Consider the following 46769-nt stretch of genomic DNA (forward strand, 5'->3'; position numbering starts at 1 on the left):
AAACCGTTCTACTGTTTTGTTAGGTTTTGTTCTGAATGTTCTCATTCATGGTCTAAACCAAAAGACCATTTTTATAAGAATTTTCAGGGTTTTACATACTGTTCAGTTTTCAAGGAACTGTTTTGTTGTCGTTTCTTGTTCTCAGCGGCAACTTATTCATTCTATCATACCGTTTCCGGTTTGTCAAGAACTTTTTAAAACTTTTTTTGAGAGATTAAGAAGTTTTCTTAATGACTCTTAATAAGTTTTGCCCTGTCGCTCAAGGCGAGTATTATAATAACAAATCCCCATGGAAAAGTCAACCTCTTTTTCCAGTTTTTTTCAAAGTTTTTTCTTTTGTATATGCAATATCTACATTTTGTTATTAGACCTGTTTATTAATACTACATGTGGATAATTCATTAAATAAGCAGCCGTTCTGTGGATCTTATCCCCAGCAGAACAACTGCCTATCCCTTTCGCTTTCTCTATTATCACACACACACATCCAACATGCTCTAAATTCTCCGACGGGATTTTTGTCTTTCAATCCATGTTTTTACCACCAACATTGTAAGTACGAACACACATCAAACCGTTGCAGTCAATTTTTCTCCTGATTTTCCACACTCTTTAATCAGTTTCTTCTCCCGGAAGTACCTGCAGCGCATCCTGTACCGTGAAGAATACCAGGTTATCCAGCCAGCCGCCCTGTTTTCGGTTCTGTGCTGCCGTCATGACCGGATATTGCAGAATGCTCTTCTGATGCGTATAGTTCAGCCAGGAATCGATCCACCAGTCCTTCTCTTTTTCCCTGATGCCATAAGATACATATCCACGGCATCGCTCCCCGCGCCATGGCATCGAGAACTCTGCGAAGATACTGCTCGTCTCCCGGCTCTCATAAAACGGCCAGCTCTGCCCCATATCATAAGTCTCGTTTTCCAGAGACGCGTAATCCGCGGCATAGGAAATTTCCTTCTTATCATAAAGGACCTGTCTGGTCAGCCCGCCTTCTTCGAGCCAGCCACCATTCCGTTCCCGGCATGCCGGATATAGCTGCAAAGCCTCTGTACCACGAAAGCCCGGATCTTCATTCCACAGAAAATGATGGATGATCTTCCAGTGCCCTTCCTGCTCAAGTTCTACTGCAATTCCACTGAGTCTCAGTTCTTTATGAGGATACTCCCGCGAATACTGCGTGTAGCCTTCTGATCTTGTGACGATCTGCTCTCCGTCATTGATCGGATAATCCGTTTGCTGCAATCGTACCTGTCTGGCGTTCTTGCACGCTAAGAGATCTTCCTCCTTCAGATCATCCAGAATATCCTCCGGAAATCCAATCGAGACCAGATGCGTTTTTATCTCCTCGTATGCCGGATCCTGCGGTGCTTTCACCTCGTTCCATCTCATATGGTAGGAACCAAAGAATATGGTTCCGATTACAAGTCCTGCTGCGGTTAGAACAACTGCCCCTGCCGCACACTTCCCGTTGGAGACACGCATCGGAGGCTCTTCCAATACATACCCTGCCTTTTCCAGATTCTCAGCGGTATGTTTTAACTCCACAAGAATTCCAATATATGTCGCAAGAACAGCGATTCCAATGATCCAACCGCTGTCATTCATGTTCATAAGCAGTATAACGACTGCATACCAGATCACTAAATGGATCAGGATTTTGTTGTCCGCTTCCTTCTCCCGCTTTTTCAGCTCTGTCTGCATGCCGCAAAAAAAACAGGATGCTATGATCAGCGGCAATGCAAATGTCCATAAGAGCATGAATTGCCAAATATATGTATCATAAATTTGTCTTCTGTTGATAAAAGTTCCACTCACTATGGAAATCATTGTAATCACAACGTTGATCGCTGCCGCAGCATACCCCGCCTTAAACCATTTATCTTCCTGCTTCAATTTCCGTAATCCTGCAAATATCATAAGGATTCCTATGAACGGCAGAATATAATATAACAGAAGAAAATTCAGTTTGATCACGCAGAATCCCATCCCAACCAGAATATTCTCATACGTCTGCTTCCAGAGACTTGTCTTTTGATTCACCAGCTTATTTCCACCGTTTTCATTCTTGTCTTTTGAGAGATGTTCAGCGTTTTCCTGCGGACTCTCTTTCACACTCTGCTTCTCTGCACTCTCCCAAAACGACTCCTGCATCCAGATTCTGGTATCCATGTGATCCCTCCCTTTTATCTCAGTCGCGAAAACTCCCACCTCTTTCAGGTGGTATGTAACAGTAAATTTGTCTCGGTGGGCGTTAGGTCTCCGAACATCCGAAGTTTTTTCGTATCCACAACCGCCACAATCCAGTCCATATCATATTTCGACACGATCCAATCCTTCTATCTATAAATATACCATAACTTCTTCCGCTATCAATCCACCGCGCTCAGTTTTAAGAAAAATGTAATCTATGTGGCAATTTTATGGCATTCCGATTACATTCCTCTTACGTTTTCTTACACTTTGTTGCATCGTATTGTATTTTCTGATATTTTCTGATACTGTGAATTTAGCGAAAAGGAATGTTCCTTTATATGTAACAGGGAATTCCTCAAACTTTTTTGTTACACACGAAAATTTTGCAGCAAAAGTCAAGGTCCAGAAAGGAGTTTCTATGAATTTGAATCATCTGATCATCCCTATCACCATTGCAGTCATTCTGATTCTGATCCTTGTCCTCATCGTATGTGGATACGTGAAAGCTCCGCCGGATCAGGCTTATATTATTTCCGGTCTTAAGCATGACGCAAAGATCCTCATCGGACGTTCCGGAATCCGGATCCCGTTCTTTGAACGGATGGACCGTTTATATCTCGGACAGATGACCGTCGATATCAAAACGGAACAGTCCGTTCCGACAAACGATTTTATCAATGTCAATGTCGACGCGGTTGCCAAGGTACGGATCACCCCATCTCAGGAAGGGATCCGTCTGGCAGCAAAAAACTTCTTAAATAAGAAGCCCGAGGATATCACCATGGATCTTCAGGATTCCCTCCAGGGAAACATGCGTGAGATCATCGGTACTCTCTCCTTAAAGGAGATCAACACCGACAGGGATTCCTTCTCTGATCAGGTTATGCTAAAGGCATCCAAGGACATGGATAAGCTGGGAATCGAGATCCTGTCCTGTAATATCCAGAATGTCACTGACGATAATGGATTGATCCGGGATCTTGGTGCCGACAATACCTCAAAGATCAAGAAGGACGCCGCGATCGCAAAAGCTCAGGCAGACCGCGATATCGCCATCGCCCAGGCAGAAGCGAACAAATCTGCCAACGATGCCCGCGTACTTGCGGAGACAGAGATCGCGGAGAAAAATAATGAGCTGGAGATCCGTAAGTCAGAGCTTCAGAAGCACTCCGACACGAAGAAAGCGGAAGCGGACGCTGCTTATGAAATCCAGAAGCAGGAACAGGAAAAAACGATCCAGACAGCTACCGTAAATGCCCAGATCGCAAAGGCAGAGCGCGAAGCAGAACTTCGGAAGCAGGAAGTTGCCGTTCAACAGCAGCAGTTAGACGCGGAAGTCAACAAGAAAGCCGATGCGGAGCGCTACAAGGTCGAACAGGAAGCCGCTGCCATGCTTGCAAAACGCCAGCGTGAGGCGGAAGCCAGAAAATATGAGTTAGAAAAAGAGGCGGAAGCCATGCGTACAAAGGCAGATGCCGCAAGATATCAGGCGGAGCAGGAAGCCGCCGGAATCCGTGCCCGCGGTGAGGCAGAAGCGGCTGCGATCCAGGCAAAGGCCGTTGCGGAAGCGGAAGGTATGGAGAAAAAAGCAGAAGCTTATGCGAAGTACAATAACGCCGCTATCGTCGAGATGTTAGTTGGCATCATGCCGCAGATGGCCGCAGAGATCGCGAAGCCATTGTCCTCTATCGACAAAGTCAATATCTACGGAACCGGAGGTGCAAACGGCACAAACGGAAGCGGAGTCAGCGAGATCTCCGGAAATACGGCGGCTGTCATGCAGCAGGTATTCGACACCATGTCCGAGGCCACCGGTGTGGATTTCAGGGATATCCTGAAAGCGCAAACGTATGACGCAAAGGTGAACCGGAATATTAATGTCAGCGGACTTACGATCCCGGCTGTACATCGTGAACAGGCTGCAAATCCCGCAGCCGCAAAACCCGAATCCGGTACTTCCGATTTAAGCTCCGGCACGGGTGATCCGGCAATACCGTCCACACCAGACGCAGAAACCGTTCCGGAGAACCATACCTTGTAATTACATTTTTTAGTCCTGCTCTTTCCCAAGCATGGTAAGTGCAGATTTACAGACTTATTCCAATCTTCATATCCATACTCCCCCTACTTACCCAGGCAGTGCCTCTCACAGGACACTGCCTGGGTCTTTTAACAACAGTTTGCAAGAATTCTCCCATCCTCTTTAGGTGGTGAGATGAATTGCCTTTTGGGAAAATCATGCAATATCTGGCATCTTAAAACTGCACATATCTGTGTACATAAATGAAAACAAGCATAGAAGAACAAATGTTCTAAAAGACATAGACAAACAAGTGTTCCTGTGTTATGATATAATCAGTCGAACGTAAAAGGAAAGGCTGATTTTATGAGAAAATTGGACAGTAATGCGCATTCAGTATTTCTACTCTATTATCATTTGATTCTGGTTATAAAATACCGAAAAAAGATACTGACGGATCCTGTTTCTGATCGGGCCCGGGAGATTTTTGAATATATCGCTCCGAAGTATCATATTACGTTAGAGGAATGGAATCATGATCGGGATCATGTTCATATCATGTTCCGGGCCCATCCGAAATCGGAACTCAGCAAATTTATCAATGCGTATAAAAGTGCAAGCAGCCGATTGATTAAAAAAGAGTATCCGGAGATTCGGCAGAAGCTTTGGGAAGAAATGTTCTGGAGCCAGAGTTTTTGTCTGTTAAGTGCTGGTGGTGCACCCATTGAGGTTATTCGCCAGTACATAGAAACACAGGGAGAAAATAAGAGTGAACATCGTGTACCGTTTTCGGATTTACCCGAATAAATCTCAAAAAGAACTATTTGCAAGGACATTTGGCTGTGTGCGTTTCGTGTATAACCGGATGCTGGCAGAAAAGAACGAATATTATGAGAAAACCGGAAAAGTATTAAAGGTTACGCCTGCAAAATATAAGGCAGAGTTTCCGTGGCTGAAGGAGGTAGACAGCCTGGCCTTGTGTAATGCGCAGCTGCATCTGCAGGCTGCCTATAAGAACTTTTTTCGGGATTCTTCAGTTGGCTTTCCGAATTTCAAGTCAAAAAAGAATCCGGTAAGAAGTTATACGACAAACTGTGTAAATGGAAATATTACTTTGCAGAATGGTAAACTGAAACTTCCGAAAGCAGGTTGGATCCGCATAAAACAGCATCGGAGTATCGATGATCGTTACATATTGAAGGGTGCCACCGTCAGCCAGGAAGCAGATGACAAGTATTATGTATCATTACTGTATGTGGCAGAAGAACCGGAACATGAAATCAGGTCAGTAAAAACCGCAATCGGACTTGATTTTTCTATGAGAGAATTGTATGTAGATTCCCATGGAGCTCATGCGGATTATCCCCACTTTTTCCGAAAATCCCAGGAAAAACTTGCAAGGGAGCAGCGCAGGCTGAGTCATTGCGAAAAGGGGAGCAGCCGTTACATGAAACAGAAAAAGAAAATAGCCAGACTCCATGCTCATATTGCACATCAGCGGAAAGATTATCTGCACAAGGAATCCAGAAAGATAACCAATTTTTACGATCTTGTGTGCATAGAATCTTTGAACATGAAAGAAATGAGCCAGGATTCAAGGTTTGGAACGAGTGTTCATGATAATGGATGGGGAATGTTTACTGAGTTTCTTTCCTACAAATTAGAACGTGCCGGTAAGAAACTGGTTCGTATCGATAAGTGGTATCCCAGCTCAAAAATCTGCAGCTGTTGCGGAAAACTCAAAAAGGAGTTGAAACTGGAAGACCGTATCTATAGCTGCACCTGTGGAAATCAGATGAACCGTGATGAGAATGCAGCTATCAATATTTGCAGGGAAGGATTGAGAATATTGGGAGTTGAACTTGAAACAGAAAGAAAAATTTCCTGATCTCCTCCAAAACGTAGATTTTGTTCGGGACTGCGTAGATACGAAACAGTCCCGCTCGTAATAACAGAACCGTGGGACACACGGGGATAGCTCGCCTATGCTTTGCCCAATAGGGCAATCGAACGAGAAGCCCCCACTTCAAGTGTTAGCTAAGTGGAGGGAGTATGTCACTATAGGACGATCCCACGCGGACGCCCACAGAACCTGCCGCAAGCGGCTTTTTCGGATGCTCCGTAAAATGAATTCCACGGAATTTCCTATATTACAAAAGACACCCGCCTCCGGCCATCTCTGACCGGAAAGCAGGTGTCTCTATAAGGGAAACATAAAAAATTGTGAAGCTGTTATTACAGCACAACACCGTCTTTAAAGATGGAGATTTCGCGGAAGCCTTTCTCCTCAGCCTTTGTCTGTTTTCCGCCGGCAACCTCGATCACAAGCTGCAGAAGTCTCTTTGCAGCGTCATCGATGGTCTCGCCGTCAGCGATCGGACCGGCATCAAAGTCGATCCAGCCTTTCTTTCTCTCCGCAAGCTGGCTGTTTGTCGCCAGTTTTAAGGTCGGAGCCGGTGCACCAAACGGTGTTCCGCGACCTGTTGTAAACAGGATCATGTGCGCTCCGGCAGCCGTCATGGCTGTTGCAGATACCAGATCATTGCCCGGTCCGTAAAGCATATTAAGTCCCTTTGTGACAACAGGATCACCGTAGCCGATAACGTCCATGATCGGGGCTGTACCACCCTTCTGGACACATCCGCAGGATTTATCCTCAAGGGTGGTGATACCGCCCTGCTTGTTTCCTGGGCTCGGGTTGTCGTATACGACCTCGTGGTGGCTGATGAAGTAGTTCTTGAAGCCGTTGATCATGTTGACGGCTTTGTCGAATACTTCTTTATTTACACAGCGGTTCATTAAGAAACCTTCCGCTCCGAACATCTCCGGAACCTCTGTAAGCACAGTAGAACCGCCTCTGGCCGCCATCATATCGCTGAAACGTCCGACAGTCGGGTTTGCGGTGATGCCGGAAAGTCCGTCGGAGCCTCCGCACTTCATGCCGACAACAAGCTCGCTGACCGGGATCGGCTCTCTCTCAAACTGCGCCGCGTATGCGGAACATTCCTCAAGAAGCTTTCTTCCTGCCTCAAACTCATCATCCACTTCCTGACATGTCAGGAATTTTACGCGGTCATGGTCGTAATCGCCAAGCTCTTCCAGGAACTGCTCGTGGGTCAGGTTCTCACAGCCAAGTCCTAATACGAGAACAGCGGCTGCGTTCGGATGACGGACAAGGGCTGCAAGAAGCTTTCTTGTCTGTGCATGATCTGCGCCTGTCTGGCTGCAGCCGAACGGATGCGGGAATGTATAGAGTCCGTCAATGGTGCCTTTCACAAGATCCTGATTGTCGCGGACCATTTTCTTTGCGATATCATTGACACAGCCTACGGTCGGGATGATCCAGATCTCATTGCGGATCGCCGCGCGGCCGTCTTTTCTGCGGAAGCCCATAAAGGTCTCCGGCTCAACTTTTTCCGGGAAGTCGAGGGACGGAGTATAGGTATACTCCATCTCTCCTTCCAGATTTGTCTTCACGTTGTGGGTGTGCATCCATGCACCGGCCTCTGCGTCTGCTGTCGCGTGACCGATGGCAAAGCCGTATTTGACGATATTCTCACCGTTTTTGATCGGTTTTAACGCGATCTTGTGGCCCTGTGGGATGTCCTCAAGCGCTGTGACTGTGATGCCGCCTGCAGTGACCTCCTCACCTTTTTTAATTGGGTGAAGAGCGACCGCTACGTTATCCAGTCTGGAAATCTGAATTACTTTCATATGTTAATTAAAGGCAGCTTGCAAATGCAGCCTTTGCTCCTTCCGTGCGAATCTTCTTAAGGTCAGCGACAACCTTCTCCTCAAGACCAGCGATCTTTGTGAGATCCTGATCCCACATCTTCTCGTTAGTGAGAACTGCGTTTACAAGAGCCTCTGCGGAGTCATCCTTGTGCGCATAGTAGAACTCAAGTGCCCATCTGTCATCGCTTACGGTGTACTCGTTGCCGGCCGGACGCTTGCAAACAAGACCTGCGTCTGTCAGAGCCTGGATATCATTGCTGTAGAATGCGATATAAGCTGCTAAGGACATGGTCAGGCACTCCGGAAGCTTACCGGTCTCTTTGATGTACTCAAGGAAGGACGGCATGTTTCTTGCTTTCCACTTAGATGTGGAGTTTAAGGAGATGCTCATTAACTCATGGTCAACGAACGGGTTGTTGAAACGATCCTGTACTGCGGATGCGAACTGCATTAAGTCGTTCTTGTCAAGCGGAAGTGTCGGGATAACCTCCTCGTAGAGCATCTTGTTCATGAAGCCCTTGATAACCTCGTCATGCATGCAGTCACGAACGATATTCTCTCCTGCAAGGTAAGCGCCGAGTACGAAACCTGTGTGAGCGCCGTTTAAGATTCTAACTTTTCTCTTCTTGTACGGGCTCATATCCGGTGTTACGAATACTTTGTCAAGAAGTCCTGCTTTCTTGAACGGAAGAATGTCGTTTAACTTCTCATCGCCTTCGATGACCCAGACGCCGAATACCTCGCCGACATCTGTAAGCGGGTCAGCGTAGCCGTTCTTCTGCTCAAGCTCAGCAACTTCGTTTGCGTCTTTGATACGGCCCGGAACGATACGGTCTACTAAGGAACCGCAGAATGTGCAGTCTTCATTTACGTACTTCTTGAATCCGTCCTCAAGTCCCCACTGCTCGATGTACTGGTTTACGCACTTTAAGAGCTCTTTACCGTTATTGTCGATCAGCTCGCAGGCAAGCATGATGATACCTTTCTTTCCTGCTTTGTAACGATGATAGAGAACCTGAGTTAATTTTGCCGGGAAGCTGGACGGCGGGCAGTCATCCTGTTTGCAGGACGGATCATACTGGATACCGGCCTCTGTTGTGTTGGAAACGATGATCTCAAGGTCGTCGCTTGCAGCAACCTCCATCATCTTCTCGTAATCCTCTTTCTCATATGGATTTAAGCAGCGGTTTACGCTGGAGATCACTCTCTTAGCGTCTACCTTCTGTCCGTTCTCGCTTCCGCGGAGGTACAGTGTGTAGAGACCTTCCTGCTCGTTGATCATCTTTGCAAGACCCGGAGCGATCGGCTGTACCAGACAGCACTTTCCATTCCAGCCTGCCTTCTCATTTGCAAGGTCGAACCAGTAATCTACGAAAGCACGAAGGAAGTTTCCTTCACCGAACTGGAGAACTTTCTCCGGCGCGTCTTTTAATACATATCCATCATAGCCAGATTTTTTGAGAACATCATAATTTAAGCGTTCCATAATAATTTCCTTTCTTCATATAAAAGAATTCATGGTATATAAATCAAAACTGCCAGACGGGGCATCATACCGATCCCCATCTGGCAGCAAGTTTACCCTAATAGAACAGATTTACAAGGAATGTGGTAAACGGCTCGACCCAGGTAAGGAGCATCAGGTTGATAATAAGCAGAATGTAGAACGGTACTGCTTCTTTGATGAATGCCGCGGTCTTACACTTTGTAATAGAGCAGGTTACGAACATCAGGGTTCCCATAGGCGGTGATAATGCGCCGATGGCGTTATTGAAGATGTAGATCATTGCGAACTGGATCTCGTTGATTCCGTACTGTGCAGCGATCGGTGCAAGAAGCGGAACCAGGATGATCATGGAAGCGTTACCTTCGATGAACATACCAACGATCAGTAAGAAGATGTTTACAACGATCAGGAATACATATTTGCTGTGGATGTTAGCAAGCATCCATGCAGTCAGCGCCTGCGGGATTCTCTCTTTTGTAAGGATCCAGGAGAATACAGACGCAGCGGATACGATGAGCATGATGGAAGCCGTCGTGCAGACAGTCTCCTTTAAGCCCTGGATCATATCCTTGATGTGCATCTCATGGTAGATAAAACCAAGGAATGCAGCGTAGAGGATCGCTACAGCTCCTGCCTCGGTAGCTGTAAAGATACCGATACGGATACCACCGATGATGATGATCGGAAGAAGCAGCGGCAGGATCGCCGGTTTTAAAGCAGTCCAGAATTTGGACCAGGTTAATTTTTCTGTTGTTAAAAGACCATAGCCACGTTTCTTGGAGATCACTCCTACGAGGATCATCATAGAAACGCAGAGAAGACCTCCGACACCGAAGCCGGAAATGAACAGCTTACCGATGGAAACGTTCGCGATACATCCGTAAAGGATCATCGCGATTCCCGGCGGGATCAGCGGTGTGATCATGGAGGAAGCGGCTGTTACAACGCTGGAAAACTCCAGAGAGAAGCCCTTCTTTGTCATCTCCGGAACCATCATTTTAGACTCCATCGCTGCATCGGCGATGTTGGATCCGGAAAGTCCGCCCATAACGGTGGATAAAAGTACGTTTACCTGTGCGAGACCGCCAGGAAGACGTCCTGTTACAACCTCACAGAAATCCATGATTCTCTTTGTAACACCGGTGTAGTTCATGAAGATACCGGCACAAACGAAGAACGGGATCGCCATAAGAGAAATTTTCTCAGTACCAATGATTGCCTGCTGGGCAAAGATAACGGTATTGATTCCCGGGTTCATTACAAAGTAAACCATGGAACCGCCGAGGACAGCGATAAATACCGGAACCTTGAAGAAAAGAAGAACCAGCATCACAATTGCAGATAACATTAACACATTACTCATTGCTGCTTGCTGCCTCCTTTGCCTCAGATTTTACGCCGTGGAACAGGGCGTAGAAATAGCTGATGATCATATCAAAATAGGATACGATCGCGATACCGTATACCCAGGAATACGGAATTTTTAACATACTGGTGGAACGTCCGCTCTTTACGAACACCTGGATGAAACCGATACTCTGCATGAACAGATATCCGATTACGACTACAACTACGATGGAAATCAGGATTTCCATGATCTTCTGCATGCTCTTCGGCATCAGGTCCACGATCATCTCGATCGCAACATGGTTGCCGGAGCGGAATGCCGCGCCTGCGCCTGCAAATACAATCCAGACCATACATGAGGTCTGAACCTCCTCAAGCCATGTAAATGGTGCGTTGAAGATATATCTCCATACAACGCCGAGGAATGTCAGGACGATCAGGATCGCAAGAATAATGGAAGCGACAACGATGTCAATGTTCATCAGGATCGCTGAAGCTTTATTTTCTTTCTTCTCCATAGATTTTCAGACTCCTATCAGGGAAACTGCCCCGGCGGACAGATCCGCCGGGAACAGTTACTTTATGCATTTACTGCAAAATGGATTATTCAGCACCCATAGCCTTTTTAACTGTGTCATAGAGGCCATCGCTCCAGCCAAAGTCAGCACCCATCTCATAGAACGGCTGTGCTTTCTCCTTGAATCCGGCAAGAACTTCCTCGGACGGCTCAACAACAGTTACGCCTTCGTCTTTCATCTTCTGAAGGTACTCAGCGTCAGCAGCCTGCTGTACTTCGTTGTTGTACTCACCAGCTTCTTCTGCTGTCTCAAGTAACCATGTCTGCTGCTCTTCCGGAAGGCTGTTGAACCAGTCAGCGGATACAACCCATGTTGTGAAGTTCTTTACATGTCCGTCAAGGATTAAGTATTTAGCAACCTCGTGAAGCTTTCTGCCGTACAAAGTTGCGAGCGGGTTCTCAGCACCGTCGATGGTCTTTGTCTGAAGAGCCTGATAAACATCTCCGAGTGCCATACCTGTGGATGTTGCGCCAAGTACATCGAAGCCCTTGGACTGGATCTCGTTGGACGGAACACGGATCTTTAATCCCTTTAAGTCATCAACTGTGTTGACCGGAACGTTTGTAAGAGTATGTCTCTCACCGTAGATCCAGTTGGAAGCGATGATCTTTAAGCCTTTTTCTTCAAGCTTGTCACACTGCTCTTTGTACCAGTCGGAATCAACCAGTTTCCAAACCTGATCCCAGGAATCGAACAGGAACGGTCCGAATACGATACCGAAATCCGGTACACCGTAGTCAGCGTAGAAAGCACCGTCTGCAAGTGTGCAGACATTCTCGCCGAGAAGCATGGAGTCGATTAAGGAAGACTTATCACCAAGCTGGGAATCCGGGTAGATCTCGATTGCCATCTTGCCGCCGGATTTTTCTTTGATGATCTCCTGAGCTTTCTCCCAGCCCTGTCCAACCGGCTCGGAAATGGAGTTCTCGAAAGCGACCTGAAGAACTGTCTCAGCATCGGAAGAACCGTTATCTGCTGCTGAAGCTGCTGTAGTATCTGCTGCTGCGGCTGCTGTTGTCTCAGCTGCCTTTGTTGTCTCTGTTGTGGAAGAGCTGCTTCCGCAAGCGGTAAGTGTTGTTGCTGCCATAGCACCTGCCATGGTTAATGCCATAACTTTTTTGAGTTTCATAATGTTTCCCTCCGTAATGTATTAAACATTTATTTAAGCCTTCCGTCTGATCCCCACCAGTCGGAAGGCTCTCTCACCCCGTTGCGCGGGGAAAGGTTCTAATTTTAATGGTGTCTGAAAAGTGAATTCATTTTACCACTATTTTAGCAAACATTCCATATTATTTGGAAATCTTGGAAAAATCAAATACAACCTTTAACATATCGCCCGGGTTGTGAGCAAAGTCATCGAATGCCTTTGCAGCATCATCAAACGCATATGTATTTGTGATGATCTTGTGGAGCGGTGCCTTGCCTGCGTTCACGATATCGATCAGCTCTAAGAAGTCCTTCTTTAATGCGTTTCTGGAACCGAAGACATTTAATTCCTTCTTCTGGATCAGTGTGAAGTTGAAGTCAAGGTTCTTCTTGCCGACTCCGATCAGAACCATGCGTCCACCGAAGCAGCAGGCATCGATACAGTTCTGGAATGTGGACGGAAGACCAACTGCCTCGATCGTTACATCAAAGCCGTTGCCGTTTGTGATCTCAGCAACACCTTTCTCGAAGTTTTCCGGAGAATCATTTAATAAGGTTCCGTCAACACCGAAGTCCTTCGCCATTTCAAGCTTACCTGCGGATACATCAGAGATGTATACAGTAGCGCCCTTCGCTTTTGCTGCGATCGCTGCGAGAACACCGATGGTACCGGCGCCGACTACGAGAACTTTGTCTCCTTCTTTTACGTTTGCGCGGCTCACGCCATGGTAGCTGATGCAGAACGGCTCGATTGCTGCAAGTGTCTTAGCGTCCATTCCCTTACCGTCATACACACGCTCGATCGGCATTGTGATGTACTCCTGGAAAGCACCGTCTCTCTGACATCCCATTGTCTGGTTGTCCATACATGCGTTTACGATTCCGTGCTCGCAGGAATAGCAGTGTCCGCAGTTGAAGTACGGGTTGCAGGTTACGATCATTCCCGGCTTGATGCCATACGCGTTGTTCTCATCTGCCTCGATAACCTCAGCGGAGAACTCGTGGCCCGGGATTCTCGGGTAATCAAAATATGCGAATGTTCCACGGTAGGAACCAAGATCGCTTCCGCAGATTCCACCGTAAAGAATCTTTAATAAAACTTCTCCTTCTTTTCTTACCGGCATCTCTACATCTTTAATAGAAACCTGACCCGGTGCGTCAATATACATTGCTTTCATCGTTGTTTCCTCCTTAATTTTACGATTTTTGCTTTCTGTATAGTTTTTCAAAATCAAATCTGTTGTATTCTTTGTTGTATACAACAGATTATAGTACTTTTTACACCAATGTCAATAAGTGTTAAGAAATTTGCACCACTTTTGACTTTTTCAACAAAATCGAGCTTTTTGGCTTGTGCAAAACGCCAATTGACGTTTTTAGCAAAAACCGTCGACATCTGCTTGAAAACGATTTTGTTTTGTGTTAGTATGAATCTATATATTTTTTATTGAGAAGAAAAAGACAGGAGTCCATTATGCCTAAAATAAACCTGAAAACCCTGGCGTACAATACGATCCGTTCCAAGATCGTCACTTGTCAATATGCGCCGGGTACTTTTTTGAATGAAGAACAGCTTACCACTGAATTATCTCTGAGCCGTACCCCGGTACGGGACGCGCTTGGACGTCTCGAACAGGAAGGTCTTCTGGAAATCCGCCCGAAATGCGGAATTCTCGTTCGTCCTCTGACATTAAATGACATTGATATGATCTTTGAAGTCCGAATGATGTATGAGCCGTATGTCCTGACCCATTACGGAGCAAATCTTTCCGTCTCCGCTTTGAATGAATTCTATGATATTTTCAAGAAATGGGATCCTAACAAAGAAATATACCGGGACAAGGATTCCTTCTATGACCTCGATTATCGCTTCCATGCGTTGATCATGTCCGCCTGCCCGAATGAATTTATCAACAGAAGCTATGATACGATCCAGACGCAGAATGAGCGTTTCCGGTACATGACCGGAAATGTTTCGAATTTCCGTCTGGAGGCGACTTTCAAGGAGCACATGGCGATCGTAGAACCGTGCCTGAAAGGTGACTGGGAAAAGGCAAAAGAGCAGCTCATCTACCACCTTGAACAATCAAAAGCTTCCGCATTCCGTCTTGTCGCTGCTTCCGAGACCAACAACCTCGCACATCATATGACTCTTTAACTGCTCACAACTATAAAATCCGGATCTGTTATCTTCTGAGAAACCAGATCCGGATTTTTTATTCTTTCAAATTTGCTATGATAACAACTGTTTTATTGTCCGTATGTCGTGTAAACAGTGTAAATTTTCTTTAATACATTTTACTTAATTATAATTAACTAATTTATAATTAAGTAAAATGCAAATGACTTTTTTGTATTTGACGATGAGGATATTATCGGCTATAATTAAGATGTAACCATTCAGTCATTTGCCTGTTTGTACTCTGATCACATGTACAACAGCCGGAGGTGAAATCATGTTCATTGGAAGAGAAAGAGAGCTGTCCTCTCTTGAAAAACTATATCGATCGGATAAATTTGAATTTGCAGTTGACTACGGACGACGCCGGGTTGGAAAAACCGCATTGCTCAGCCATTTTATTAAAGATAAAAATTCTATTTATTTTATGGGAATTGAAAGCAACGCAAAGCAGAACCTTGAAAACTTTAGCAGAAGTATTCTGGAATCAGACAGTCGTAATCCTGCTGAATCTGTCTTTCTTACCTTCCAGTCAGCATTAGAGTATGTTTTTAGACGTTCAGAACAGGAACGGATCATCCTTGTTATTGATGAATATCCTTATGTTGCACGATCATCAAAAAGCTTTTCTTCTGTACTCCAGCTGTTAATCGACCAATATAAAGATCGCTCAAAACTCATGCTGATCCTCTGCGGTTCCTCCATGTCTTATATGGAGGATCATGTGCTGGCATATAAAGCCCCCCTGTACGGGCGACGAACCGCACAGTTTAAGATCTTACCCTTTAACTTTTTTGAAACATGCCGCTATTTCAGAAATTTTTCTCCATCTGACTGTGCCCTGATTTACGGGATTGCCGGTGGAACCCCGCAATATCTTCTTCAGATGGATGATTCCATGAGTGTTGATGAAAACATAAAAAATACATTTTTAAATTCATCCTCCGCCCTCTTCGAGGAACCTGAAAATCTTCTCAAACAGGAAGTACGCGAACCATCGCTATATAACGCAATTATCTCAGCGATTGCTTCCGGTGCTTCCAAGCTATCGGAAATCAGCACAAAAGTCGGCGAAAACAGCAGCACCTGTACTGCTTATTTAAAAAATCTGATCTCTCTGGGACTAATTCACCGCGAAACACCTTACGGGGAAAAGAACTCCAAAAAAACAATTTACACGGTTGAGGACAACATGTTCCGCTTCTGGTACCGGTTTATTCCTGATAATGCCTCCCTGATCGTCCGCGGCGCATCTGATCTGGCCTATCAGAGGATCAGACCTCAGCTTTCCGACTATATGGGAAAAATCTTTGAAGATATCTGCACCCAATATTTATGGCAGCTGCTCTTAAATGGAAAATCTCCTGTTTTCTTCAAGGAGCTTGGGCGTTGGTGGGGAACTGATCCAGCCACACATGCGCAAACAGAAATCGACATCATGGGAGAACAGGACAAGAATACAGCCTTGTTTTGCGAATGCAAATGGACAAACGATCTCGTTGATTTCGGTGTTCTCGAGCTTCTTGTCCATCGAAGCCAGCTTTTCCACTACAACTCCACACATCTGTTTCTGTTTTCGAAAAACGGTTTTACAAGTGGATGTACGGAAATGGCCGAAAAACTCGGAAACGTGACTCTCGTCTCCTATTCAGATATCTATGGCAGTTGTCAATAGGCAAATCACCCCATTTTTTATAGAATGTGCCTTTTTTGTAACAGGGAATTTCACAGAATTCCCTGTTACGCAAGAATAAAGGGAGATCCGTTATCCTTCGGATCTCCCTTTGATATTTCTTATAGTCTCGTCCCGATCAACTCCGTCAGCTCCTCCAGTGTCGCAACCGAATTGATCTCATTTCTCAATGCCGCAGAATTCGGATACCCGGCGGTATACCAGGCGACGTGCTTCCGCATCTCCCGCATTCCCGCAAGCTCGCCTTTAAATTCCATCATCATCTGGCCATGGCGCAGGATCATGGCTTTCAGCTCCTCCACGGAAGGTCTCGGGAGAAGCTCGCCCGTTTCGAGATAGTGGGTGATCTGCTTAAAGATCCACGGATTTCCCTTCGCACCCCGGGCCACCATGATCCCGTCACAGCCCGTCTCCTCCACAAGGCGCTTCGCATCCTGCGGTGTAAAGGCATCTCCGTTTCCGATTACCGGGATCTTCACAGCTTTTTTGACCTCGCGGATGATATTCCAGTCGGCTTTTCCGGAGTAATACTGCTCTCTCGTTCTTCCATGGACAGCCACCGCCGCCACACCGGCACTCTCGGCGATCTTTGCGATCTCCACGGCGTTGATGCAGGTATCGTCAAAGCCCTTGCGGAATTTCACAGTCACCGGCTTTTTCACCGCTTTCACGAGTTTCGTAAGGATTTCCTCCACCAGCTTCGGATTTCTCATAAGGGCAGAGCCTTCACCATTCTTAACGATCTTCGGCACCGGGCAGCCCATGTTGATATCGAAAATATCGTATGGACCATCCTCCAGGCTCGCCGCGATATCCGCTACAATATCCGGATCAGAGCCAAAAAGCTGCAGGGACACGGGACGCTCCCGCTCATCCACCTTTAAGAGCTCCTGAGTATTTTTATTCTTGTAGAGGATCGCCTTCGCGCTCACCATCTCCATGCACACCAGACCTGCTCCCTGCTCCCTGCAGAGGATCCGGTAGGGCATGTCCGTCACGCCCGCCATCGGGGCGAGGATCACATTGTTTTCAAGTTCCACATTTCCGATTTTTAACGTCATTGAATCAAAACTCCCTCTGCGTTTACGTACCGTCCGTCCGGCGCATAAGCGTTGGTTAACATGTCTCCGTCTGGTTTCTGGAAGTAATACCAGCTGCCCTGAGAGTTGACCCATCCGTATGCCATCGTTCCGTCCGTGTTCAGGAAATAATATTTTCCTTCTTTCAAGAGCCAGCCCGTCTGCATAGCTCCTTTGCTGTTTAAATAGTACCAGTTTCCATTGACATTCTGCCAGCCGGTCTGCATGATTCCATACATATCCAACAGATATGTCTTTCCATCTACATAGCCCCACTGACTCGAGACCGGATTTCCGTCCGGCTTATATAAGGCCCATTTCCCGTCAGCCCGCTGTCTCCAGCTGCCGCCGCGGTAGGTATTGTGGATGTAGATCGTGCTGTTTTCTGTTTTTGCGTACTGCTGTGCCGCCTCGTTTCCCGGGCCTTTCGAGTACACGTAATCTTTCTCGCTGTCGAGTCCGCCGCCCGGATTGGAACCGGACGCTCCGGGGCCGACATTGGAAGTCCAGCCGTTGTTGTAGGCCGGGTTGTTTTCCGGCTGCTCCTGATAATATATGATATCGTGATCCTCCATGCCCGGACCAATGTTGAAAGCATAGGCAGTCATCCCTGCTGTTCCGGAGTCTGTAAGACTCAAAAGTACAGCACCTCCAATTCCGATCGCTGCCGCCATCATCGTTTTCCTCGCTTTTCCCTTATAAACATATCCCGCACAGATGCTTATTTTGTTTCGTATGCATTTCCAGCCTGCTCTTCTCATATCGTTTCCTCCGATACCGGTGTTATTCTCCCTCTTTTTCCAGCTGGTCTTCCAGCTTGCCGCCGAGAAATACCACACGGTAGAATAACTCCAGAGATTCTAAAAGTTCCTTCTTTTCTCTCTGGTACTGGCGGATCTTAAGACCACTTCCGATCTCATCGAAGAGATAATCCTGATCCTCCGCTTCCACACGGAACTCGAGGTTTCCTTCCGGGGTGAATTCGAGGAAGAGGATGCCGCCCACATCCTCAGTAAAGAGGACGCACATGATCTGAAGTTCCTTTTTGATGTTTTCCGGAAGAAGTTTGAATTTTTCGTTGAAGTAATATTTCTGCTGGTATGAGTTTGCGCCGCAGAGGATAATGTTTTCCTGTTTATTGTTGTTTTCTGCCATGATATATGTTTGCTCCGTTTCCTGTCATATAGTGTGATTGTAACTGTTCAGTAGGTCTGCGCATTTACTACGCTGACCGTAAGAAAACTTAGAATAGATAGCAAAAATCTTATCGGCACAGCCGATTTGGAATGGATTTTTGCGCGTAACTGTGAGGGCAAATGTTTTTGACCCCAACATCATTTTATATAACCTGTCCATGGTTTTAGCATTTTTGAAGCTTAACTGCTTTAGAAGAAATTACAGGTATCTCAAAATATCAGATATTGAATCGATATGGTAATCCGCCTTACTCTGGTCGAATCCGAACCGGTCATCCTTCAAACCGGCGATTGACATTCCGGCGCGGTATGCCGCCTCGATGCCCACGGTAGAATCCTCCACGACAAAGCACTCGTCCTCACGGATTCCCAGAGTATCCGCTGTATAGTGGTAGATCTCCGGATTCGGTTTGCTCTGTTTAAACTGCTTTCCACTGACGATCAGGTCAAATTCCGGGCGCATGCCCACCTCCTCCACGATCCTCGAGATCAGCTTCGGACCTGTGGAGGATACCAGGGCAACCGTATAGCCGCGGCGCTTTAACTCCTGCACGGTGGTCTTCATCTCCGGGCGGAAGATCTTCCGGTAGTCGATCCGGCTGTAAATGTCTCTTTCGGCCCACTCTTTGATCAGTGTTTCCCAGGTCTCACCGTTATTCACGGCCCGTTCCATCACAGTCCAGCTATCCTGTCTGCTGCGGCCTACCATTGGGGTGATGTCTTCCATTGTCACCGCCGGGTTCTTTTCTTTTGCGAACTCCAGCAGGTATTTCATATATACAAATTCACTGTCTACCATAACGCCGTCCATGTCAAAGAGGACGGCCCTGATCGGGCGTGTGATCTTCATGTAAATTCCTTTCCGGCAAACCTCGCGCGGACGCCTGCGGCAATCCATATCTTCACGCGGGTGTGCATGATTGGTATGTAGTGCCTTTTTCATCAGCCGGAAGCTCCATCAAAATTTCCGGTTAACGGAAAAAGGCGGCTTAAGGATAAGCCGCCTATATTCTATCGTATTTCCCTCTATTTTGCAAGAATCCCGCGCATTTTCAGGTAGTCTACCACGCACTCCACCATATCATCGTAGGAAAGTTTCGTGGTGTTGATCATCAGATCATAGTTCTCAAGATTCTCCCAGCTCTTTCCGGTATAGTAGCGGTAATAGTCGCGGCGCTCCCGGTCGATCCGCTTAATATTCTTTAAGATATCTTCCTCCGGGAAGTATCCTTTCTCACGGACTTTGTTGATCCTCTCCTCGATCTCCGCATACACAAAGAGCCGGACAAGGTTTTCAGTTCCGTCGAGGACATAGTCGGCGCAGCGGCCGATAATAATACAGGATTCTTCCTGAGCCAGTTTCCGGATGACCGATGACTGGAACCGGAACAGGTTGTCAGATGAGATCAGGTCAGATCCCAGAGACGGGGTTCCGTTTTCCGGAATCAGAGAGTGGATGATCCGGTATAACAGCTTATTTCCGGCTTTTTCATCGGCAAGGTGGAAATAGCTCTCGCGGATCCCGCTCTCCTCGGAGGTCATCTTTAAGATCTCCTTATCGTAAACATGAAGTCCAAGGCGCTCGCCGAGACGTTTCGCCATCTCCGCTCCGCCGCTTCCATACTGTCTTCCGACCGTGATCACAAATTTCTTATTCTCCGCCATAAATGCCTCCTTCTTCCCCTCCCGCCTCTCGGCAGATGTACCTGGAAAAATCATGGGAATGCTTTTTATTCTATCTGTATTTTACCATATATAGTTTGAAATTTTAAGTCTTTTTTATAATATTTTCGCTGTTTTTCAGCTCCTTCGTAAGTTTCACAATTACAAAATACAGGCATATAACTCATGTCTTTACAAGCAATGTCGGATATCCCAGCTTTCGAAGTTCCTGCTCCTGCCGCACTGCATTTTCCATATTCCGGAATGCCCCGGCGCGGACATAATAAAGTCCGTCCTTAAACGTCATAAACGCAGGGAATCCCTGGGATTTCAGGTGCTCCACTTCCCTCTCCGCGTTGGCTCTTACCCGATAGATCCCGGTCTGAACCATATAAAAGCCCGGCATCTCCTCGCCTGCCGTCTGCTTTTCCAGCTCCGCAAATGTCTGCACGATCCCATCCGCGATGGCATCCGCGGTCCGGCTCATGTTCTCATCGAAGAAGTCATTGTCCTTCTCATTGTCGATAAATCCAACTTCCACAAGAACCGCCGGAAGTGCTGTATCCCTGAGGACCACAAGATTCGGCCTCTCACTGATTCCAAGGTCGTTCCAGCCCACCGCCGCAAGCTTTTTGTTGATATTCTCCGCAAATGTCTCCGCATCGCCACCTCTCCCAAAGATCAGGCTCAGAGTTCCGGAAGCAGACCCCGGCACCGCCATGGCATTCCGATGGATCGACAAAAACAGATCCGCCGTGGAGCTGTTCCCGATCTGCGCCTTCTCATATGGACTGTTGTATACATCGCCGACTCTCGTGTACTCCACCCGGACCCCCCGGCGTTCCAGGGCATTTCCGATATCATAAGACAACGCCAGCGTATCGTCCTTCTCCCGTCTGTTCCCATATACCGCCCCCGGATCACTCCCGCCGTGACCCGGATCAATGATGACACTGTTCTGCTTTGCCAAAATTATTCTCCTTTTTCATAAATTTTATGATATGATACAATCATTGAGTCCAAAATCTGCGCTGTCTGGATACCCACAGCGATTTTTTGAATGAATGATCGGATACCTTATCATATTCCCGTATCATCAGACCTGCGCCATCCATGTCTTAAAACTTTCCCTGGCAATCACACGAAAGGATCTCTTTACACCATGTTAATCGTATTCAACCAGATGGTGAGTCTCTTTCTCTTAATGCTCACCGGCTATCTCGCCAACCGATCCGGCGTGATCGATAAGACTTTTGAGTCGAAGGTCTCCCGGTTTATCGTCAATATCTCCCTGCCCGCGACGATCTTAAACGCAGTCACGGGATCTGATATGGCCCATGACCGGGAGATGCTGCCGATCTTTGTGGCGGCGGTCTCCATCTTCCTGGTGGCCCATGTGATCTGCCACTTTATTCAGAAGACCATCCGCTGGAACACGACATATGAACTCATGTTAAACTACAGCAACCTGGGATTCATGGGAATCCCGATCATCTCCACGATTTACGGTGGGGAGTATGTGCTGCATGTTTCGATCTTCATGATGACATTTAACCTGAGTCTTTTTAGTTACGGAGTGTATCTGCTGTCAAAAGATGACGCAAAAAATACTGCTGCGGCTGCTGTTTCTGAAGTGCAGGCTGCCGCTCCAGAAAGCAGCGGTTCTCAGAAATCCTCCGGGTTCAACGTCAAAAGGCTTCTCTCCCCCGGGATCCTCTCCGCATTCCTCGCCATCGGCATTTATCTTCTCGATATCCGCCTCCCGCAGCATGCGGTCAGCCTGTTTTCTACCATTGGTGTCACAACAACACCGCTTGCGATGATCGTCATCGGTTCCACTCTGGCCGGAGTGAAGTTTTCCACGGTGTTTACCGATAAGGAATTGTATCTCTTCTCCTTCCTGAAGCTCCTGGTTCTCCCGATGATCACCTTTTTCGTCCTGAGATTCTTTATCAAAGACCGTACATTATTGGAGATCTCCACGATCCTCTCCGGCTGCCCTATTGCTGGAAACGTGTCCATGCTCTGTATGGAATACAACCAAGATGTCACCCTGGTGTCGAAAGGGATCTGTATCTCCACTCTGCTGTCCATGATCTCGATCCCGATCGTGTCGGCATTGGTTGCGATCTTATAAATATCTCTGCCTCAGGCCATCCAACAATTGGTTGGAAATTCCTGCGGCAGATTAAAAAACGCTGTTTTTGCAGCAAAAAGGACATCTGAACCAGAAATACCCTCGTATCTCTCGTTCAGATGTCCTTTTTATTTTTCGTATGTATTCCTATTCCTGTACCTGCACGCCTCGTGGACCTACATGGGTGGCGAATACCACCTGGGTACTGGTCTTGCCGAACTTCTGGAGCTGGCCGAGGAAGCTATCGAGCTGCATTGTGCTCTCGAAGGCAACCTTCATGATCACGGAGTATTCTCCGGTAACGCTGCTGCACTCTAAGATGTTCGGGATTCCTTCCGCGTAGTTATAGAATTTCTGCTTGTCCTCCGGAAGCACGTTGAGGTTGATGAAGGCGAGGATGTGATATCCAAGCTTCATCGGATCGATCTGTGCCTGGTAGGATGTGATGATTCCATCTTTTTCCAGTTTTTCAATTCTTGCTGAAACCGCCGGGGAAGAAAGGAATGTCTTCTCCGCGATCATTTTCAAGGACGCTCTCGCGTTATGCTGCAGGATCTGCAGAATCTCCCTGTCAATATGATCCATAATTATCTCCTTTGTTCCGGTTTTCAAGTATATTTAGCTGTGTCATATGCCCGGAACTCCTTATCTATATACAGATAACCGTTCAGCCGCGCCGCATCCCTACGGCAGACATCTGTGATATCCAGACCACCAAACGATTCCTGCGTTCATGTTTTATCTATGCTGCCCGACCGTATTTTCACGGATCCAGCACTGTTTTAAAGGCACCCGGCTGCTGTCAGTCTGGTATTTCAGATCTCCCCGTGGAACACTTCCGCCGCCGGACCTGTCATAAATACAGTGTCCTTTTCTCTGTCCCAACGGATCAGAAGGTCGCCGCCGAGCAGTGTCACGCGGACTTCATCGTCAGTAAGACCGTTTAAGATGCAGGCGACCGCCGTCGCGCAGGCACCTGTTCCGCAGGCAAGAGTCTCTCCGGAACCACGCTCCCAGACACGCATATTTACATGTCCGCGGTCTACGATCTCCACGAATTCCGTGTTGGTGCGGTCCGGGAATTTTTCGTGGACTTCAAAGGACGGGCCGATCTTTTCGATCTCCATATCCTTGATTCCATCCATAAATACCACCGCGTGGGGATTTCCCATGGACACGCCGGTAAAACGGTACTCTTTTCCATCCACCGTGATCGGCTCCCCGATCTCGGAGGTCTGCACCGGACGCCCCATATCCACCGTCACAAGCTCTACCTTGCCGTCTTTTAATTTCATAGACAGATGCTTGATTCCGGATGCAGTCTCCACGTCGATCTCCGTCTTATCCACGATTCCGTGGTCATAGGCGTATTTTCCGACACAGCGAATCCCATTTCCGCACATGGCACCCCGGGATCCATCCAGATTGTACATGTCCATCTGGCAGTCCGCAACCCTTGACGGCTTAATTAAAATCAATCCGTCCGATCCGATTCCGAAATGGCGGTCGCTGACCATCTTTGCCGTCCCGCAGGGATCTTCCACAGTCTCTTCAAGACAGTTTACATAAACATAATCATTTCCGATGCCCTGCATCTTCGTGAATTTCATATTTTCTCTCCTATATGCTCCATCCCCTGTGCGAGGATCGTCTGGATGTGACCGTCCGCAAGAGAGTAGAGAACGCTCTTTCCTTCCCTGCGGAACTTGACAAGGCGCATCTGCTTCAGGATCCGAAGCTGGTGGGAGATCGCAGACTGTCCCATTCCGAGAAGACTTGCAATATCGCACACACATAACTCCGACTGGCTGAGTGCATACAGAATACGGATCCTTGTGGAATCGCCGAATACCCGGAAGAATTCCGCAAGATTCTGGAGCTCCTCGCCTTCCGGCATCACGTCCATCACCCGTTTTACCACCTTGTCGTGGACATGAATAAACTCACAGTGCGGGGCGATCTTTTCGTCCTCTCTGATACCCATGTTCCTGCTCCTTTACTGCTGCTGCCGCAGGTCATACGGACAGCAGTTCTTTCCACGCAGTTAGCGCACGAGAAGTTTGCTTACTTCGTACTGCTCCTCCGGGATGTCTTTCTTCATATTCAGTGCCTCCTGGATGTCGAAATCCACGAACTTGCCGTCCTTGTAGGCTACGATACGGTTGCTCTTTCCTTCCGCCAGAAGTTCTGCAGCTCTCGCACCCATGATGGACGCGTAAACACGGTCCTTACAGGTCGGTGTACCGCCTCGCTGGATGTGGCCAATGATGGTGGCACGGGTCTCGATACCTGTCGCCGCCTCGATCCTTCTTGCCATGGAAGTGGAGTGTCCGATTCCTTCAGCGTTGATGATGATGTGATGCTTTTTGCCGCGCTTTCTGTTCTCAATGATCCGGTTGATCAGGTACTGCTCATTGCCGTCGTAGCGCTCCGGAAGGAGAATATCCTCCGCGCCGTTGGCAATACCGCACCAGAGAGCGATATATCCGGCATTTCTTCCCATAACCTCGATGATACTGCAGCGCTCATGGGAGGTGGAAGTATCACGGACTTTATCGATGGCTTCCATCGCTGTGTTTACAGCGGTATCGAAACCGATCGTATAGTCGGTACAGGCGATATCAAGGTCAATGGTTCCCGGAAGACCGATCGTGTTGATTCCGAGAGCGGAAAGCTTTCCGGCACCGCGGAAGGAACCGTCTCCTCCGATCACAACGATACCATCGATACCATGTTTCTTACATACCTCAGCGCCACGCTTCTGGCCTTCCTCAGTTGTGAACTCCTCACAGCGGGCTGTGTAAAGGATCGTACCTCCGCGGTTGATCGTGTCCGCAACGCTGACGCTGTCCATATCTACGATTTCTTCCTGAAGGAGTCCGGCGTAGCCACGCATGATTCCTTTTACCTTCAGGCCTTTATTGATAGCGGTTCTTACAACCGCACGGATTGCCGCATTCATTCCAGGGGCATCTCCGCCGCTGGTCAATACTCCGATCGTTCTGACTTCTTTCTTTGACATATGGGTTTCCTCCATAAAAAAATTCTGTCAATCATTCGCCGTACACGTCCTTATTTTAATGTAACTGCTCAGTTTTTTCGCAGTCACATGCAAAAATCCATTCCGGATCGACTTCGCCGATGGGATTTTTGCCTTCCAGCCAATGTTCTCTTACGGTCAGCGCAGTGAATGCACAGACCTACCAAACAGTTACATTTTAATACACTTTGCCCTTCTTTTCAATGACCTTTTGCACAACTTTGACATTTTTTTCACCAAGGATCTTATACAGGCGGTTCAGAAGATCCAGCCCTGCGAGGACTGCCCAGTTTTCGGAAAGTCTGCGCATTTTCCGTTCTTCTTTTAAATACAAAATGACCCGGTCTTTTCCGTCGGAATCACGGAGTGCCGCCATGACATCGTCGATGTGGCTCGCGTAGAATGCCTGATTTTCGAACTGAAGCCAAAGCTCATTCGGGATATCGGTGAACGGGATCACTTCCTCGCAGATCAGCTTTCCTACCGGGTCATCACCGATGGACGCCCGGCCGCGGATAAACACCTTGTTTTCCTCGGTGAACGCCTGACGGTTCTTCTCGTAGATCTTCGGGAACACGAGAACTTCCACCGTGCCCACAAGATCCTCAACGGTGATGAATGCCATGAGCTGGTTCGTCTTTGTAGTCTTCACCTTTTTCGACGTGATCATTCCGCCGATGACCACATTGGAATTATCCTCCACAATGGTCTTTCCGACCTCATCCACAACGAAATCGGAAGTTCTCGCCGTCACATTTTTCTCCCAGAGTTCCCGGTATTCCTCCATCGGATGACCGCTGACATAGATGCCGATGGTCTCCTTCTCGAATGCCAGAAGTGTCTGCTTGTCATACTCGCCCACATCCGGGAACGTGATATGGAAGTTGTCCTTTTCCTCCTCCGGGGCGATGTCAAAGAAGCTCATCTGACCTTCCATGACCGTCTTTTTCTCTTTTGACTTGCTCTCCAGAAGGTCGCCGGAGACGATAAGCTTCTGCTTTCTCGTTCCCGGAAGTGTGTCCAGGGCACCAGATTTAATGAAGCTCTCCAGCGTTCTCTTATTGACTTCCTTGTTGGACATTCTGGACACAAAATCATCGAGGTTTTTGAAGAGACCGCCGCTCTCACGCTCAGCGATGATCACGTCCACCACGGCCCGGCCCACACTCTTGATGGCGGAAAGTCCGTAACGGATACCGTTTCCGGATACGGAGAAGCCGCTGTATCCCTCGTTGATATCCGGCGGCAGGATCGGGATTCCCATGTTCCGGCAGGCGAGAATGTACTCGGAGACCTTCGTGGTGTTGTCCATCACGGAGGTCATGAGCGCCGCCATGAATTCCTTTGGATAATAATATTTTAAAAACGCGGTCTGGTATGCAACCACCGCATAGGCCGCCGCATGGGACTTGTTGAAAGCGTACTTTGCGAAGTCCGTCATGTCATCGTAAATCTGGTTTGCCGTCTTCTCGTCGATCCCGTTGGCGATACAGCCCTTTACGCCCTCTTCCTCATTTCCGTAAACAAAGTTCTGGCGCTCCTTCGCCATGACCGCTGCCTTTTTCTTCGACATGGCACGGCGCACAAGGTCGCTTCGGCCGAGGGTATATCCGGCGAGATCGCGGACGATCTGCATGACCTGCTCCTGGTAGACGATACAGCCGTAGGTCGGCTTTAAGATCGGCTCCAGCTGCGGGCAGGTGTAGGTGATGGATTCCGGGTCATTCTTTCCCTTTAAATATTTCGGAATAAAGTCCATTGGACCCGGACGGTACAGGGAGATTCCGGCTATGATATCCTCCAGGGTAGTCGGCTTCAATTCCTTCATGAAGGTCTTGAAGCCGCCGCTTTCCAGCTGGAACACGCCCTCGTTCTTTCCTGTTCCGAGAGAATCCATGACCTTTTTATCATCATAATCGATGTGCTCGAGATCGAGCTTCACACCGCAGTTCTTTTCGATCATCTTCACCGCGTCCTGGATGACAGTGAGTGTGCGGAGTCCCAGGAAGTCCATCTTTAAAAGGCCCAGTTCTTCCAGCGTCGTCATCGTAAACTGGGTCACGATGGTGCCGTCGGCACCTCTCGATAACGGGACATACTCGTCAATGGAGGTCCTGGAGATCACGACACCCGCCGCGTGCATGGAGGTGTGGCGCGGGAGTCCTTCCAGGCGCTTTGACATGTCGATGAGCTTTCTTACCTGCTCATCTGAATCATATAGCGCCTTTAATTCCGGGTTTTTCCTGAGTGCCAGGTCCAACGTGATATTTAATTCCGCCGGGACCATCTTCGATACCTGGTCGCAGAGGCTGTAGGGCAGGTCCATGACACGCCCCACATCGCGGATCACGCCGCGGGCCGCCAGGGTACCGAAAGTGACGATCTGGGCCACCTGGTCCTTCCCGTACTTTTCCACAACGTAGTCGATAACTTCCTGACGGCGCTCGTAGCAGAAATCCACGTCGATATCGGGCATGGATACTCGTTCCGGGTTCAGGAAACGCTCAAAGAGGAGCTGATACCGGATCGGGTCGATGTCCGTGATCTTTAAGCAGTACGCCACGATACTTCCCGCCGCGGAACCCCGCCCCGGTCCCACAGCGATCCCATGGGATTTCGCGAAGTTGATGAAATCCCACACGATCAGGAAGTAGTCCACGTAGCCCATGCTCTTGATGGTTCCGAGTTCATAATCCAGGCGGGCGCGGAGCGTTCCGTCATCATTCGGATAGCGCATCGCGAAGCCCTCATCGCAGAGGTGGTTTAAATAGCCCCAGGAATCGTAGCCCTCCGGCACATCGAATCTCGGGAGTTTTGTGACACCAAACTCGATCTCCACGTTGCAGCGCTCCGCGATCTTGTGGGTGTTCTCGATGGCTTCCGGGGCGTATGGGAAGAGTCTGCGCATCTCCTCCTCGGACTTCACATAGTACTGTCCGCCCTCGTAGCGCATACGGTTCTCGTCGGAGACCTTTTTCCCTGTCTGGATACAGAGCAGGATATCATGGGCCTCCCAGTCCTCGGCGTTGATATAGTGGCAGTCGTTTGTCGCCACAAGCGGGATATTTAATTCTTTTGAGAGTCGCATGATCCCCTGGTTTACCTGGCGCTGCATCGGGATCCCATGATCCTGAAGTTCAAGGAAATAATTGCCCTCGCCGAAGATCTCCAGATGGCGTTTTGCAGCCGCCTTCGCGTCCTCATAGAGACCTTTCTCCAGATATCTCGGGACTTCTCCGGCAAGGCAGGCGCTTAAAGCGATGATTCCCTCGTGGTACTCCCGCATGACCTCCTCGTCGATCCTCGGTTTATAATAGAAGCCATCCACAAAGCCTTTGGAGACGATCTTCATCAGGTTCTGGTATCCTGTATTGTTTTCCGCGAGAAGGACCAGATGGTAGTAACGGTCCTCGCCGTGTACAGTCTCGCGGTCAAATCTTGAGCCCGGGGAGACATACACCTCGCAGCCGATGATCGGTTTGACCCCGGCCGCACGGGCTGCCCGGTAAAAATCGATCACCCCGTACATGACACCGTGATCGGTGATCGCCATGCTGTCCATGCCAAGCTCTTTTGCCCGCGCCGCCAGCTCTCCTATTTTACTGGATCCGTCCAAAAGACTGTACTCTGTATGGACATGCAAGTGTGTAAATGCCATCTGTCTCCTCCGTATTTTTTATCATCAATTGCAAAAGGACTGTCACCCCGAAAGGCGGCAGTCCCGTAATGTCACTATATACAGACATGCTTCTTAGTTGTTGCTTAAATATTTTTCAATATCGTTTACTGCTTTCTCTTCGTCCACTCCGTCCGCTGTCACGACCACCTGCTCGCCGACCGGAAGATCAAGTGTCATCATGCCCATGATGCTCTTGGCATTGATCTTTTTGTTGTCGCTCTGGACGTAAATTGTACTCTCATAGCTGCTTGCAAGCTGCACTAACATCGCAATCGGTCGAGCCTCCAGACCAGAAGCAAGTTCGATAGTCACCGTACGTTTTGTCATAATAATCCTCCTCAATTGCACAAAGAATGGCGCTTACTAGTCTCCATTCACGTTTCGGTTCCCTGTTCCCGCAGTTTCTCCGCCATCTCACCAAGCTTCCTCAATCGATGGTTGACACCCGATTTTCCAACCGGCGGTTCCAGGTCTTCGCCCAGTTCCTTCAGCGTCGCTTCCGGTTTTAAAAGTCTTGCCTTTGCAATCTGCGCAAGACCATCTGGAAGACTTTCAAAGCCTACCGTGTCGCGGATAAACTCGATATCCTCGATCTGCTTCACAGCGGCTGACACTGTTTTGTTGATGTTTGCCGTCTCGCAGTTGACCTGGCGGTTGACATTTCCGCGCATCTCTTTCAGGATGCGGATGTTCTCCAGTTCCATCAGTGACAGATGGGCCTCCATCACATTCAGGATATCCACGATCTGGCTCCCCTCTTTAATATATACCACATAATAGCGTTTGCGGATGACAATTTTTGCATCAATGTCAAACGTTGCCATAATGGACTGGATCTGGCGGGCTTTCGCATCTGTCGCGCAGACGATCTCAAAATGGTAAAACTTCTCCGGATCACTGATGGATCCGGATGCAAGAAAAGCGCCGCGCAGAAATGCCCTGCGGCAGCAGGGGTTCTGTACGACCACATTTCCCACAACGGAAAGATTCTCTCCGATCTCTCCGTCCTCCGTAAGAAGTTTTGTGGCTTTCAATACGCGGAGTGCATCCTCATGCTGTTTCACACAGACTGAATAGATCCTGTTTTTTCCCAGATGCGCATTCCGCCGTATAGAGATATCAGTTTCTATATTAAATGTTTTTCTCAATAATGTAAAGCACTTTCTGGCAACTGTCACATTTTCCGTGTGGATCTTGATGCTGTAATGATCGTCCCCGGAAATCTGGATCCGTCCGCAAAGGCTTAAAATCGCCGCAATTTCGGCGATCTGGCAATGCCTTGCCGGACTCATATGCCTGGAAAGCTCTTCCTTGATCCTGGAAGAAAAAGACATACTTACTTTCCTCCATCCTTCCCCGCGTCCCTGTGTTCCAGCCGGATCTCGTACCGCCCGGACTCCGTCAGACGCTTAAATACTTCTCCTGCGATCGTCACCGAACGATGGCGTCCGCCGGTGCATCCGATCGCGATCACGAGCTGCGTTTTTCCTTCCTGTTCATATTTCGGAATCACGAATTCCAGAAGATCATTCAGTTTCTTTAAGAACTCTTCCCCGGTACCACCCTGCATCACATAGTCCTGTACCGCCTGCTCCGTTCCCGTATGGAACCGGAGTTCCTCCACATAGTAGGGATTCGGGAGGAAGCGCACGTCAAACACCAGGTCGGCATCCGCCGGGATCCCATACTTGAAACCGAAACTCACGACTGTGATGAACATGCTGCTGCATCCATCCGCTTCGCTGTAGAGATTTTCCAGCTCATGGCGCAGTTCTTTTGTCAGAAGTCTGCTGGTGTCGATGACCTGGTCCGCCTCTTTTTTTAAGAAGGCGAGCTTCTCCCGCTCCAGCTCGATTCCCTTTTCCACGCGGCCGTTTCTTGAGAGCGGATGGCTGCGTCTCGTCTCCTTGAAGCGCTTGATAAGAACTTCATCGGAGGAATCCAGGAACAGGATCGAGAACGGGTATTTGTTTTCTCTCCATTTCCGGATGATAATCTCCAGATACGGCAGCTCCTCACCGCTTCGGACATCCACACCCAGGGCGATGTCCTGCTTTTCGCTCTGTCCGTTCATGACCAGCTCCGCAAATTTTTCAATTAAAAGGACCGGCAGGTTGTCGGCACAATAGAAGCCCATGTCTTCCAGTGTTTTTAATGCCGTGGTCTTTCCTGCGCCCGACATGCCTGTCACGATTACAAGTCTCAACGAGAATTCCTCCCTGTATTGTGCACCTTTAAAATTCACCTAAGAGTTTTACTTCCAGCTCGAGATCTACCCCGGAACTCTCCTTTACCCGGCGTTTTACCTCATTGCAAAGTCCCAAAATATCCGCCGCCGTTCCATGATCCTTATTGATCACGAATCCGGCGTGTTTCTCGGAGACCGCGGCTCCGCCGACGGAAAATCCCTTTAAACCGGCATCCTCGATCAGTTTTCCGGCGAAATATCCTTCCGGGCGCTTGAAGGTGCTTCCGGCGCTCGGGTATTCTAACGGCTGCTTCTCTTTTCTCTTTCTTGCCAGCTCTTCCATCTGCGACCGGATCACCTCCGGATCGCCAGGTGTCAGCTTGAATGCCGCGCGGACTGTGAAAAGTCCCAGGCGCTCCAGACAGCTCGTTCTATATCCCAACTCCAGCTCCTCGTTTTTCATCAGCTTCACATTTCCGTCCTGGTCCATCACATCTGCCCACAGGAGTACGTTCTTCATCTCGGATCCGTAAGCGCCCGCATTCATCATGACCGCACCGCCGACGGTTCCCGGGATTCCCGCCGCGAACTCCAGGCCGGTGAGCTCCTCTCTCGCCGCCGTGTTCGCAAGCTTTGAGAGCATCACGCCTGCCCCGGCGATGATAATGTTTTCGTTTTTCTGAACTTCTAATTCAGCGAGACGCTCTGTGCTGATGATCGTGCCACGGAAACCTTTATCTCCCACGAGGAGATTGCTTCCGTTGCCGATCATGTACCAGGGCTGTCCTGACTTTTTACAGTCCAGGACCGCCTCGCGGAGTTCTGTCTCTGATTCCGGAATCATGAACCGGTCTGCCGGACCGCCGACGCGGAATGATATGTGCCGCGCCATCGGCTCATTTGTTCTGATTTCCATGAATGTTTCTCCTTTTTATTCGCCTCTTTTAGCGATATTCGCCTGCACGCGGTTGTAGAGCTCCTGGGCCGCGTTGTAGCCCATCTTCTTCTGACGGTAGTTGACCGCCGCGGACTCTACGATTACTGCCAGATTACGTCCCGGACGGACCGGAATGTTGTGGCAGACAACTTTATTTCCAAGGAACTCCGTGTACTGGTCCTCAAGTCCGAGACGGTCGTATTCCTTATTCTTATCCCACTCTTCGAGCTTGATGACCATGTCGATGGACTGGGTATCTTTTACACTCTCGACACCGAACAGGGTCTTCACGTCGATGATGCCGATCCCGCGCACCTCGATGAGATATCTTGTGATATCCGGGGCGGAACCGACGAGAGTTTCATCGCTGACCTTGCGAATCTCCACAACGTCATCACTTACGAGACGGTGTCCACGCTTGATGAGCTCCAGGGCGGCCTCGCTCTTACCGATTCCGCTCTCACCTGTGATCAGAACGCCTTCGCCAAATACATCGACGAGAACGCCGTGAATGCTGATGCACGGGGCAAGTTTTGCCTTCAGCCAGCGGATGACTTCCGCCATGGTATCGGATGTCGGTTTTGCGGAGAGCAGGCACGGAACACCGTAATGACTGCAGAGTTCTGCGACCTCCGACTCCGGTGTCTGGTTTCTGCAGAACACGAGACATGGGATCTTGCTGGAGATCAGCTTGTCATACATGGCGATCCGGCGCTCTCTTGTGAGCCCGGAGAGGTACGCGATCTCCACGTTTCCGATCATCTGTACACGCTCATTGTCAAAATGTGCGTAGAATCCGGTGAGCTGAAGCGCCGGACGGTTCACGTCCGGGTGGGAGACAACGATCTTCTCGCAGTCCAGCTCCGGGGTCAGGTTTTTGAAATCCATTTTTTCTATTAATTCAGCTATTGTAACTCCGTACATGGCATAGTTCTCCTTTCCTGTATCTGGCCGCTGCCTCGAATCATGGCGGCAGTTCTTCGGAACAATTCGCAGCTATTCTATCGATTTAAAATACTGTGTAACTATTCAGTACCTTCATAGTTACACGCAAAAATCCATTCCAGATCAGCTTCGCTGATGGGATTTTTGCCCTCCAGCCTATGTTTTCTTACGGTCAGCGCAGCAAGTGCGCAGACCTACTGAACAGTTACAATACTGTTCTTTTTATCTTATATCCTGTCGGCATCGCTTCTGATATAAATTTACAGCTCTGCGCACAGTTATCTCCATCCTATCATATCACAGGCCGAATGTCACGAGATTTTCCTGCTTCATCCCGTGCATTTACTCCGTGATCTCCGGCGCACGGTCCTTCTCGCGGAAATAGGCGTAGACGCTCTCCGCCGCCCGCTTATTCATGCCCTCCGTGCTCTCAAGCTCCTCCAAGGTTGCATCACGCACCGCCTCCAGGGACTTGAACCGGCGCATCAATGCTTTTCTTCTCGCCGGTCCGATGCCCTCGATATCGTCGAGGACTGAGTGTACCTGTGCCTTGCTTCGCAGACTTCTGTGGTACTCGATGGCGAACCGGTGTGCCTCATCCTGGATCCTCGTCACGAGCTTGAAGCCCTCGGAATGGCGGTCGATGGGGATCTCAACATTATTATAGTAGAGTCCCCTGGTCCGGTGATTGTCATCCTTTACCATGCCGCAGACCGGAATGTTAAGCTTCAGTTCGCTCAGCACACTCAGCGCGATGTTCACCTGTCCGCGGCCGCCGTCCATGAGGATCAGGTCTGGGAACCGCGTAAAGCTTCCGAAGCTTCCATCCGGCGCTTCCGCCCCGTCTTCCTGGTTCTTTCGCTCCTCTTCCAGCTCCTCCATGCCATGGGTGAACCGGCGGGTCAGCACCTCTTCCATGGACGCGTAATCGTTGGGTCCCTGGACGGTCTTTATTTTAAATTTCCGGTAATCGTTCCGCTTCGGACGTCCGTCCTCGAAGACTACCATGGAACCAACGGACTCGAAACCGCTGATATTGGAGATATCGTAGGCCTCCATCCTGCGGACTTTTTCCAGCCCCAGCCAGTCTCCCACCTGGTTCATGGCGCCGATGGTCCGGAGTTCTTCTCTCTTGATCTTATCCTTATCCTGGTCAAGCACAAGCTTCGCGTTCTTCTGCGCAAGCTCCACCAGTCGCTCTTTCTGGCCTTTTTTCGGGATCAGGAATTTTACCGCCTGACCGCGGCGTTTCGTGAGCCACTCTGCGATGAGATCCATCTCCGGAAATTTTTCCTGCACCCATATCTCTCTCGGGATAAATGGAGTTCCCGCGTAGAACTGTTTTACAAAGCTTCCGATGATCTGGTAATTGTTGTCTGCCGTGGATGCGGAGACACGGAAATGTTCCCGGCCGATCATCTTTCCATCCCGGACAAAGAATACCTGCACCACAGCGTCCGCGTCGTCCCTCGCCATGGCAATCACATCCCGGTCTTCCATGCTATGGCTCGTGATCTTCTGCTTCTGGGCGACCTGCTTCACGCTGTTTAAGAGTTCCCGGTACTCGATAGCCTGCTCGTACTCCATCGCGTCGGAGGCCGCCATCATCTTTTCCTCCAGCATCGTCAGCACCGGAGTGTACTTTCCGTCCAGAAATTCGATGACCTCGGAGACAGATTTCTTATATTCCACCTCGGAAATATAGCCCTGGCACGGCCCTGAGCACTGTTTGATGTGGTAGTTCAGGCACGGACGTTCCTTTCCGATGTCCTTCGGAAGATTCCTGCTGCATGTCCGGAGCTTCCAGAGCTTGTGGATCAGGTCGATGGTGTCCTTCACCGCTCCGGCGCTGGTATATGGTCCGAAATACCGGCATTTGTCCTTTTTCATGGTTCTGGAGAACAGGACTCTCGGGAACGGCTCGTCCGTAGTGACCTTGATGTAGGGATATGTCTTGTCATCCTTTAACATCGTGTTGTACCGCGGGCGGTGTTCCTTGATGAGGTTGCACTCTAAAACCAGGGCCTCCAGCTCGGAGTCCGTGATGATATACTCGAATCTCGCGATCCTGGATACCATCTTCTCGATCTTGGCCGTCTTGTTCCGGCTGCTCTGGAAATACTGGCGCACACGGTTCTTCAAGCTTATGGCTTTTCCTACATATATGATCTCATCGTGCTTATCATGCATGAGATAAACTCCCGGCGATGCTGGGAGTTTTTTTAATTCTTCTTCAATATTGAAAGGAATATCATTCTCTGTCAACGCAATCTCTCCCCGTCAAACTTTCTGATCATCGCAAGGTGGCGCTTGATGAACATGATCTGGGATCCAACATCATCGCAGCCCACCGGCGGATGGATGTCCAGAACCATGCAGATATCATCCAGTTCTTTCTGGGTTGCATGGGTCTGGAGCTTTGTCAGGCATTCCAGCATCAGATCATAGTTTTTTTCGTCCATGGCATCGAAGAAGTCCAGGAGCTCCTGGTTGACGGGCTGGTCTTCATCTGGGGCCTGGGCGGTGGTGTTTTTGGCGCTGCTGTCGCTGTCTGCCGACGGCTTCTGTTCTGCTGGTGCCTGCCGCACTGGCTGAGCTGCATTCTGAGCGGAATTTTCCGCATTCTGTGGCTTTACAAGCCGTACTCTCTCAAACCGATACTTCTGCACCGCATCCGGGTATTTCTCCCGGTCGACTTCCTCTAAAAACATGTCAAGCGGACGCACCCAGATCTTGAAGTCCCCGTAGAGCGCCTGGTAGACTACCATTTCTTCCCCGGTCTCTGAGTGGGTCGCAACCGCGATGATCTGATATAACTTATTTTTAAAGTGCCGGTAGAATTCTCCCGGCACTGGTGTTTTACGAATCTGATTCATTTTGTTCTCCATTTTTACTGTTGAGCTGTTTCGGGCTCTGTCTCGGCAGATGTTTCTCCACCATCCGAACCGGCTTCGCCTTCGCCCGAAACTTCCGCTGCCGCTGCGCTGCTTCCGTCCCCGGAAAGTCCCTCTAAATGGTACTTATTCACCGCGCTCCACAGCATCCACTCCTCGTATCCTGCATCCTGGACGGCGCGGACTTCCTCCGCGACCTCAGCATCACCGTAGGTGATATAATTTCCTTCCCCGAGATATGTGGCTGTGAAGTCCTGAAGCCACGGGCGGACGATCGCCTGGCGGCTCTCATGGTTGTCGGCTCTAGACGCATCCAGCAGGACCTTTCCAGACTTCTGAAGCGCCCCGAAGATCGTTTTATACGGTTCCGTATCCGGGTGTTCCAGCCCGAAGTTTCCAGAGCTGTAGTGGGACGGGTAGATCATCGGGCAGATATAGTCGAGAATCTTCGCCATCTCCGTATAATTCTGTCCGACGGCAGTGGAATCCACGCCGCTTCCGATGATCGTGCCGAACACATCCGCAGAGACGAAAAGTCCCTGGGACGCGAGATTTTCATATAAATAATTGGTACACTCCAGGATCGTATCCGTCTTGGAACGCCCCCGGATCACTGCTTCGTCGTAGACGACCTGACCTGCCGACGCCTCGTTCGGGAATCTCAGATAGTCGAGCTGGACCTCATCAAAGCCGAGATCTTTTGCCTCTGTTCCGACTTCCAGAAGATAATCCCAGACCTCCTGGCGGTACGGATCCACCCAGTACATTCCCTGGCGGTCCTGGTACAGGCTGCCGTCCGGCAGTTTCAGGCTCCACTCCGGTTTCTTCTCCGCGAGATAGGAATCCCTGAAGGCCGCGACTCGCGCGATCACATAGAGATCCTTCTTCTTGAGGCTCTCGATCAGGCTTTTCATGTCCCGTACATACGGGATACTGGCACCGATCTCGTTCACTGTCGCCGCATCCACCGGACATGTGATCCGTCCCTGATCCTCCTTAAAGTCTATGACCACCGCGTTGATTCCCGCAGTCAGGGCCCCGTCCAGAACACCGTTTAAGACTTCCTCATTTCCGGCCACCGGCCCCGTAATGTAGATGCCGCGGACCTTCTTCGCCTCGCGCCCCGGAAGCGCCGGGTTCGAGGAGTCAACGATCCGCACGGAGATCGTCTTATTTTTATCTTCCCCGGCATCCTCGATCACCAGGACACCGCTGGTCTCCTGGGTGCTCTCCGCCGCAGCTGTTGTCCCTGCTGTCTCAGTCTCCTCCGCCGCCGGTCTGCTGCATGCCGATAACAGGAACAGACCCGCCATGGAGAACGCAAATAGCATTTTTTTCATGTTCGCTCATCCTTTATTTCAATCCACAGTCAGTAATTTCACGGAGACTGGCACATTTATTGATTCCTTGTCAACAGGGAATACTGATTTTTCTCCGTCACTACTGCCATTAAGTTTTCCTGCAGTTTATTTCATCATCTGCCAGGAGATAAGAACTCAAGTTACCACCATAATATCATAAGTATATGGATTTGGGAAAGAAAAATTAAAAAACTACTGTTCAAAATGAGGTTTTTGATGGATAATAGATAGATAGGTACGAACGGCTGCCAAAAGCCGCAGGTACGAAAACTTTTTGAAAATGATCCGGATGTCTGCCCCACAGCTGTTTCAGCCGGATGTCTTTCCTGGAAACTCCAGACCGGCTCATTTTCATTTAATATGACTATTAAGAGGAGAAAAACAAATGATCAAGCAGGGTTTCGACAACGACAAATACCTCGCCATGCAGTCTGACCATATCCGCGAGAGGATCAGCAAATTCGGCGATAAATTATATCTGGAATTTGGCGGCAAACTGTACGATGATTACCATGCATCCCGTGTACTTCCGGGCTTCGAGCCGGACAGCAAGCTCCGCATGCTCATGCAGCTGGCTGACCAGGCAGAGATCGTCATCGCCATCAATGCCGCTGATATCACAAAGAACAAGGTCCGCTACGATCTGGGCATTACATACGATCTGGATGTACTGCGCCTGATCCATGTATTCACCGACCGCAGACTCTATGTCAGCAGTGTCGTAATTACCCGCTACGTTGACACACCGGCGATCCAGCAGTTCAAACACAAGCTGGAGAAGCTTGGCCTTAAGGTATACCGCCACTATGAGATCGACGGCTATCCGAGCAACATTCCGCTTATCGTCAGCGATGAAGGTTACGGAAAGAATGACTATATCGAGACGACACGTCCACTCGTTGTCGTTACAGCTCCGGGGCCGGGAAGCGGAAAGATGGCGACCTGCCTTTCCCAGCTGTACCACGAAAATAAGCGCGGCGTAAAGGCCGGATACGCGAAATTCGAGACATTCCCGATCTGGAACCTGCCGTTAAAGCACCCGGTAAACTTAGCTTACGAGGCCGCAACTGCAGACTTGAACGATGTGAACATGATCGACCCGTTCCATCTCGAGGCTTACGGAAAGACCACCGTCAACTACAACCGCGACGTTGAAATCTATCCTGTGCTCAGCGCCATCTTTGAGGGAATCTTCGGCGAATGCCCGTACAAATCCCCGACCGATATGGGTGTCAACATGGCCGGTCTCTGCATCTTCGATGACGAGGCATGCCGCGAGGCTTCCTGCCAGGAGATCATCCGCCGCTACTACCAGGCTCTTGAGAAGGTCGTAAAAGATGATTCCTGCCAGAACGAGGCATACAAGATCGAACTGATCATGAAGCAGGCAAAAATCTCCCCGAAGGACCGCGTCGTTGTTCCTGCCGCTGTAAATCTTGCGAAAGAGACAGATGCCCCGGCTGCTGCCCTGGAACTCCCGGACGGAAAGATCGTTCTCGGTAAGACAAAGGAGCTCCTCGGCGCTTCCGCTGCCGTTCTCTTAAACGCAGTGAAGGAGCTGGGCGGAATCGACCACTCCATCGACCTGATCTCCCCGGAGTCCATCGCTCCGATCCAGGAATTAAAGGTCCGTTACCTCGGCAGCGGCAACCCGAGACTGCACACCGATGAGGTGCTCATCGCCCTCTCCACCTGTGCTGCTACCGACGAGAACGCAAGGATCGCTTTAGAACAGCTCCCGAAGCTCCGCGGCTGCCAGGTACACACAACAGTTATGCTGTCCAATGTGGATAAGAATGTCTTTAAGAAGCTCGGCATCGGACTTACCTGTGAGCCGGTGCAGGAAGATAAGAAAATTGGGTAATTCCTAGATTGCAAAGACCGCCGTCTGCCAGTAGGATGTCCTGCGACAGACGAGCGGTTCTTTTTTCGTCCGACACTCTGTTGAAACGCAAAGTTTGTCGAAAAAAATGATTGCCTTTTCGACAGAATGTACCTACAATAGGTGGGAAGAAAACTTTGGAGAATCAGATCATGAATCAGAAATCAAGAAATGCACTTTACGCAGGCCTCAGCACTGTTTTTGCGGTCATGCTCGCGAATCCGGCTATCGCCTATGCCGGAACATGGTCCAACGCGGGCGGACCGAACCAGTGGAAATACTGTACCGATGACAATACAAGCGCCGCCGACGGCTGGTACTGGATCGACGGGGATCAGGACGGCTTGGAGGAATGCTATTATTTCGATAAAAACGGCTTTATGATGGCGGACACAAGAACACCGGACGGTTTCCAGGTAAATTCCGACGGATTCTGGACCGTAAGTGGACAGGTACAGAAACGTGAAACGCCGGTGCAGGACCTTCCAACCGGACTTCATGAACAGGAAGGCAGGCTTATCTACCGCGACGAGGGCGGCGAGCTCGCTGCGAACGCCTGGAGAAGCTCGAACGGAAGCTGGTACTATTTCGACGCTGCGGGTCATGCCGTCAAGGGATGGCAGTATATTGACGGATACAAATTTTACTTCGATGAGAATGCCTGCACACTGGTTCAGAACCTTGAGGGCATCCTCTCCGCACAGTCCTTCCAGATCGTTGTGGACCGTGCCCGCTGCCAGGTAACCGTATATGCCCCGGACGATGGAAACGGATATATCATTCCTTACCGGACCTTTATCTGTTCCCCGGGGAAAGAAAATTCCCAGACTCCAACGGGAACCTTTAAAACCACACGCAAATACCGATGGCATGCCCTCGTCGAGTCCACATACGGTCAATATTGTACAAGACTCGGCAACACCAGCATCCTCTTCCACAGCGTCCCGGGAAAGACCACAAGCATTCACAACATTACCGCTGAGGAATACAACAAACTCGGCGCTCCTGCCTCCCACGGCTGCATCCGCATGACCGTTGCCGACTGCAAATGGATCTACGACCACTGCCCGTCCGGCACTGTCGTCACCGTAGGCGACAATCTTCCAGCACCGTTTGACAGACCGGAAGCCGAGAAGATTCCGGAAGGTCAGGATTGGGATCCTACGGATCCGGAGATCGGATAAACTATTTACAAAAAGGACCTGACGTTCGCAGGTCCTTTTTGTATTTCAACTGCTTCAATTGCTTAGTTCTCTTTTCCACCAATAGAACGGCTGCCATATTATTTCACTGCAATTTCTGAATATTTATACCAAAGCATTCTGCTCCTTCAATATTTCCCTGACATGCTCGATCTCCGCTCTTTCATCCACCGCCAGACACGCCGCCCCGACGCCTGCTGCATGCCCGGTCGCAAAGCATGTTCCCATAACACGCACAGCCGCAAATGCCGCCTCATCCGCCGAGATCATTCTCCCTGCCCCAAACAGATTTTTCACATTCTCCGACTGAAGTGCCCCGAGAGGAATGTCAAAATAGCTTCCCGACTTCACTTCCATATAAGTCGCCATCTTGTTGACATCCCTGTGAATCTCCGGTTTCCATCCGCCCCGGGCCACACCGTCCGGGCGCTTTCTCCCGGAGATCACGTCGTCCGCCGTGATCGTCTCCTTTCCCACCAGCTTTCTCGTCTCCCGAAAACCGATCGATGGTCCGATCACCGCCAGCTCACTGTGCTCCATTCCCGGCATATAAGTTCTCAACGCCTGGATATACCCGAGCACCTGTTTCCTCGTCTCCCTCTCCATCCGTGTCATCTCTTCCGCTGAAAGTCCTTCCGGAATAATGCTCGGAAGAAGTACATGGACGATCCCAGAATTTTCCATTTTGAGAATAAATCCTTTTTCTCTGGTAAGGTTTCTGATTCCTTCTGCCTTCGCTCTCACCACTGCCCGCTCAACCGCCGCCGGTGACAGATCCACATCCGCTGCCACACCGCTCAGCCGGAAAGTCAGCGTCGCTGCCTGCGGATGTCCGCCATCGGTTCCCCATATGAGCTTCGCACCAGCAAGTCTGGACAGATTTGCGTCTCCGGTTGCATCCACGAATGCCTTTGCCGAAACGGTAAACAGACCCTCATCATCCGCACACTGAATCGTCCGGATCTCATTCTCCACAGTCTCTGCGCCAATCAGCACCGTATGTAAAAAATAATCCACATGCTCCTTCTCCAACAGGTTGTCCAGTGCACATTTCAGATACTCCGGCTGAAAGATAATATCCCGGTTCCCGGATGCGGAAATCTCCTCGGCGATCGTCGGCCCAAGTGCCCTCATCTCATCCAGCACAAGCTGCCCGATCCCTTTCACCACCCGCACCGGATCCGATCCGCATGTATAAAATCCACAGAAGCAATTAACCCCTGAGTTCGCCGCCTCTCCGCCGAGATAAGCATTCCGCTCCACCAAAAGCGTTTTCGCTCCCGCCTTCGCTGCTCCGACTGCCGCGGCCACACCTGCAGTACCGCCGCCAACAACTACTATATCATATTGATAGGAACGCTCCATATCAAGATTCACTCCTTTTTGTAAGCACATGTTGTCAATCAAGTCAGAGCCACTACTCCCGCCGACATGAATTTACGATGATTCACGATCGGAAAAAGGTGTGGCTTATCTGACCAGGGTGAACTACCCATTGTCTTAAGCTAATGGGCTTCCTGATTCATCGACCTCGTAACCTACTATCTCCACAGGCGTTAATTTGGGCAGTCCCTGCCCTATATATTTCTTTATGCTATTTGTCTTAATCCTTCTGTCAGTATATTTTTCGCGGCATTGATATCCCTGTCATGTTCTGCTCCGCATTTCGGACATATCCATGTCCTCACTGACAAATCTTTTGTATCTGGATTCTGATACCCGCAAACAGAACATAATTGACTACTGGCATAAAATGTATCTATTTTGATGTATTTCCTGCCATTCCATTTTGCCTTATACTCTAACTGTCTTGTCAGCTCATACCATGATACATCACTTATGGCTTTTGCCAGATGATGATTTTTTACCATGTTTTTTATCTGTAAATTCTCTGAAACTATCACTTGGTTTTCGCTGATAATCTCATGTGAAACTTTATGTAGATAATCTTTTCTTATATTCCTTATTTTCTCATGGCATAATGCTATCTTTTTCTTTGTTTTATAATAGTTCTTGCTTCTCTTTCCTTTATGTGACAGTTGCCTTTGCAGCTTTACAAGCTGTTTCTCGTATTTTTTTATAATTTTTAGATTCCCATATACCTTCCCATCGGAAGTAATACATAAATCTTTAATTCCTAAATCGATTCCTATGTTATGATTTGTATGTGCCAGTTCCTTATGCTCCGTTTCTACAAGTATGGACACATAGTATTTTCCACTGGAAACCTGCGAAACGGTCGCTGACTTAATCTGCCCACGATATTCCCTGTGTAACCTTGCTTTTACCGCTTTTAATTTTGGCAATTTTATCTTCCCTGTCTCAAAATCTACCGCAATATTTCCATTTGTGAAGTTTGTTGTGTATGATTTATGGTTATCGTGTTTGCTCTTGAATTTCGGATATCCCGCATGTTCCTTAAAGAATTTTTGATATGCGGCGTCCATGTTATAGATTGCGTTGGTCAGAGCAAATTTATCTATTGCTTTTAACCATTCATAGTCTTTCTTTAATTCTCTGTTACAGTAATTATTACAATCCGTTTTACTAACTGCCTTTTTCTCTTTCTCGTATATTTCTTTCCGATATGCCAATGTCTGATTGTAAACAAAACGGCAACAGCCAAATGTTTTTGCAATCTGAATTCTTTGTTCGCTATTAGGATATATCCTGTATTTATATGCTTTTAACACCCACTGTCGCCACCTTTCTACCCTTGATTTTCTATATATTTTCTCAATATCTATTCTGATACATTTCCTACACTGCAGACAAAATGTCCGTCCGTCCAAAAAGTATGTTCTTTCGTAACTATTCAGTAGGTCTGCACACATGCTGCGCTGACCGTAAGAACACATAGGCCAGAAAGCAAAAATCCCATCAGCGAAGCTGATCTGGAATGGATTTTTGCTCGTAACTATGAAGGCACTGAATAGTTATGTTCTTTCCAGAAATGTTTTCGTAGATAATCCGGATATCTTTTCCAAATATGATAGGTTGTATAACTCTTCATCAGATTTACTATTTTACTGATAGACATTGTTGGTTCTGTTTCTATCATGTAATGAATATGATCTTTATCTGCCTCCATATATCTGATAATGACTTTATGCTTTTGACATATCTCATAAGAAAACTGCTTTATATCATCTGATATTTGTTTTGACATCAGCAATTTCTTTCTATACTTGCATACGAAAATAATATGATACTGTAACAAATATTTGTGTCTGTTTTTTGATTTTCACGTTCCCATAACGCAAGTATAGCACAAACCTCCACTTCCGGCTACCTTAACCCACCGTCTAAAGCCAGCGGGATTGCGGTAGCCCTATTTCAAGTCGAAATATTTGCACAACTATAACAGAAATTTTAAAAGTCCCTGACACCCGGCTGTCACATCCCGCCAGGTATCATCAAAATTCCCGGTATACCACGGATCCGCCACATCCGGCACCTTATCCGGGTTCCGCTTTCCGGCTTTAAGCTCCTTCCAGCCATCCCCGGCAAATTCCAGCATCTTATAGATCTTCTTCTCGGGATCACCGCCCGCGATCTGCGTTATATTCCGGATATTCGCCTGATCCATCCCGATCAGATAATCGAATTTCCGGTAATCCTCCCTCTCCATACATCTCGCGGTCTTTCCCGCGCAGGAGATGCCTGCCGCCGCCAGCTTCTTTCGCGTTCCTGGATGTACCGGATTTCCGGTCTCCTCATAGGAGGTCGCCGCGGATTCGATATAAAATTCAGCGGAAAGGTTGTGTTTTGCCACGAGGTCTTTAAAGTAGAACTCGGCGAGCGGGCTTCGGCAGATGTTGCCGAGGCAGATAAATAGTATTTTTATCATTGTTTTGTTTCTCCTTGTTTTGCCCCGGAATGCCCTGTTTTAGCAAGGGTTTCCGGGGTTATTGTGATATGCTCTGAAATTACAGATTGTGGCAAATCAGAGCAAGATTGAGCAAGTTGTTACTACCTGTTAGTAGTAAATTTGGTAGTAAAATGGGGTTAGATCACTACTAAGAATTTTTAATTTCAATTTGTGGCTTACACTCTTTATCTTGAATTTTTTGACGTGTTCCATCAATATGTTCTTCCCTCCAATCATTCACCATTTTGTAAACACATAAGTTCCGCTGCAAATTATCCAGAAGTTCAATCCCCACATAATTTGTGCAGGAACCTAATGCGAATGAACCTGTTGCTTTCTTTGAATTTCCGAAACATTGTTTCAGGAATCTATGACTTAACTAATGATATATTTTGTACCCTTGCCTTTTCCTTCCACTGTGATCACACCTTTTTCGCACATACCTTTCAGTATCTTTGTTGTCTTTGATTTACCAAAAGGTACATACGGTGCAACTTCGCTGATCGGCTTCAGCATCGTCTTGCTCAAAAGCTTATAAACTACAATTTCATCTTCTGTCAGATCAGCATTTTTTTCAAATATCGGAAGCACAATTTTTATAGCATTTTCCGAAACTTCAAAATCCGGTTTTATCAAAGCTTCCGCATAGAGTTGTTTTATTCTTGTAATTCCCGTTCCAAATATCTCTACGAATCCTAATCTATAAAATACATTGGCAAGATTTCTATTTCTTAAAACAGAAAGCTTTCCAAACAGATATTCTTCCTCTGTGATTCCAGACGGTAATCCACCAGGAGAAACAATTTCGATTCGATCATCAAACATCGAAACTCTGATTTGTGAATCCACATCCCATACTCTATGAATCAGAGCATTGGCGATTGCTTCTCGAAAAGCAGCTTCCGGTATTTTCTCCATTTTCTTTCGATCGGCACCTTGTATTACTTCGTATTGATAATAGTCTCTGAATACCTCGATTGCCTTTTCATATACCTCTAAAACCGATACATTTTCAAAGGTTGATCTCTTTTGAATGATACTGATATTTTCTCCGAATTTGACAATATCAATTCCGGGGAAATGATTTTTATCTGCCAAAATTCCTGCCGCATTATTGAATCCATTTACATCGTCATATAAGTTTAATGTTTTCAGCGTATCCTTATCAAAATTTTCAATCCGTACAGTTTCTTTCAGTTTACGATGTAAAATTTCAAAGGACAGTTCCTGATCTTTGCAAGGCAATTCTTCAAATCGAATGTTCTTTCCATCCAATACCAGCCTTGAAAACTCCAGAGTGTCTACTTCTATCGTTGCTGTATCATTCCGCTTGTAGGCTTTTGATTTATATAGATACGGCTTCTGAAGTCCACTTTTCACAGTAAGTTTTATCGTCTGGTCATTATTCTGTATTTCAAGCGTATAGTCCGGCTGCGGTGTAATGCTGTCATTGATTTTATTTTCAATATCCAGACAAGCTTGCTTGACATCCGGCAAACCTTTTATATTTCCATCATCATCTACACCAAAAAGAATGGTTCCGCCATCATAATTTGAAAAGGCACTGACTGTTTTTAAAAATGTGTCCGTAATCGTTTCCTTGAACTCCACTATTCTTGTTTCACGCATATCAATCGCCTCCATTTCGTTCTTATTGAATATATTATATGCAGAAATACGCAAAAAGGCAATCGTATTTTTTTACGATTGTTTTTTTGATTGTCTTATATTCATAATGTAAACTTCCTCGATAATTAACTCTCGTCTCTGAACGGCGAGGATGCCAAGCGGAGCGTCGGAAAAAGCTGAAGCTGTTGGATATCAATTCCGAGGAAGAAATCAAAGAGCCGCTTCTTCCTAAGAAAGAGGAAATCCCCAGCATGATCCCGGCTGAAGTTGGTCTGGCATACTGCAACAAGCTTTTCTTTTTGGAAAAGCAGTTCCGTGACCTTACTCCGGAAGAGAGAAAAGACAGACGTCAGGAAACAGAAATGCCGGTATGGGAAAGCTTTTATGCATGGTTGGAACAACTCAATCCTGTAAAAAGAAGCAAGCTGGAAAAAGCTGAATATTACGGGTACTTTTACACCACTTGTCCGGATTGAGGGATTCTTCCGCAATTATCCGTTTCTATCTTCCTATATTGACTAAAATGTAGTACAATCAGCGTAGCAAGGTAAAGGTCAAACCACTCGCCTTTCACTAAAACCATTTTTAGTGCATACTTGAGAAAACCAATAGATTTTTTCAAGGAGGACTAAAGACTATGGATCAGTGTACCCACGAAGTCCGTGC

39 protein-coding genes and 2 pseudogenes are annotated in these 46769 nt (G+C 48.3%); 9 read left to right on the top strand and 32 right to left on the bottom strand.

Annotated features, from left to right (window positions below):
• Nucleotides 1-612: 612 nt before the first annotated feature.
• Entirely contained in the window at nt 613-2172 is a 1560-nt protein-coding gene (locus ABCW45_RS15210) for a hypothetical protein (RefSeq protein ID WP_343221119.1), read from the bottom strand.
• A gap of 442 nt (nt 2173-2614) precedes the next feature.
• Here ABCW45_RS15210 and ABCW45_RS15215 point away from each other — a divergent pair, with 442 nt between their 5' ends.
• The 3 genes from ABCW45_RS15215 to ABCW45_RS15225 all read left to right on the top strand — a co-directional run bounded on the left by ABCW45_RS15215 (nt 2615) and on the right by ABCW45_RS15225 (nt 6104).
• Complete coding sequence (locus ABCW45_RS15215; RefSeq protein ID WP_343221120.1) at nt 2615-4237, top strand: flotillin family protein; 1623 nt, start codon at nt 2615-2617, stop codon at nt 4235-4237.
• A 345-nt stretch (nt 4238-4582) separates the two neighbouring features.
• Nucleotides 4583-5023 (top strand): IS200/IS605 family transposase, encoded by a 441-nt coding sequence (gene tnpA, locus ABCW45_RS15220; RefSeq protein WP_117552638.1) that lies wholly within the window; start codon nt 4583-4585, stop codon nt 5021-5023.
• Nucleotides 4986-6104 (top strand): RNA-guided endonuclease TnpB family protein, encoded by a 1119-nt coding sequence (locus tag ABCW45_RS15225; RefSeq protein WP_118322184.1) that lies wholly within the window; start codon nt 4986-4988, stop codon nt 6102-6104. The genes tnpA (ABCW45_RS15220) and ABCW45_RS15225 overlap by 38 nt, the downstream gene beginning before the upstream one ends.
• Before the next feature lie 347 nt (nt 6105-6451).
• Here ABCW45_RS15225 and ABCW45_RS15230 read toward each other — a convergent pair whose 3' ends face one another.
• The 6 genes from ABCW45_RS15230 to ABCW45_RS15255 form a co-directional block, all read right to left on the bottom strand.
• Nucleotides 6452-7930: a UxaA family hydrolase gene (locus ABCW45_RS15230; RefSeq protein WP_117503430.1), complete on the bottom strand. Its 1479-nt coding sequence runs from the start codon at nt 7928-7930 to the stop codon at nt 6452-6454.
• A 7-nt stretch (nt 7931-7937) separates the two neighbouring features.
• Nucleotides 7938-9437 carry a tagaturonate reductase gene (locus ABCW45_RS15235; RefSeq protein WP_117567567.1) on the bottom strand — a complete coding sequence of 500 codons (1500 nt, stop codon included), beginning with the start codon at nt 9435-9437 and terminating at the stop codon, nt 7938-7940.
• 97 nt (nt 9438-9534) lie between these two features.
• Entirely contained in the window at nt 9535-10821 is a 1287-nt protein-coding gene (locus ABCW45_RS15240; protein WP_021905265.1) for a TRAP transporter large permease, read from the bottom strand.
• Entirely contained in the window at nt 10814-11323 is a 510-nt protein-coding gene (locus ABCW45_RS15245) for a TRAP transporter small permease (RefSeq protein ID WP_021905264.1), read from the bottom strand. Before ABCW45_RS15245 ends, ABCW45_RS15240 begins: the two co-directional genes overlap by 8 nt.
• 85 nt (nt 11324-11408) lie before the next feature.
• On the bottom strand, nt 11409-12512 hold the full coding sequence (locus ABCW45_RS15250) for a C4-dicarboxylate TRAP transporter substrate-binding protein (protein WP_117567568.1): 1104 nt from the start codon (nt 12510-12512) through the stop codon (nt 11409-11411).
• Between the two features lie 160 nt (nt 12513-12672).
• Nucleotides 12673-13707, bottom strand: a complete 1035-nt coding sequence (locus ABCW45_RS15255) for a zinc-binding alcohol dehydrogenase family protein (protein WP_021905262.1) — start codon at nt 13705-13707, stop codon at nt 12673-12675.
• 296 nt (nt 13708-14003) lie between these two features.
• On the opposite strand from ABCW45_RS15255, the gene ABCW45_RS15260 reads away from it, so the two are divergent.
• Nucleotides 14004-14687: a GntR family transcriptional regulator gene (locus ABCW45_RS15260; protein ID WP_117470037.1), complete on the top strand. Its 684-nt coding sequence runs from the start codon at nt 14004-14006 to the stop codon at nt 14685-14687.
• Between the two features lie 298 nt (nt 14688-14985).
• A complete protein-coding gene (locus ABCW45_RS15265; RefSeq protein WP_343221121.1) occupies nt 14986-16383 on the top strand; it encodes an ATP-binding protein in 1398 nt (465 codons plus the stop codon).
• Nucleotides 16384-16502: 119 nt separating this feature from the next.
• Here the strand turns inward: ABCW45_RS15265 and dusB are convergent, their stop codons facing one another.
• The 6 genes from dusB to ABCW45_RS15295 form a co-directional block, all read right to left on the bottom strand.
• Nucleotides 16503-17462, bottom strand: a complete 960-nt coding sequence (dusB, locus tag ABCW45_RS15270) for a tRNA dihydrouridine synthase DusB (RefSeq protein WP_343221122.1) — start codon at nt 17460-17462, stop codon at nt 16503-16505.
• Entirely contained in the window at nt 17459-18241 is a 783-nt protein-coding gene (locus tag ABCW45_RS15275; protein ID WP_117503424.1) for an N-acetylmuramoyl-L-alanine amidase family protein, read from the bottom strand. The genes dusB and ABCW45_RS15275 overlap by 4 nt, the downstream gene beginning before the upstream one ends.
• Before the next feature lie 22 nt (nt 18242-18263).
• The gene (locus tag ABCW45_RS15280; protein ID WP_117470040.1) at nt 18264-18635 is read right to left on the bottom strand and encodes a DUF6145 family protein; all 372 of its coding nucleotides are present in this window, start codon (nt 18633-18635) and stop codon (nt 18264-18266) included.
• Between the two features lie 240 nt (nt 18636-18875).
• A complete protein-coding gene (locus tag ABCW45_RS15285) occupies nt 18876-19526 on the bottom strand; it encodes an HAD family hydrolase (RefSeq protein ID WP_117503423.1) in 651 nt (216 codons plus the stop codon).
• Between the two features lie 176 nt (nt 19527-19702).
• Nucleotides 19703-20341, bottom strand: coding sequence for a cytidylate kinase-like family protein (locus ABCW45_RS15290; protein WP_015552589.1), 639 nt, complete (start codon nt 20339-20341; stop codon nt 19703-19705).
• A gap of 181 nt (nt 20342-20522) precedes the next feature.
• The gene (locus tag ABCW45_RS15295; RefSeq protein WP_117470042.1) at nt 20523-21308 is read right to left on the bottom strand and encodes an N-acetylmuramoyl-L-alanine amidase; all 786 of its coding nucleotides are present in this window, start codon (nt 21306-21308) and stop codon (nt 20523-20525) included.
• Nucleotides 21309-21500: 192 nt separating this feature from the next.
• Here ABCW45_RS15295 and ABCW45_RS15300 point away from each other — a divergent pair, with 192 nt between their 5' ends.
• Nucleotides 21501-22475 (top strand): AEC family transporter, encoded by a 975-nt coding sequence (locus ABCW45_RS15300; protein ID WP_343221123.1) that lies wholly within the window; start codon nt 21501-21503, stop codon nt 22473-22475.
• Nucleotides 22476-22622: 147 nt separating this feature from the next.
• On the opposite strand, the gene ABCW45_RS15305 is transcribed toward ABCW45_RS15300, so the two are convergent.
• The 13 genes from ABCW45_RS15305 to ABCW45_RS15365 all read right to left on the bottom strand — a co-directional run bounded on the left by ABCW45_RS15305 (nt 22623) and on the right by ABCW45_RS15365 (nt 37498).
• Entirely contained in the window at nt 22623-23060 is a 438-nt protein-coding gene (locus ABCW45_RS15305) for an Lrp/AsnC family transcriptional regulator (protein WP_015552591.1), read from the bottom strand.
• A gap of 230 nt (nt 23061-23290) precedes the next feature.
• On the bottom strand, nt 23291-24085 hold the full coding sequence (dapF, locus tag ABCW45_RS15310; protein ID WP_117503422.1) for a diaminopimelate epimerase: 795 nt from the start codon (nt 24083-24085) through the stop codon (nt 23291-23293).
• Nucleotides 24082-24459, bottom strand: a complete 378-nt coding sequence (locus ABCW45_RS15315) for an ArsR/SmtB family transcription factor (RefSeq protein WP_015552593.1) — start codon at nt 24457-24459, stop codon at nt 24082-24084. The genes dapF and ABCW45_RS15315 overlap by 4 nt, the downstream gene beginning before the upstream one ends.
• 60 nt (nt 24460-24519) lie before the next feature.
• Nucleotides 24520-25497 carry a 6-phosphofructokinase gene (gene pfkA / locus ABCW45_RS15320; RefSeq protein WP_015552594.1) on the bottom strand — a complete coding sequence of 326 codons (978 nt, stop codon included), beginning with the start codon at nt 25495-25497 and terminating at the stop codon, nt 24520-24522.
• A 196-nt stretch (nt 25498-25693) separates the two neighbouring features.
• On the bottom strand, nt 25694-29173 hold the full coding sequence (locus tag ABCW45_RS15325) for a DNA polymerase III subunit alpha (RefSeq protein ID WP_343221124.1): 3480 nt from the start codon (nt 29171-29173) through the stop codon (nt 25694-25696).
• 93 nt (nt 29174-29266) lie between these two features.
• Nucleotides 29267-29521: an HPr family phosphocarrier protein gene (locus tag ABCW45_RS15330; protein WP_015552596.1), complete on the bottom strand. Its 255-nt coding sequence runs from the start codon at nt 29519-29521 to the stop codon at nt 29267-29269.
• Nucleotides 29522-29568: 47 nt separating this feature from the next.
• Entirely contained in the window at nt 29569-30528 is a 960-nt protein-coding gene (gene whiA / locus ABCW45_RS15335) for a DNA-binding protein WhiA (protein WP_021905251.1), read from the bottom strand.
• Nucleotides 30529-30530: 2 nt separating this feature from the next.
• A complete protein-coding gene (gene rapZ, locus ABCW45_RS15340) occupies nt 30531-31400 on the bottom strand; it encodes an RNase adapter RapZ (protein ID WP_117470045.1) in 870 nt (289 codons plus the stop codon).
• A 28-nt stretch (nt 31401-31428) separates the two neighbouring features.
• Entirely contained in the window at nt 31429-32298 is an 870-nt protein-coding gene (murB, locus tag ABCW45_RS15345; RefSeq protein ID WP_343221125.1) for a UDP-N-acetylmuramate dehydrogenase, read from the bottom strand.
• Between the two features lie 15 nt (nt 32299-32313).
• Nucleotides 32314-33243 (bottom strand): HPr(Ser) kinase/phosphatase, encoded by a 930-nt coding sequence (gene hprK, locus ABCW45_RS15350; protein WP_343221127.1) that lies wholly within the window; start codon nt 33241-33243, stop codon nt 32314-32316.
• Nucleotides 33244-33606: 363 nt separating this feature from the next.
• On the bottom strand, nt 33607-35529 hold the full coding sequence (uvrC, locus tag ABCW45_RS15355) for an excinuclease ABC subunit UvrC (RefSeq protein WP_343221128.1): 1923 nt from the start codon (nt 35527-35529) through the stop codon (nt 33607-33609).
• Entirely contained in the window at nt 35526-36140 is a 615-nt protein-coding gene (locus ABCW45_RS15360) for a DUF1653 domain-containing protein (RefSeq protein WP_117503418.1), read from the bottom strand. Before ABCW45_RS15360 ends, uvrC begins: the two co-directional genes overlap by 4 nt.
• A 14-nt stretch (nt 36141-36154) precedes the next feature.
• Complete coding sequence (locus ABCW45_RS15365) at nt 36155-37498, bottom strand: putative glycoside hydrolase (RefSeq protein ID WP_343221129.1); 1344 nt, start codon at nt 37496-37498, stop codon at nt 36155-36157.
• A 406-nt stretch (nt 37499-37904) separates the two neighbouring features.
• Between ABCW45_RS15365 and ABCW45_RS15370 the strand changes: the two genes are divergently transcribed.
• The gene (locus ABCW45_RS15370) at nt 37905-39383 is read left to right on the top strand and encodes a DUF1846 domain-containing protein (RefSeq protein WP_425518617.1); all 1479 of its coding nucleotides are present in this window, start codon (nt 37905-37907) and stop codon (nt 39381-39383) included.
• Between the two features lie 170 nt (nt 39384-39553).
• Nucleotides 39554-40585, top strand: a complete 1032-nt coding sequence (locus ABCW45_RS15375) for a L,D-transpeptidase family protein (protein ID WP_343221130.1) — start codon at nt 39554-39556, stop codon at nt 40583-40585.
• Nucleotides 40586-40708: 123 nt separating this feature from the next.
• Here the strand turns inward: ABCW45_RS15375 and ABCW45_RS15380 are convergent, their stop codons facing one another.
• The 6 genes and pseudogenes from ABCW45_RS15380 to ABCW45_RS15400 form a co-directional block, all read right to left on the bottom strand.
• Nucleotides 40709-41968: an FAD-dependent oxidoreductase gene (locus ABCW45_RS15380; protein ID WP_343221131.1), complete on the bottom strand. Its 1260-nt coding sequence runs from the start codon at nt 41966-41968 to the stop codon at nt 40709-40711.
• 224 nt (nt 41969-42192) lie between these two features.
• Nucleotides 42193-43296, bottom strand: coding sequence for an IS200/IS605 family element RNA-guided endonuclease TnpB (gene tnpB, locus ABCW45_RS15385; RefSeq protein ID WP_343221132.1), 1104 nt, complete (start codon nt 43294-43296; stop codon nt 42193-42195).
• 50 nt (nt 43297-43346) lie between these two features.
• Nucleotides 43347-43409, bottom strand: a pseudogene (locus tag ABCW45_RS15390) (IS200/IS605 family transposase); the annotation flags it as partial.
• Between the two features lie 111 nt (nt 43410-43520).
• Nucleotides 43521-43847, bottom strand: a pseudogene (gene tnpA / locus ABCW45_RS17955) (IS200/IS605 family transposase); the annotation flags it as partial.
• A 114-nt stretch (nt 43848-43961) separates the two neighbouring features.
• The gene (locus ABCW45_RS15395; RefSeq protein ID WP_015552606.1) at nt 43962-44453 is read right to left on the bottom strand and encodes a low molecular weight protein-tyrosine-phosphatase; all 492 of its coding nucleotides are present in this window, start codon (nt 44451-44453) and stop codon (nt 43962-43964) included.
• A gap of 396 nt (nt 44454-44849) precedes the next feature.
• Entirely contained in the window at nt 44850-46103 is a 1254-nt protein-coding gene (locus ABCW45_RS15400) for an ATP-binding protein (protein ID WP_343221133.1), read from the bottom strand.
• A 185-nt stretch (nt 46104-46288) separates the two neighbouring features.
• Here ABCW45_RS15400 and ABCW45_RS15405 point away from each other — a divergent pair, with 185 nt between their 5' ends.
• Entirely contained in the window at nt 46289-46579 is a 291-nt protein-coding gene (locus ABCW45_RS15405; RefSeq protein ID WP_117515933.1) for an IS66 family transposase, read from the top strand.
• The last annotated feature ends 190 nt before the right edge of the window (nt 46580-46769 follow it).

The organism is Pilosibacter fragilis (assembly GCF_032490495.1).
GTDB classification, from domain to species: Bacteria; Bacillota; Clostridia; order Lachnospirales; family Lachnospiraceae; genus Pilosibacter; species Pilosibacter fragilis.

What these genes read in the sequence shown, in the direction of transcription:
- ABCW45_RS15305 (WP_015552591.1), bottom strand. Translation starts at nt 23,060, where the DNA reads ATGGATCATATTGACAGGGAGATTCTGCAGATCCTGCAGCATAACGCG.
- ABCW45_RS15400 (WP_343221133.1), bottom strand. Translation starts at nt 46,103, where the DNA reads ATGCGTGAAACAAGAATAGTGGAGTTCAAGGAAACGATTACGGACACA.
- ABCW45_RS15210 (WP_343221119.1), bottom strand. Translation starts at nt 2,172, where the DNA reads ATGGATACCAGAATCTGGATGCAGGAGTCGTTTTGGGAGAGTGCAGAG.
- ABCW45_RS15370 (WP_425518617.1), top strand. Translation starts at nt 37,905, where the DNA reads ATGATCAAGCAGGGTTTCGACAACGACAAATACCTCGCCATGCAGTCT.
- dapF (WP_117503422.1), bottom strand. Translation starts at nt 24,085, where the DNA reads ATGAAATTCACGAAGATGCAGGGCATCGGAAATGATTATGTTTATGTA.
- ABCW45_RS15395 (WP_015552606.1), bottom strand. Translation starts at nt 44,453, where the DNA reads ATGATAAAAATACTATTTATCTGCCTCGGCAACATCTGCCGAAGCCCG.
- ABCW45_RS15325 (WP_343221124.1), bottom strand. Translation starts at nt 29,173, where the DNA reads ATGGCATTTACACACTTGCATGTCCATACAGAGTACAGTCTTTTGGAC.
- hprK (WP_343221127.1), bottom strand. Translation starts at nt 33,243, where the DNA reads ATGTACGGAGTTACAATAGCTGAATTAATAGAAAAAATGGATTTCAAA.
- ABCW45_RS15260 (WP_117470037.1), top strand. Translation starts at nt 14,004, where the DNA reads ATGCCTAAAATAAACCTGAAAACCCTGGCGTACAATACGATCCGTTCC.
- ABCW45_RS15315 (WP_015552593.1), bottom strand. Translation starts at nt 24,459, where the DNA reads ATGGGTATCAGAGAGGACGAAAAGATCGCCCCGCACTGTGAGTTTATT.
- ABCW45_RS15375 (WP_343221130.1), top strand. Translation starts at nt 39,554, where the DNA reads ATGAATCAGAAATCAAGAAATGCACTTTACGCAGGCCTCAGCACTGTT.
- tnpA (WP_117552638.1), top strand. Translation starts at nt 4,583, where the DNA reads ATGAGAAAATTGGACAGTAATGCGCATTCAGTATTTCTACTCTATTAT.
- ABCW45_RS15215 (WP_343221120.1), top strand. Translation starts at nt 2,615, where the DNA reads ATGAATTTGAATCATCTGATCATCCCTATCACCATTGCAGTCATTCTG.
- ABCW45_RS15230 (WP_117503430.1), bottom strand. Translation starts at nt 7,930, where the DNA reads ATGAAAGTAATTCAGATTTCCAGACTGGATAACGTAGCGGTCGCTCTT.
- whiA (WP_021905251.1), bottom strand. Translation starts at nt 30,528, where the DNA reads ATGTCTTTTTCTTCCAGGATCAAGGAAGAGCTTTCCAGGCATATGAGT.
- ABCW45_RS15235 (WP_117567567.1), bottom strand. Translation starts at nt 9,437, where the DNA reads ATGGAACGCTTAAATTATGATGTTCTCAAAAAATCTGGCTATGATGGA.
- ABCW45_RS15275 (WP_117503424.1), bottom strand. Translation starts at nt 18,241, where the DNA reads ATGAGAAGAGCAGGCTGGAAATGCATACGAAACAAAATAAGCATCTGT.
- ABCW45_RS15380 (WP_343221131.1), bottom strand. Translation starts at nt 41,968, where the DNA reads ATGGAGCGTTCCTATCAATATGATATAGTAGTTGTTGGCGGCGGTACT.
- ABCW45_RS15300 (WP_343221123.1), top strand. Translation starts at nt 21,501, where the DNA reads ATGTTAATCGTATTCAACCAGATGGTGAGTCTCTTTCTCTTAATGCTC.
- pfkA (WP_015552594.1), bottom strand. Translation starts at nt 25,497, where the DNA reads ATGTCAAAGAAAGAAGTCAGAACGATCGGAGTATTGACCAGCGGCGGA.
- ABCW45_RS15285 (WP_117503423.1), bottom strand. Translation starts at nt 19,526, where the DNA reads ATGAAGATCACACGCCCGATCAGGGCCGTCCTCTTTGACATGGACGGC.
- ABCW45_RS15290 (WP_015552589.1), bottom strand. Translation starts at nt 20,341, where the DNA reads ATGGCGGAGAATAAGAAATTTGTGATCACGGTCGGAAGACAGTATGGA.
- murB (WP_343221125.1), bottom strand. Translation starts at nt 32,298, where the DNA reads ATGGAAATCAGAACAAATGAGCCGATGGCGCGGCACATATCATTCCGC.
- ABCW45_RS15365 (WP_343221129.1), bottom strand. Translation starts at nt 37,498, where the DNA reads ATGAAAAAAATGCTATTTGCGTTCTCCATGGCGGGTCTGTTCCTGTTA.
- ABCW45_RS15250 (WP_117567568.1), bottom strand. Translation starts at nt 12,512, where the DNA reads ATGAAACTCAAAAAAGTTATGGCATTAACCATGGCAGGTGCTATGGCA.
- dusB (WP_343221122.1), bottom strand. Translation starts at nt 17,462, where the DNA reads ATGACGTTAAAAATCGGAAATGTGGAACTTGAAAACAATGTGATCCTC.
- ABCW45_RS15240 (WP_021905265.1), bottom strand. Translation starts at nt 10,821, where the DNA reads ATGAGTAATGTGTTAATGTTATCTGCAATTGTGATGCTGGTTCTTCTT.
- ABCW45_RS15255 (WP_021905262.1), bottom strand. Translation starts at nt 13,707, where the DNA reads ATGAAAGCAATGTATATTGACGCACCGGGTCAGGTTTCTATTAAAGAT.
- ABCW45_RS15280 (WP_117470040.1), bottom strand. Translation starts at nt 18,635, where the DNA reads ATGGCAGAAAACAACAATAAACAGGAAAACATTATCCTCTGCGGCGCA.
- ABCW45_RS15360 (WP_117503418.1), bottom strand. Translation starts at nt 36,140, where the DNA reads ATGAATCAGATTCGTAAAACACCAGTGCCGGGAGAATTCTACCGGCAC.
- ABCW45_RS15265 (WP_343221121.1), top strand. Translation starts at nt 14,986, where the DNA reads ATGTTCATTGGAAGAGAAAGAGAGCTGTCCTCTCTTGAAAAACTATAT.
- ABCW45_RS15330 (WP_015552596.1), bottom strand. Translation starts at nt 29,521, where the DNA reads ATGACAAAACGTACGGTGACTATCGAACTTGCTTCTGGTCTGGAGGCT.
- ABCW45_RS15245 (WP_021905264.1), bottom strand. Translation starts at nt 11,323, where the DNA reads ATGGAGAAGAAAGAAAATAAAGCTTCAGCGATCCTGATGAACATTGAC.